This window comes from Mycobacterium sp. NGS41 (assembly GCF_059812725.1).
In genome coordinates this window covers 56,732-113,259 of record NZ_JCALDF010000010.1, presented here as the reverse complement: position 1 = coordinate 113,259, position 56,528 = coordinate 56,732, and the positions used below count along the sequence as shown (strand labels likewise).

Here is a 56,528-nt window from a genome sequence, read left to right as displayed (position 1 = left end):
AGCCGACGGTCAGCCACTCGTCCGGCCGGCGGGTGGGTTCTCGGTTCGGGCCGTATCTGCTGCGACGGCTGCTGGGCAGCGGCGGGTTCGGCGAGGTCTACGAAGCCGAAGACACCGTCATGCATCGCGTGGTGGCGCTGAAGCTGCTGTCCAGCAGTTACTCCCAGAACCCCGCGTTTCGGGAACGGTTGTTCCGGGAGGCTCGCACCGCCGGACGACTGCACGACCCGCATGTGGTGCCAATCCACGGCTGCGGGGAAATCGATGGGCAGCTTTACATCGACATGCGGCTCGTCGACGGTACCGACCTGCAGAGCGTGCTCGACCGCGGCGCGCTGGAGCCGGCCCGCGCGGTAGCGGTCGTGCGCCAGATCGCCGCAGCGCTGGATGCCGCCCACGCCGAGCATGTGATCCACCGTGACGTCAAGCCCGCCAACATCCTGCTCGGTGCCGACGACTTTGCCTGCCTGGTGGACTTCGGGCTGGCCAACGCCGCGACCGATACCAAGCTCACCAGTGAAGGCACCACCCTCGGCTCGTTCGCTTACCTGGCGCCCGAGCGCCTCGGCACCGGCCGCGCCACTCCTGGCGCCGACATCTACGCCCTGGCCTGTGTGTTGTACGAATGCCTGACCGGATCCAGTCCGTATGCCGGCCGAGATGACATTCCCGCACTGGTCGCCGCCCACCTGACCGCTCCGCCGCCGGTGCCCAGTCAGCAGCGGCCGGGGATTCCGGTCGGGTTCGACGAGGTCATCGCGCGGGGCATGGCCAAAGACCCCGAGCACCGCTTCCGCAGCGCCGGCGAGCTGGGCGCCGCCGCCCAGCACGCACTGAGCACCCCGATGCGCGACCACATTCGAGGGCCCCAACAACCGCAGGTGACGCGGCCTTGGTCCGACCGGCCACCCGCGCCGCCGAACCATTTTCCGCCTCCGCAAACCGGGCCGCCGCGCCGACGTAAATCCCGCCGCCGCACGGTGCTCACCATCGCCACGGTCATCCTCGTCGCCGCCCTCGCGGCCACCGCTGTCGTCGTCGCGGTCATGCACCAGCGTGGCAGCAAGCGGGCCGCTACGGGTCCTACGCACACCTCATCGACTCCGGCTCGCGCCGCCCTTCCGCCGCTGAACGCGACCCGGTTACCCGTTATCAGCAGCGGCCTGCTGGGAGGCGTCGCAGTCGACACTGCCGGCGCCGTCTACGTCGCGGACGACCGGCGAGTATTGAAACTGCCCGCCGGCGCCACCGGCCCCAGCGAGTTGCCGTTTGCCGGGCTCGACCGGGCAATGGCCGTGGCGGTGGACGCGGCCGACAACGTCTACGTCGTCGATCGGCTCGCCGGCACTTACACCACCCGCATGTGGAAACTGGCCGCCGGGGCCAATACCGCTAGCCAGTTACCTTTCGGGAAGACTTCCGCCAAGACAGTCGCTGCCGACGCCGCCGGCAACGTCTACGTCGCCGACCAGGACCGAGTGTTAAAACTTGCGGTCGGCGCCGGGGCTCCCACCGAGCTGCCGTTCGGCAGCGGCATGTTCAACAGTGTCGCGGTGGACAGCGCCGGAGCTGTATATGTCGCACAGCGCGGCGGGGTGCTCAAACTACCCGCCGGCGCCGCTGGTCCAACCCAGCTGCCGTTCGGCAAGGTAGGCGGAGTGGAAGGCGTCGCAGTCGACACGCGGGGCAACGTCTACGTCATCGACAACGGCGGCGACGGCATGGGCCGGTTGGTCAAACTTGCACCCGAGGAATCGACGTCCACAGAGCTGTACGCGCCAGAACCCTCCTCGTTTAGTGGCATTGCGGTGGACTCGAGCGGAAACCTCTACCTCAGCGAAGGTAGCCGGCTGCTCAAAGTGGCGGCCGGAACGTGAACTCGGCCCAGACCACCACCCTCAAAGCGTTATTGGAGCGAGACGGGCCGCTCGACCCGGCACGGGCTGTCAACCTGGTGCGGCAAATCGCTGCCGCGCTCGACGATGCCCACGCCATCCAGTCGGTGCACCGCGACATAACACCCGCCACCATCCTGGTGTCGGATAACGACTACGCGTATCTGGCCGACATCGGCACGACCACCGCCAGCACCGACACCCGAGGGTTGACCTATCGGGCGCCCGAGTTGCTCGGCAACACCGAGGTGACCTATCGCGCTGATATCTATGCGTTGGCCGGTGTGCTGTTCGAGTGTCTGACCGGTTCCGCGCCATCTCCGGTGTCCGATAACCACATAGACCCGCCGACGCTCATATCCGCCCATCTGGCCGAAGCGATGCCGCGCCCCAGCGAGCGAAGACCTGGCCTCCCGGCCGGCTTCGACGAGGTCGTCGCGCGCGGTATGGCCAAGAACCCCGGTGACCGTTACCGCACCGCCGGCGAGTTATCGGATGCCGCCCAGGGTGTGCTCATGGCCAAACCGCACGAGATTCCAAGCAACCGGCCTACCAGTCCCGACGCCGCACCCCCCGCCACCCCGGGAGATGGCCGCACCGTCGAGCTGGCCGTGCCGGCTGCCAGTGCTCAGCCCAATCAGTCACGCTGGGATCCCGCTGTCGGGCGCTCACCCACGGTGAGCTACCCGCATTCTCAACCGCTGCCGCTCCCGGTGCCAACGCGCTCCAGGGGGCGAGGGAGATCGCGCCGGCGCATCGCTGTGCTCATTGCAGTCATCGCCGTCGTCGCCGCCCTCGCGGGCGCCGCCGCGATCGCGGTTCCGCGCCTTACCCGCCATACCGCGACCGCGCCGACCAATCACACCTACACGTCTAAGCCCACCCCGCTGCCGTTCAGCGATCTGGACGATCCGATCAGCATTGCGGTGGACGGCGCTGGCAACATCTATGTGCTGTCAAACCTCCTGTCGAGGGCAAACGAAGGCGACCTTGCGAAGCGCGTGGTGAAACTGGCGCCTGGAGCCACCGGTTCCACCACGATCGACTTCCCCGGGGTTGACATCCGTTACGCCACCGACTTGACGGCCGACGCGACAGGCAACCTCTATCTCAGCGCCGGAACCGCTGTGTGGTTATTGGCCACCGGTGCGGCGAACCCGATCCGGCTGCCGTTCCCGGGCTTCGTGGCGATCAACGCCGTCGCGGTCGCTCCCGGTGGCACGGTTTACGCCGCCGGTGCCCTGCGCGAAGTGGGCCGGTATGGGGTAAAGAAGCTGGCGCTAGGAGCCAGCAGGCCAACCGACCTGCCTTTCGCCGGGCTTTACCAGCCCAAAGCGCTGGCTGCCGATAAAGCCGGCAATGCCTACGTCGGCAGCCTTGTACAAGGCAAGAACGTGGGTCGGGTATTCCGGCTCGCTGCCGGCACCACCTCGCCTACCGAGGTGAATCTACCCAGAATGAAGGATCCCGCCCGTATGGCGGTCGATATGGCCGGAAACCTTTTTGTCGCCGAGGCCTTCGGTCGAGTGTTCGAAGTACCGGCGGGCGGCACCAGTCCGGTCACCCTGCCCTTTCATGTCGAAGCAAACGCTGTATCTGTCGACTCGGCGGGCAATGTCTACGTCGCTACACTGCCCACCAAAGACAAGAAGACCGGCGTGGTGCACGCCGGTCAGGTGCTAAAAATCGCGCCCGACAAATAGCGGAACCAACGGTCAGCAGCTCTCCGGACACCCACCGGCCCCGTCCGGGCACTCGATCTGCACGGTGGCGTGATCCAGCCCGCGAGCCGACAGCACCGCCCGCGCGTCCTGAAGTATCCGCGCGGAGTTTCCGTTGCTGGTCAGGTGCGCGGTGCACATGTCCTTGCCGGGTGAAAGCGTCCATACGTGCAGGTCATGCACCTCGGTGACGCCGTCGACCGCACCCAGCGCAGCACGCAGCTCCTCGACGTCGATGTGACTGGGCGATGCTTCGGACAGGATCCGCATCGCCTCCCTGGCCAGCGCGAGCGCCCGCGGCAGCACCCACAGCGCGACCAGCACTGCGACCACCACGTCGGCGTACGGCCAGTGCGTCGTGAGGGTGACCACGCCGGCGATCAGTACGCCAAAGCTGCCCACGGTGTCGGCCACCACCTCCATGTAGGCGCCCTTGACCGCCAGGCTGTCCGTGGAGTGTGAGCGCAGCAGCAGCGCCACGACGGCATTGGCGGCCAGGCCGGCCAGCGCCACCACGACCATCGGCATGCCCGGAATTGACGGCGCCGCACTGAGCCGCCGGATGGCTTCGTACACGATGAACGTCGCCACGCCGATGAGCAGCGCGGCATTGGCCACGGCGGTGAACACCTCGGCCCGATGCCAGCCGTAGGTGCGGGCTGGTGATGAGCTGCCGCGCCGGGCCAGCATCACGGCGCCGAGGCCCATGTACACGGCCACCACGTCGGTCAGCATGTGCCCGGCGTCGGCCAGCAGCGCGATCGAGCTGATCAGCAGCGCGGTGGTCAGCTCCACTACGAAGAACGCCGCCAGGATCGCCGCGCCCATGATCATGCGCGGGATCATCCGAGATGCGTCGGCCGGGGTGTGACTATGTCCGGCGCCCATGACGGGAAATATATGCGCATAACCGCATATATGGCAAGGCTTTCAGATCCAGCGGCGCCAGAACAGCGTCAGCACGCTGCCGTTGTGCCACCACACCGGGGACACGCCGGAGAAGTCGAAGAGCCAGCTCACAGCCCCGAATAGCCACTGGCTCAGCGCGGGCACGAAGAGCAGCAGCAACAGCAGGAAGACGCCGTATGGCTTGAACGGTGCCACCGCGCGCTGCGTCTCGGGACTCAAATGCGGTTCGAGCGCGTCGTAGCCGTCCAGCGCTGGGATGGGCAGCAGGTTCAGCACCACCGCCATGATCTGCAGAAACCCCAGGAAGGCCACCCCGGACCACAGCACCCAATGGTCGATATCGAAGAAAAGGCGAGTAACCGTCAGCAGCAGCACCGCCAGTATCAGGTTTGCCGCCGGTCCCGCCAGGCTGACCAGGGTACGACGGGTCGGCGTCATGAACGCGGTCTGCAGATACACCGCGGCGCCCGGCAGGCCGATGCCGCCGAGCGCGATGAACACCATCGGCAGCACCAGCGATAGCCCGGGACTGCTGTAGCGGCGCGGATCCAGGGTCAGGTAGCCGCGGACCGCGGCGTCGTGGTCGCCGAACCGCCACGCCGTATAGGCGTGCCCGAATTCGTGCAGGCACAGCGACACCAGCCAGCCGGCGATCACGAAGATGAACACCCCGGCATAGGACAGCGGCCGCACGGTCGTCCCGGCCAGCCAGGCCAGTACACCCCCGACGGCCGTCAACCCGACCAGGGCCAGAAAGATCGGGCTGGGTCGCACCGGTCGAAACTACCGGACCAGTAGCCAACCCTCCACGTTGCGATAGAACGTCGATCGTCGCGTGGTGCGTGCGGCCGGGACGCCGTCGCGGACCACAGTGACACCGGTGGTGCCCAACTGGGCCGCGCGCCCACTGATCCAGCGGCGTAACGTGCCGTTCAGCGCGGCGCGCAGACCCGGCAGGGCCAGCGTCGGCTCGATCCACACCTCGGCGACGTCGCCGTCGAACAGTACGGCGTCGTCGACCACCGCCTCTCCATGTAGCGACTGCTGATCCTCGGGCGGTAGCCAGCGCGCCCGGCCCGCGACCACCGACCCGGTCTCGTCGCGGATCAACGGCACCCGCGTGGCGGAACCACGTCGCGCGCGCCGCGCCGCCCGGCGACCGGCCGGTAGCCGGTAGGCCCGAGTCGCGGTGGTATGCCGGCGCGGTACATAAGCAACTTCGACGTCCAGCCGCTCGGTGCGCAGCAGCCGCGTCAGCACAGCGGCGAGGTCGGCGTCGCCGCCGACGACGGCCAGCCGGCGGTATGCGCCCAGGTCGATAGCCGCCAGGTCATCGGCGCCCCTATCGAGCAGATGCGTGGGCAGGCCGGTCAGCGGACGGGGTAACGGCGCGTCGCCGAACAACAGCACCGCCGCGCTTTGGATGTTGTCCGCCGTGTTCACCCCGATATTCATGTTCCTCGCAACCTGCTGGGTAGGGTAGGTCACCGGCTGGACCACATTATTGTGGTGACCCGCTGCGTCCGGCTGCGCCGCGCTTGGGATCACCACGACATACGCAGGGAGCATGGCATGCCGGCAATCGTCCTGATCGGCGCCCAATGGGGCGACGAGGGCAAAGGTAAGGCAACTGACCTGCTCGGTAGCCGCGTCCAGTGGGTGGTGCGCTACCAGGGCGGCAACAACGCCGGGCACACCGTCGTACTACCCACCGGCGAGAACTTCGCGTTGCATCTCATCCCGTCGGGGGTGCTGACGCCCGGCGTCACCAACGTCATCGGCAACGGCGTGGTGATCGACCCCGGCGTCCTGCTGCAGGAACTGAAAGGCCTGGAAGACCGCGGGGTCGACACCTCCAAGCTGCTGATATCCGCCGACGCACACCTGCTGATGCCCTATCACGTCGCCATCGACAAGGTGACCGAGCGCTACATGGGCAGCAAGAAGATCGGTACCACCGGCCGCGGCATCGGGCCGTGCTATCAGGACAAGATCGCCCGGATGGGGATCCGGGTGGCCGACGTGCTGAACCGCGACCAGCTGACCCACAAGGTCGAGGCTGCCCTCGAGTTCAAGAATCAAGTGCTCGTCAAGATCTACAACCGCAAGGCGCTGGAGCCCGACCACGTGGTCGACACGCTGCTGGAGCAGGCCGAAGGCTTCCGGCATCGCATCGCCGACACCCGGCTGCTGCTGAACAACGCGCTGGAGGCTGGCGAGACGGTGTTGCTGGAAGGCTCCCAGGGCACGCTGCTCGACGTCGACCATGGCACCTATCCGTACGTGACGTCGTCGAACCCGACGGCCGGCGGTGCGGCCGTGGGCTCGGGCATCGGCCCGACGCGGATCCGCACCGTGCTCGGGATTCTGAAGGCCTACACCACCCGAGTGGGCTCGGGTCCGTTCCCCACCGAGCTGTTCGACGAGAACGGCGAATACCTGTCCAAGACGGGCGGCGAATTCGGCGTAACCACCGGCCGCCGCCGACGCTGCGGCTGGTTCGACGCCGTCATCGCCCGCTATGCCACCCGGGTGAACGGCATCACCGACTACTTCCTGACCAAGCTGGACGTGCTGTCCAGCCTGGAAACCGTGCCGGTCTGCGTCGGATACCGGATCGACGGGACAGTCACGCACGACATGCCGATGACGCAGAGCGATCTCTGTCGTGCCGAACCGGTCTACGAAGAGCTGCCCGGTTGGTGGGAAGACATCTCTGCGGCGCGCGAGTTCGACGATCTGCCTGCCAAGGCTCGGGACTACGTGCTGAGGCTGGAAGAGCTTGCCGGAGCGCCGGTTTCGTGTATCGGTGTCGGCCCGGGACGTGATCAGACCATCGTGCGCCGCGACGTCCTGCTGGGGGCACCCCCCGCTGGCGGGGGAGTCGGCCCGTGACGGATACGGCGCAGGATCCCGAAGAACTCGATCCCGAATACCTGCATCACGGCGGCTTTCCGGAGTACGCCCCGGCCACCCCCGGCCCGGGGTTCGGCCGGTTCGTGGCAGCGATGCGGCGGCTGCAGGATTTGGCCGTATCCGCAGCTCCCGACGACCGAGCATGGGACGAAGCCGCCGATCGCGCCGAGGCGTTGGCCGACCTGTTGGCACCCTTTCAGGCTGCTGAGGGCCAGGCGCCGGCCGGACGGACACCGGACTTGCCGGGCATGGGCAACCTGCTGCTGCCGCCCTGGAAGTTGACGCGCTACGGCCCCGACGGCGTCGCGATGACGGGCTACTTCAGCCGGTTCCACGTCGGCGGCAACATGGCGGTGCACGGCGGTGTGCTGCCGCTGCTGTTTGACCACACGTTCGGCATGATTTCGCACGCCGCAGGACGGCCGATCAGCCGGACCGCTTTTCTGCATGTGGACTATCGCAAGGTCACGCCGATCGACGTCCCCTTGGCCATCCGGGGCCGGGTCACCCGCACCGAGGGCCGCAAGGCATTCGTGTCCGCCGAACTGGTCGACGACGACGAGACCCTGCTGGCCGAAGGCAACGGCCTGATGGTGCGGTTGCTGCCCGGCCAGCCCTAGAGCCGCCCGGCCGCGCGCTCGACAGAACAAGTAATTGCAACCGTTCAGGTCCCTATCCTGGAAGGCGTGACCGAGGGCGCGATCGAAGGACAGCAGGAGCCGGCAACGCCGGAGGCTGCTGACGAACCTGCCGATGCCCCCAATACCACTGCCAACGCCAGGCCGGTGGTCATGCTGCTTGGTTCCGACGAGCTCACCTCGGAGCTAGCGGTCGCATTGCGGCGCCTCGGCGCGGAGGTGATCGAACAGTCAACCGACGTCGACGATCTCTCGGCGCAAATCGCCCGGCTGCGAGCGGATTTCGTGGTGACAGGCCCCCAAGCGGTTTCCGTGCCCGGCGTCGAGGACCTCGGAGACCGTACCGAGTTGGTGCCCAGCGCCCGCAGTATCGAACTCACCGCCGACCGCGAAGGCCTGCGCCGCCTGGCCGCCGACCAGCTCGGCTTGCCGACCGCGCCATTCTGGTTCGCCGGATCGGTCGACGAACTCGAGGCAGTTGCCGCGCATGCTGGGTACCCGTTGCTGGTGAAGCCGGTGGTGGGGCCGATTGGCCCGGGCCAGTCGCTGGTGCGGGGGCTAGAAGACATCGCCGCGGCGTGGCAGCGCGCGGTGAGGCATGACCAACCGGAAGCCCAGCATCGGGTGCTGGCCGAAGCGGTGGTTGAAATCGAGGTTCTCGTCACCCTGCTCGCGGTGCGCAGCGAGGGTCCGAAAGGCCCGGCAATCGAGTTTTGCTCACCTATCGGTCATATCGACGAACACGCCAAGGTCGTCGAGTCCTGGCAGCCCCAGAAGATCAGTGCCGCCGCGATGGATGCCGCCAGGTCTGTCGCGGCGCGCATCGTCAAGGCTGTCGGCGGGCGTGGCGTTTTCGGCGTCGAGTTGATGATCAACGGCGACGAGGTGTATTTCTCCGACGTCACCGCCTATCCGCGGGAGAGCGCCTGGGTGACGCTCTGCAGTCAGCGGCTTTCGGCTTTCGACCTGCAAGCCCGGGTCATTCTGGGCCTTCCGGTGGACACCATGATGATTTCGCCGGGCGCCTGCCAGGTGCTGAATCCGGGCTCCCGAATGAGCAGGACCCCTAGCCCGATGCCGGCCGCGCTGGTCGGAGCCCTTGCCGTGCCGGAAAGCGACGTCCGCGTGTTCGGGCAGCTTGACGGCCGCGACGGCACGGGTCCGCTGGCGGTGGCAATGGCCACGGGACCGGATCTGGTGACCGCTCGCGAACGTGCCCGGCGGGCGGCGAGTCGGCTGGATGTGGGAGACTCACGCGGATGAGTTACGCAGGAGATATCACGCCCGAGCAGGCCTGGAAGCTGCTCAGCGACAACCCCGATGCGGTCCTGGTCGACGTGCGAACCGACGCCGAATGGCGCTTCGTCGGTGTGCCCGACTTGTCGAGCCTGGGCCGTGAGGTGGTTTACCTCGAGTGGAACAGTTCCAATGGGCAACGCAATGAGAACTTTCTGAGCGAGCTGAAGGACCGGCTTCCGCCGGCAACCGGTGGCGGAGAGCGGCCGGTGGTTTTCCTGTGCCGCTCGGGGAATCGCTCAATCGGCGCCGCCGAGGTTGCCACCGAGGCGGGCATCGCTCCGGCCTACAACGTGCTGGACGGCTTCGAGGGACAGCTCGACAGCGATGGTCATCGCGGCGGGTCGGGTTGGCGTGCAATCGGTTTGCCCTGGAAACAGGGGTAGCAAGGTTGGGATGGCAATGACTGACCAGCCCTCGGTCCGCACGCCGAAGGCCCTGCCCGACGACGTGAGCCAAGCCACCATCGGTGTGCGTGGCGGGATTTTGCGGTCGGGTTTCGACGAGACCGCCGAGGCGATGTACCTGACGTCCGGCTACGTGTACTCGTCGGCGGCCGTCGCGGAGGAGGCGTTCACCGGCGAGCCGGATCACTTCGTGTACTCGCGCTACGGCAACCCGACGGTGACGATGTTCGAGGAGCGGCTACGCCTGATCGAAGGAGCGCCGGCGGCCTTCGGCACCGCGAGCGGGATGGCCGCGGTGTTCGTCTCGCTGGGCGCGCTGCTGGGCGCCGGTGATCGGTTGGTCGCCTCCCGCAGCCTGTTCGGGTCGTGCTTCGTGGTGTGCAACGAGATCCTGCCGCGTTGGGGAGTGGAGACCGTCTTCGTCGACGGCGATGACCTTTCGCAATGGGAGCAGGCACTGGCCGACCCCTCCAAGCCCACCCGAGCAGTGTTCTTCGAAACACCGTCGAATCCCATGCAGTCGCTGGTGGACATGGCCGCGGTAAGCGATATGGCACACGAGGCTGGCGCAAAAGTGGTGCTGGACAACGTCTTTGCCACGCCCTTGTTGCAGCAGGGCTTTTCATTCGGGGTGGACGTGGTGGTGTATTCGGGCACCAAGCACATCGACGGTCAGGGTCGGGTGCTGGGCGGCGCCATCCTCGGCGACAAGGAGTACATCGACGGTCCGGTGCAAAAGCTGATGCGCCACACCGGCCCGGCGATGAGCGCGTTCAACGCCTGGGTGTTGCTGAAAGGCCTTGAGACGCTGGCGATTCGGGTGGACCACAGCAACGTTTCGGCGCAGCGGATTGCGGAGTTTCTGGAGAGCCATCCGGCAGTGCGCTGGGTGCGTTACCCGTATCTGGTGTCGCACCCGCAGTACGACCTGGCCAAGCGTCAGATGTCCGGCGGCGGAACGGTGCTCACCTTCGAGCTCGACTGCCCGGAAAACAGAGCCAAGCAGCGGGCCTTCGAAATGCTCGACAAGCTGCAGCTGATCGATATCTCCAACAATCTCGGCGACGCCAAATCCCTTGTGACTCACCCGGCGACCACGACTCACCGGGCGATGGGGCCGGAGGGTCGCGCCGCGATCGGGCTGGGCGACGGCGTGGTCCGCATATCGGTCGGACTGGAAAGCACCGACGATCTGATCGCCGATATCGATCAGGCGCTGAGCTGACTATCTAACCGTTCGGGTGTTCTTGGGCGTACTGGATGCCTTGGTTGATCTGGTCGATTGCCTGCTGCACCAGATTTATCGCCTGTTCCCGGTGGCCGCCCTTATTGGGCTCCGCCTGCTGTAGCTCACCCAGGCCCTGTTGGAGATGGTCTCTCGCGCTGAACATGTGCTCTTGAAACGCATACGCGGTGCCGGTGCCCAGGACGCTGAAAGTCGTCGCTGTCACGACTCCGGCGATGGCCAGCCGAACCTTCGAAAGTTGCATGGCAATCCCCCTTTCGAGTGCTGGACGCGGACGCTAACAACTGACAGGGGGGACCGCGGAGGCGACACGCGGACTACACGGTGCCCTGAGCGGAAACCCCCAGGCGGCGTTAAGGTTTCGAGCGGAGCGGCTAACCGGCGTGTTGTTCGGCCTCTTCGGCCTCTTCGGCGGCAGCGAGTGCGCCCTGCCCCTGCGTCTGCGTCATCCAGTTGATCACTGACCGGGCGTAGATCATCTGGCTGGTGATGGCCATCTGGCCGCGACTGCGACCCACGAAGGAAATCCACCAGGAGAACACCGCGGCGATGCGGTTGCGGTGGCCGACCAGGTAATACAAGTGCAGTACCAGCCAGGCCAGCCAGGCGAAGTAGCCGCCGAACTCCAGCTTGCCGACCTGTGCGACGGCGCTGTTCCGCGAGATCGTCGCCATGCTGCCCTTATTGAAGTACTTGAACGGCTCGCGGTTGGCGGGGTCGTCTTTGCCTTTGACGGTTTTCTTGATCACCTTGGTGGCGTAGTGCGCGCCCTGGAGCGCGCCCTGCGCCATCCCGGGTACCCCGGGCACGGACATCAGATCGCCGACGACAAAGACGTGCGGGTGCCCCTTGACGGTGAGGTCGGGTTCGACGATCACGCGTCCGGCGCGATCGGTCTCGGTCCCGTCGGATTGTTCGGCGACCATCTTGCCCAACGAGCTGGCCTGGACGCCGGCCGCCCACACCTTGCAAGCGCATTCGATGCGGCGTTCAGTTACTTCCGAGCCGTCCTTCTCCTTGACGGTGATGCCTTTGTAGTCGACGGCGCTCACCATCGCGTTGAGCTGAATCTCGACATCCATCTTCTCCAGCCGCCGCTGCGCCTTTTGACCCAACTTCGGGCCCATCGGTGGCAACACCGCGGGCGCGGCATCGAGCAGGATCACCCGGCAGTCGGTGGGTGTAATGGTCCTGAACGCGCCGGCGAGCGTGCGCTCGGCCAGTTCGACGATCTGGCCGGCCACCTCGACGCCGGTCGGTCCGGCACCGACGACGACGAACGTCAGGCGCCGCTCCCGCTCGGCCGGGTCGGTGGTCACTTCGGCGGCCTCGAACGCACCGAGGATGCGGCCGCGCAGCTCCAGCGCGTCGTCGATGGTCTTCATACCGGGCGCGAAGGTGGCGAACTCGTCGTTGCCGAAGTAGGACTGCTGCGCGCCGGCGGCGACGATCAGACTGTCGTACGGTGTCACCGTCTCCATGTCCATCAGCTTCGATGTGACCGTCTTCGTCTTCAGGTCGATCGCGTTGACCTCGCCCAGCAGAACCCGCACGTTCTTCTGTTTGCGCAGGATCAGCCGGGTAGTTGGGGCGATGTCGCCTTCCGACAAAATTCCCGTAGCCACCTGGTACAGCAGCGGTTGGAACAGGTGCGTGGTGGTCTTCGAGATCAGAGTGACGTCGACGTCGGCTCGTTTGAGCGACCTGGCCGCTGTCAGCCCGCCGAACCCGCTTCCGATGACGACGACGTGATGGCGCCTCACGACAGCTGGAGGCTCGCTGGATTGGGTCATACCTGTCCCTTCTGATCCCTATCGGCCCTATGGGCTCTCAGTCTCCGCAGCGCATCTCCACCGTACGACGACACCTGGGCCGGCGTCGCCTATATCTCGGCGAGCAGACGCAAAAGCCCCTCCACGCTCGGCGTGTCGGGGGCTTTTGCGTCTGCTCGCGCCACCATTGCGCGCATCGGATCACTGTGCGGTGGAACCCATTTCGCGTATCCGCTTGAGCGAGAACCGTGCGGCGAGCGTCGACACGGTCGGCGAGAGACGGTCCAGGTACCAAAACACCTTCCACCACGCTGGCACCACAATGATTGCGTCTCCACGCAACACGGCACGAAGGGAGCGCTCGGCGAACTTTTCCGGTGCCAGCGGTCGGGCCGGCTCCCAGAACTTGAGTAATGCCTCGTCGCTGTGGCCGGGCATTATCATCCGTCCGTATTTGCCGCCGGTCAGAATCGGGGTCCGGACCGCGCCCGGACACAGCACCGACACTCGCACGCCGTGGCGCTCAGCCTCCACCCGCAGCGCCCTCGAGAGCCCGACGACGGCGTATTTGGTGGCGGTGTAGCTCACGGAGCCGGGAGCGGCGAGAAGACCAGCCATGGACGCCGTGTTCACGATGTGGCCCGATCGCTGCCCGATCATGACCGGATATACCGCTTGGATGCCGTGCGCCACGCCGCGCAGGTTCACGTCGAACACGTCGTTCCAGTCGTCGAGCGTGTACGAGTCCACCTCGCCGCCTACCCCGATACCGGCATTGTTGAACAGGTAGTCGATCCGGCCGGACTGCTGCACCGCCTCGGCGACGGCTCGCTCGAACGATGGATAGTTGCGCACATCGAGTTCGATCGCGTACGTCTTTGCGCCGCCGCTGTTCAGGCGTTGCGCCAGTTCCTGCGCCGCGTCGAGTTGCCGATCGGCGATCCAGACCTCGGCGCCCCCGTCGGCCAACTTGGTGGCCAGCGCGGCGCCGATGCCGGACGCGCCGCCGGTGACGAATGCGATCTTCCCCGAGAGGCTCACGGCCAGACGGACGCGTAGTTGCGGTAGTTCGCGTCGGGCACGCTGCAGAAGTCCGAAGCCGTGCCGGCGAGCAGAACGTAATACGTTTCGGGGCGGTGGTTTTCGCCGGACGTGGGGTAGCTCCAGCCGTTATTGCACATCGACGTTGCTCCGCCCGCAGCGGCACTGGGCCAATTGGACCTGACGCAGTCGGTCAGCGCGTCGACCTCCGCAGTGGCGCTTTTGGCGATCACCAGCATCGCGCCTCCCCAATGACCGTCGGCCCGACGGTAGGCCCGCGCCCCGAATCCGGCGTTGTCCTTCTGGCAGCCCAGCGCTCGCTGCAGCAACTGGAAGGGCGCCGCGAGCCGGGCGTCGGTAACCCCGGCCGCGGCGTTGATGAACGCGGCCGCGTCCGACCCTTCCACCTCTTGGATCTCGGGATTGTTGCGGCTGGTCAGCTGCAGCGCAATGCGCCCCTGAGAGTCGGCATCACCGCCGCCGATGATCGGTCCGCCGCCGCTGGAAGTCATCGGCGGCAACGTGACGTCGGGATCACCGCCCGCCGTGGGCATCCCGCCCGCGGGGGCCAGGAAAGCGCCCAGGGACAGCCCGCATGCCGCCACACCCACACCGATCCGGTAAGCCATAACTTCCATGTCTATCCCTTCGGCGGCATCAATGAGGGCATTATTCGCCGCGCAGCTTCATTCCGGTAGCTCGGCGGCGCGTTTGATTCGTGTCAGCGTCTCGTGGATGCCCCGATTCATCTGGCGTCCGCGGGGCACGAACATCTCGAGCGTCCTGTTGGCGACCGAGCACCACAGAAACTCGAAGGATTCGGTGAGAGCCGTGCCGCTGGACGAAGGTTTCATCATATAGCGCCAACGGGTTTCGTGCCGGCCGGTGCGGCTGCTGAGGGTGGTGAAGGCGAACTCCCGGCCGCAGTCGGCGACGTCGACCATGGCAGTGCGTTGCCAGCGGTACCCGCGAATTCTGTTGTAGCCCCGAAATCTTGCCCCGGGTTCCGCTTTCGTCGCGCCGTCCAACCACTCGCACCGGTAGCATTCCGGACTCCATTCGCCCATGCGGGTGATGTCGGCGACGAGGTCGTACACCACCCCTGGCGGCGCCGCGATCTCGATACTCGCCCGCCCACTCTGCGGTGTCGGCATTGAAGCTCCTCTCAGCCGATCAGGTGTGGGTAGTCCGCGCGGCGGCCCGGGCTAATTAGCGCGTTGAGCAGGTGGCCGGTCTGCAGCCGGATGTACTCGTCGACGGTGTAGATCGCACCGAAGTGCCAGTGCTTGAGCGCCCACCCGTGCCCCAGCAGGATAATGTCGAAGACGGTGAGATCGACGTCGACGTCGCGAAATACGCCCGCGCCGATGCCGGACTCGATCGCCGCGCGAAGTGGTGTGGCAGTGGCGATTTCGAGTTCCTTGATCTGCGCACGGCCGGCCGGTCCCAGGGTTCGGCTCTCCCGGTAGGTCAGCACCACCGCGTCGAGGTTCTCATCGACGATCTGGATGTAGCGACGGATGCCGGCGGCCAACCGCTCGACGGCGTCGTCGCCCGCGGCGTCCATGACCGGCGCCAGTTGATCGCGGTACACATCCAAAATCTGCACAATCGTGGCGAGCAGCAGGTCTTCTTTGCCGCCAAAGTACTTGTAGATCAAGCCAACACTGACGTTGGCCTCGGCGGCCAGATCCTGCATGGACATTTGGTGGAACCCGGTCTTGCCCATGACCTTGACCGCCGCATCGAGCACCTGCCTGCGCCGTGAGCTGGTCCGGGCCGCGCGCACCGCCTCCTCGACGGGAAGCTGACTGTAGTCGATGGTCATGTTCCGCCTCAGATGCCCAGGTCTTTGGCGATGATCGACTTCATGATCTCGTTGGTTCCGCCGTAAATCGTCTGAATGCGCGCGTCGATGAACGCGCGAGACACCCGGTACTCTCGCATGTAGCCGTACCCGCCGTGCAGTTGCAGGCAGCGGTCAGCCGTACGCAGCTGAAGGTCGGTGGTCCACCATTTCAGTCGCGCGGCTCGTGCTGCGGTCAGTTCACCCACAAGATGCTCGGCGATGCAGTCGTCGAGATACGTTCGGGCGATATCGATCTCGGTAGCCAGCTCGGCGAGCACGAATTGGCTGTTCTGAAAACTCGCAATCGGCGAGCCGAACGCATTCCGTTGCCGGACGTAGTCGAGCGTCTCGGCCAATATGCTCTCGGCAGCGGCCACCGCGCCCACGCCCAGGGCGAGACGCTCCTGCGGCAAGTTCTGCATCAGCTGGTAGAAGCCCCGGCCCTCTTCTTCGAGCAGATTCGCGACGGGCACCCGCATATCGGTAAAGGTGAGCTCGCTGGTGTCCTGGGCATGCAGACCGATCTTCTCCAGATTGCGGCCGCGGATAAAGCCCGGCGTATCCCCGTCCACCACCAGAAGTGACAGCCCCTTGTGGCGATCCGGCGACGTCCGCACCGCGATCACGAACAGATTTCCGCTCTGCCCGTTGGAGATAAACGTCTTGGCGCCGTTGACGATGTAACAGTCGCCGCCACGCACCGCCGTCGTGCGGATCCCGGCCAGGTCGCTGCCGGTGCCGGGTTCGGTCATCGCGATGCCGAGCACGGTCTCGCCGGTCACCACGCCGGGCAGCCACCGTTGTTGCTGTTCGGGTGTCGTCAAATCGGTGAGGTAGGGGAGCACGACGTCGTTCTGCAGATTGAAGGCGATGGTCTCGGCCGCCGCACCGGCCCGCTGCAGTTCGTCGGTGACGATCGCGTTGTAGCGAAAGTCGTTCACTCCCGGGCCGCCGAGCTGCTGCGGCACCGAAAAGCCAAGCAGTCCAAGCTTCCCGGCCTCAAGAAACAGCGATCGGTCCCAGCAGCCTTCCTTCTCCCACCTCTCGTGCGCCGGAATGACCGTCTGCGCCACGAAATCTTTTACCAGTTGCCGGAACTGGTGATGCTCGGGTGTGTACTCCAGCCGCGTCGCCATCGGATAACCCCTGTCAGCGGAAAGCGGCCAAGTCGGTGAAGGCCTGGCCCAGGACGAGCTGGTGCATCTCAGGTGTGCCCTCATACGTCAGTACCGATTCGAGGTTGACCATGTGCCTGATCACGGGGTACTCCAGCGATATCCCATTGCCGCCCAGTATCGTTCGGGCCGCCCGACAGATCTTGATCGCCTCACGGGTGTTGTTGAGCTTGCCGAAGCTGACCTGATCGGGCCGCAGGCCCACACCATCTTTGAGCCTGCCGAGGTGCAGCGACAGCAGCTGACCCTTGTGCAGTTCGACCGCCATGTCGACGAGTTTGGCCTGCGTCAGCTGGAATCCGGCGATCGGACGGCCGAACTGGGTGCGCTGCATCGCGTAGTCGAGCGCGGATTGCCACGCCGACCGCGCCGCGCCCATCGATCCCCAGATGATCCCGTAGCGCGCCTCGGACAGACACGACAGCGGACCCTTGAGGCCGAGCGCCTCTGGCAGCATCGCCTCGGCAGGCAGTCGCACGTCGTCGAGTACCAGCTCACTGGTGATCGACGCCCGCAGCGACAGCTTGTGGTGAATGGTGTTGGCGGCAAAACCCGCAGTATCGGTGGGGACGACGAATCCGCGGATCCCGCCGTCGGTGTCCGCCCACACGATGGCGACATCGGCGACCGAGCCGTTGGTGATCCACATCTTGCGGCCGTTGATGATCCAGTCCGAACCATCCTGTCGCGCCCGGGTTTTCATCGCGGCTGGGTCGGACCCGGCGTCGGGTTCGGTCAGGCCGAAGCACCCGATCAGGTCGCCGGTGGCCATGCCGGGCAGCCACTGCTGCTTCTGCTCCTCGGAGCCGAAATTCCAGATCGCGAACATCGCCAGCGAGCCCTGCACTGAGACCATGGACCGCACCCCGGAGTCGGCGGCCTCCAGTTCTACGCAGGCCAGGCCGTAATGCACTGCCGAAGAGCCGCCGCAACCGTAGCCCTCCAGGTGCATGCCAAGCAGGCCGAGCTCACCGAACTGCTTGGCGAGTTCGCGGACTACCGGAAGGTCGCCGGCCTCGAACCAATCCGCCACATACGGCGTGACATGTTCGGCGCAGAACTTCCTGACGGTTTCGCGCACCGCGATTTCATCGTCTGACAGAGACGCGTCCAGTCCAAGCGGATCGTAGGGGTCGAACGTCGGTGGTGCCTGTGTGCTCATATATAAGCCCGCCCTGTGAATAGGCATTCATTCCCGACGAATGTAAGTTCACCCCGGCGGCGGGGTCAAGGATTCGCGGTAGTCTCGCTGCATGTCATCGCGGCGCGGGCCGGCGTGGCTGAGCGCCGACATCCTTGGTGTGCTGCTGTTCTGCGTGCTGGGGCGCCGCAGTCACGACGAAGGAGTCAACATCAGCGGCATCGCGTCGACCGCATGGCCGTTCCTGTCCGGAACCGTCGTCGGCTGGTTGGCGTCGCGCGCCTGGCGACGGCCCACCGCCGTGGTCCCGACCGGGATGATCGTGTGGCTGTGCACTGTTGTTGTCGGCATGCTGTTGCGCAAGGCCAGTTCGGCGGGGGTGGCGGCGAGCTTCGTCGTGGTGGCCTCGTGCGTCACCGCCGTGCTGCTGCTTGGTTGGCGAGCGGGCGCTGAGGTTGTCGTACGACGCCGGTCGGACAGCTGACGGGGCCAGCTGGTGCGGACAGACAACGACACGTGGGGTCCGACAACCGGTGTCGGAATGACGGCGACCTTCGGCGCGGCCGCCAGAGCGGTGGCCAGCAACAAAGGCCTGATCCAGGATCCGTTCGCGGAGCCGTTGGTCCGCGCCGTCGGGGTGAAGTACTTCATCCGATTGGTCGAGAACCAGGTCTACGCCGACGACGGCGACGGCAACGCCCGCATGACCGGCCTGATGAACGTCCTGGTGGCCCACACCCGGTTCGTGGACCAATTCCTCGCCGCCGCAGGCAGGGCCGGCATTCGACAAGTGGTGATCCTGGCCGCCGGTCTTGACACTCGTCCGTATCGGCTGTGGTGGCCGCCCGGGACCACGGTGTATGAGGTCGATCAGCCGGAAGTCGTCGACTTCAAGACCGAGGTGCTACGCGGGTTGGGCGCCAAGGTGACCGCGAACCGGTGCGCGGTCGGCGTCGATCTGCGTCAGGACTGGCTGGCGGCGCTACAGCGGGTCGGTTTCGACAGTGCGCAACGCACGGTGTGGATTGCCGAGCAGCTACTGGTGGGGTATCTGCCGCCCGACGGACAGGATCGGTTGCTGAGCGATATCACGGCGGTGAGCATTCCCGGCAGCCGGCTGGCGGCCGATCACACGCCCACCTGGACGCCGTTGCAGATGGAGGAGGGGCGGAGCTTTGTCGACCTCTGGCGGCAGGACGGCCTGGAAGTCGACTTGGCCATGCTGACCTACCCGGGCGAATACAACCATGTCCCAGAGTATTTGGCGTCTCACGGATGGCAGACGACCGAGCGGACCGTCGTCGAAATGCGCGCCGCCATCGGGATGCCGACTCGCCGTCCCATCCGGCGCCGTGACCTGGCGGTCATACCCAGGTATGTCACGGCAGTGCGGGTTTAGAGCGGGTTTGGCTATGTATCCAGCCAGCCAGTCCACCCCGGGTGATCAGCTCACTTTTGTGTCCGCCGACCTGGACGACCCAGTGGCACAGCCCTTATTGACGGAACTGGCCGTCGAGTACGCGGAGCGCTACGGCGGCACGTCGCAAACGTATCTGGACTGGATGCGCGGCGGCCCGGCCGATGAGTTCGTGCCACCTGACGGCGGGATGCTGATCGGTCTTCTGGACGGACGCCCGGTCACCGGTGGCGCGTTCTGCAGATTCGACGCCCACACCGCTGAGCTCAAGCGGGTCTGGACGCATCGCGAGTATCGGCGCCGAAAATATGCGATGGCGTTGTTGGCCGAGCTGGAGGGCGAGATCGCGGTCCGCGGCTACCGGAAGATCTACCTGATAACCGGCGATCGCCAGCCCGAAGCCGAGAAGCTGTATCAGACCGCCGGATACGTCCGTCTCGCCAAGCCGCTGCCTTCCCGGGGGCCGGTCCTGCCCATCGCGTTTGAAAAAGGCCTGGCATGACCGCCGAGTTGCATCTGGGTGTCGCGCTGGACGGATACGGCTGGGACCCACAGGCCTGGCGGGTCACAGGTGGCGACCGCTCGTCGGTGCTCAGCGGACCGTACTGGGCCGAACTCGCGGCCACCGCCGAGCGTGGACTGCTCGATTTCCTCACCATCGATGACACCCTGATGCCTCAACCCGGTCGCCGTGAGCGGATCGATCCACGGCGGCTGGCCGGTCGCCCCGACGCCGTGTTGGTGGCGGCTCGCATCGCACCGGCGACCCGCCATATCGGATTGATCCCGGTGGCCACCGTCACCCACACCGAGCCGTTCCACGTCTCGAAAGCCATTGCCACCCTTGACTATGTGTCGCATGGCCGCGCAGGCTGGCAGGCCCGGGTCAGCGTGACCGCTCACGAGGCGGCGTTGTTCGGCCGCCGGGAGGTATCCGAGATCGCCTTGTTCGGCGCGGCTTTCGAAGAGGCAAGAGACCACGTCGAGGTGGTGCGGCGGTTATGGGACAGTTGGGAGGAAGACGCGCTGATCCGCGATGTGGCCACCGGGCGCTACGTCGACCGCGACAAACTGCACTACATCGACTTCACCGGAAAGTACTTCAGCGTCAAGGGGCCGTCGATCACACCACGGCCGCCGCAGGGCCAGCCGGTGGTGGCGGCGCTGGCCCATGCCGGCCCGGTCTACGAATTCGCCGCCGTCAGCGCCGATGTCGTCTTCATTACGCCCACTGATGATTCCTCGCTGCACGGCATTCTCGACGAGGTGCGTGCTGCGGGCGGCGGTCACTTGAAAGTCTTTGCCGACGTGGTGGTCTCCTTCAGCGGAGATGCCGACTTTCGCTCCGATGCACTGGTGTTCAGCGGCAGCGCAACGGATTTGGCGGACATGCTGTTGGATTGGCAGCGGATCGGCATCGACGGCGCGCGGCTGCGCCCAGCGGTCAATGCCACCGATCTCCCGGTGATCGTCGACGAGGTGGTGCCGCTGCTGCAGCGGGCCGGACGGCTCCGCACGACCTATCGGGACGGCGAAACCTTGCGGGAACGGCTCGGCCTGCCGATAGCACCTAACCGATACGCGGGGGTGAACCGGTGATCCCGCTGTCGATTCTGGATCTGGCGCCGATCAGCGCGGGCAGCGATGCCGCGACGGCCCTGCGCAACACCATCGACCTGGCGCAGCGTGCCGAAGGGTGGGGTTTCCGTCGATTCTGGATCGCCGAGCATCATTTCGTCGGAGTCGCCAGCTCGTCGCCGGCGGTGCTGGTCGGGCAAATCGCGGCTGCTACCAACAAGATTCGGGTGGGCTCGGCTGCCGTCCAGCTGAGTCACACCACGGCCGCCGCGGTGGTCGAAAGTTTCGGGATGCTGGAAGCCTTCTATCCGGGCCGCATCGACTTGGGTGTCGGACGAGGGCAGCGACGCGACACCGGGTTCAAGCCCAAGCCGCCGTCGGCCACGTCGCGTCCCCCGCGGCGATGGCACGAGGTCGACGGTGTAGTGATTCCGCTGCCGTTCGATCTGCGCGGACTCCTCGACAAGGAGCGGGTGCAGGCGACCATGGGGATCTTGCAACAACCCGAGGCGGTGGCGCCCGACTTCGCCGATCAGCTCGGCGACATCATCGCGATGCTCGAAGGCACTTACGAGGTCGAGGGTTTCGACGTGCACGCGGTGCCGGGGGAGCGATCCGGGCTGAAGCCGTGGGTCTTTGGCAGCACCAGGGGGCAAAGTGCAAGGGTGGCAGGTGCCCGCGGGTTGCCATTCGTCGCGAGCTATCACATCACGCCGGCGACCGCGTTGGAAGCCATTGAGGCGTACCGTAGTTCCTTCGTCCCGTCGGCCGCCCTGGAGCGGCCATACATCGTGGTCTCTGCCGACATCGTCGTTGCCGACGACAGTGCCACCGCCAGGGAGCTGGCCGCCGGATATGGGCAGTGGGTTTACTCCATCCGGACCGGGGTTGGGGCCGTGCCCTATCCGGCTCCCGACGACTGCCCACCGCTCACCGACGAACAACTGCCGGTGGTCAAAGACCGGCTCGAAACGCAATTCGTCGGCAATCCGGATGAAGTAGCAGAACGGCTATCGGCGTTGCAACGCCTTACCGACGCCGACGAGCTCGTCGTCACCTCGGTGACCCACCGTCACGAAGACCGGCTGCGTTCCCATGAGCTGATCGCGCAGCGATGGGGTCTGAGCCCGTGAGTCGCAAGCCGATTCATCTGGCGGCCCATTTTCCGGGTGTCAACAACACCACCGTGTGGACGGATCCCGCCGCGGGGAGCCAGATCGAATTCGACTCGTTCGTGCACCTCGCCCGCACCGCCGAACGCGGACTGTTCGACTTCTTCTTCCTGGCCGAAGGGCTGCGACTGCGCGAGCATCGCGGACGGATCTACGACCTCGACGTGGTGGGCCGGCCAGACACTTTCACCGTGCTGGCGGCGCTGGCCGGAGTTACCGACCGGATCGGCCTCACCGGCACCATCAACACCACCTTCAACGAACCGTTCGAAGTGGCAAGGCAATTCGCCACGCTAGATCATCTGTCCGGCGGCCGGGCCGGCTGGAACATCGTCACCTCGTCGGATGCGTTCACGGGGGCAAACTTTCGGCGCGGCGGTTTTCTCGACCATGCCGACCGATACCAGCGGGCCGAGGAGTTTCTCACGGTGGCCCGCGGGTTTTGGGACAGCTGGGAACCCGGCGCGGTGCTGGCCGATGTCGAAAATGGGGTCTACGTCGACCCGGATCGCATTCGGAGTGTCGAGCATTCGGGTCCTCAGTTCGACGTGCGCGGGTTCGCGACGCTACCGGCGGGGCCGCAGGGCCATCCGGTGCTGTTACAGGCGGGCGACTCTCCGGAGGGCCGGGCTTTTGGCGCCCGGCACGCCGACGCGTTGTTCACGCTGCACGGGTCGCTTCAAGACGGTCAGCGCTACTACGCCGACGTCAAGGGCCGAGCGGAGTCCTACGGTCGAGACCCCAACCAGCTCAAGGTTTTTCCGGCTGCGACGTTCGTCATCGGCGACACCGCCGAGGATGCGCAGGACAAGGCACGGCACATCCGCTATCAACAGGTCAGCGGCGCAACGGCGATCGCGATGCTCGAGCAGGTGTGGGGTCGCGACCTGTCGGGCTACGACCCTGATGGGCCACTACCCGACGTCGACCCGGTGGTCGACAGCAACATAACCCAGGGCCGCGTTCGACACGGCGACCCCGTTGCGGTGGCCCGCCGCTACCGCGAACGCGCCCAAGCGGAGAACCTGTCGATCCGGGAATTGGTCATCGCCGTCACCAGCAGACAGCAGTTCGTCGGGACCGCCGCGCAGATCGCCGACGAGATCGACCGCTACGTCCAGGCCGATGCCTGCGACGGGTTCATCCTGGTGCCGCACCTGACGCCGCACGGCCTGGACGAGTTCGTCGACCGGGTGGTGCCGTTGCTCCAGGAGCGTGGCGCGTTTCGCACTGCCTATACCGGTGACACGCTGCGGGAGCATCTGCGGCTCGACGGCGAATAGCCGCCGAAGGCGTTGGGTGTGCATTGACGGCTTCGCGTGTGCATCTACGGCGTTCGGTGTGAATTCATGGCGTTCGCTGTGAACGTGGGGCGTGGATCGGGGCTTGGATTACGCCCAGGCTGCACGCGCAACGCCCAGGTTTCACGCTCGAAGCCCAGGCTTCACACGCAAGCTTGGATTCAGCTGGCCAGCGCGGTCGCGGCCTCGGTGGCCTCGCGGATCGGGCCGCGCCACACGTCGCCGTGACCGGGCAGCAGTATCTCGGTTTCCACCAGCGCCAGCGCGTCCAGGCTGCGCAGACAGCTTTGCTGGCTGTGGCTGAACACTGCCGGTAGCAGCTGCGGCCCAGGGCGCCTCAGCAAAGGATGGCCGGTGATCAGCGCGTCGCCGCTGACCAGTACGCCGTCGACCAGATACGAGCAATGCCCACTGGTGTGCCCCGGGGTGAAAATCGGCATCGGGTGGCCGGGCAGCCCCGCCGAAGTCTCGGCGGTGAGTGGGAGGGCGGTCGGTATGCCGTCGCGGATCAGACCGCCATTGCGAACCACATGAATACCCCACTTCGCCCACCGGGGTCGCCATATACGTAGCGCGATGTCGAAAACCGACACCTGCTCGAGGTACTCCCGCTTGGCGTGACCCACCTCGTCGGCATGGCAGTACACCGGTGTGCGGTATTGGTTGGCGAACCAGATCGCCGAGCCCAGGTGGTCGATGTGCGCATGGGTCAGCAGGATTGCGCGCACGTCGCTGGGGTCGTGGCCGAGTTTGCGCAACGAGTCCAGCACGTCTTGGCGGTCGCCGGGATAGCCGGCGTCGATCAGCATTACGCCGGTGCCGTCGCGGACCAGCACCCAATTGACCGCGCTGCCCCGGACGAAATGCACGAGGTCGGTGACCTGGAACAGAGTCGGCGCCTTGAACCGATCGGCCATGCCCGAGAGTCTAAGTTCGTCGGCGGCGACCCGCTGCGCCCGGCTCCGATCACCACAGGAGTAGAAAGAATGGGTGGCTGAACTGAAACTTGGATACAAGGCATCTGCTGAGCAATTCGCACCGCGCGAGCTCGTCGAACTCGCGGTAGCGGCCGAAGCTCACGGCATGGACAGCGCGACCGTCAGCGACCACTTCCAACCGTGGCGGCACAAGGGCGGACATGCTCCGTTCTCGTTGGCGTGGATGACCGCCGTCGGCGAGCGTACCGAGCGGATCGTGCTCGGAACCTCGGTGCTCACGCCCACTTTTCGTTACAACCCGGCCGTCATCGCGCAGGCCTTTGCGACCATGAGCTGCCTATACCCGAACCGGGTGTTTCTCGGCGTGGGCACCGGGGAGGCGCTGAACGAGATCGCCACCGGGTATGAGGGCGCCTGGCCGGAGTTCAAGGAGCGGTTCGCCCGCCTGCGCGAATCGGTGCGGCTGATGCGGGAGCTGTGGCGCGGCGACCGCGTCGACTTCGACGGCGAGTACTACCGCCTCAAAGGCGCGTCGATCTACGACGTCCCCGAGGGCGGAGTGCCCGTGTACATCGCGGCGGGTGGTCCGGCGGTGGCCAAATACGCCGGACGCGCCGGCGACGGGTTCATCTGCACCTCCGGCAAGGGCGAGGAGCTGTATACCGAAAAGCTGATTCCCGCTGTCTCAGAAGGGGCTGTGGGCGCGGGCCGATCTGTGGACGACATCGACAAGATGATCGAAATCAAGATCTCCTACGACCCCGATCCCGAGCTGGCCCTGAACAACACCCGATTCTGGGCGCCGCTGTCGCTGACGGCCGAGCAGAAGCACAGCATCGACGACCCGATCGAGATGGAAAAGGCCGCCGACGCGCTGCCGATCGAGCAGATCGCCAAGCGTTGGATCGTGGCATCTGACCCCGACGAGGCGGTCGAAAAGGTCGGTCAATACGTGACGTGGGGCCTCAACCACCTGGTCTTCCACGCGCCCGGTCATGACCAGCGCCGGTTCTTGGAGCTGTTCCAGAAAGACTTGGCGCCCAGGCTGCGGCGGCTGGGCTGAACGACAGGTGCCCAGCTCTGGGATCTACATCGCCGCAACCGAACCCGCGTGCGGCAAGTCGACGATCGCACTGGGGATTCTGCACCAGCTGACCGCGACTGTCGCCAAAGTCGGTGTCTTCCGGCCCATTACGCGAGCGGGCGAGGACCGCGACTACGTCTTGGAACTGCTGTTGGCGCACACGTCCGCGGGCCTGTCGTATGAACAGTGCGTCGGCGTTACCTACGCGGAACTGCACGCCGACAGCGACGCCGCGATCGTCAGCATCGTCGACTCGTATCATGCTATGGCGCAGCACTGTGATGCGGTGGTGATCGTCGGCAGCGACTACACCGACGTGACGAGCCCGGCAGAGCTTTCGTTCAACGCCCGGATCGCAGTCAACCTCGGTGCGCCAGTGCTACTGGCGGTAAGCGGCAGAGGCCGCAGCGCCGACGAGGTCGCCGCCGTCGTCGGGGTCTGTCTGGGCGAGTTGGCCGCGCGGCGCGCCCATACCGCCGCGGTGGTGGCCAACCGTTGCGACCCGACGCAGTTGGACGCCGTAGCAAAGGCATTGGCCGCCTTCGCCCCATGCAGCTATGTGCTGCCCGAAGAGCCGCTCCTCTCGGCGCCGACGGTGGCCGATCTGGAGCAGGCCGTGAACGGGACGCCGGTCAGCGGTGACGCCGAGCTGCGTGACCGTGAGGTGATGGGCGTGATGGTCGCCGGGATGACCGCCGACCACGTGCTGGAAAGGCTGCGTGACGGGATCGCGGTCATCACCCCGGGCGACCGCTCAGACGTCGTGCTTGCCGTCACCAGCGCGCATGCGGCGCAAGGATTTCCGACGCTGTCCTGCATCATTCTCAACGGCGGCTTCGAGCTGCACCCGTCGATCGCGGCATTGGTTTCCGGGCTGCGACTGAGGTTGCCGATCATCGCGACCACGCTGGGTACCTACGACACGGCCAGCGCTGCCGCCTCGGCTCGCGGGCGGGTCACGGCAAGCTCGCAGCGCAAGATCGACACCGCGCTGCAGTTGATGGAACGGCACGTCGACATCGCGGACCTGTTGGCACAACTCGCAATTCCGATCCCGACGGTCACCACGCCGCAGATGTTCACCTACCGGCTGACCCAGCAGGCTCGTTCGGACCGCAAGCACATCGTTCTGCCCGAAGGCGACGACGATCGCATCCTCAAGTCGGCCGGACGAGTCCTGCAACGCGGTGTCGCTGACCTGACCATCTTGGGCGACGAGGATCAAATCCGGTTGCGCGCAGCAGAACTCGGGGTCGACTTGAGCAACGTGAAGGTCGCCAACCCGGCCGCCAGTGAGTTGCGTGACAAGTTTGCCGACCAGTACGCGGAATTACGCAAGGTAAAAGGCGTCACCGTTGAACAGGCACGCGAGATCATGCGTGACGTCTCGTATTTCGGCACCATGCTGGTGTACAACGGCATGGTCGACGGCATGGTGTCCGGTGCGGCGCATACCACCGCGCATACGGTCCGTCCAGCGTTCGAGATCATCAGGACCGTTCCCGACGTCTCCACCGTGTCCAGTATTTTCCTGATGTGTCTGCCCGATCGGGTGCTAGCGTACGGCGATTGCGCAATCGTCCCGAACCCGACTCCAGAGCAGCTCGCCGACATCGCCATCTCTTCGGCGCGCACTGCCGCGCAGTTCGGCATCGAGCCGCGCGTGGCCATGCTGTCGTATTCCACCGGCGAATCGGGTACCGGCGCGGATGTCGACAAGGTCAGGGAGGCAACGCAGTTGGTGCGGTCGCGGGATCCGCAGCTGCCGGTCGAGGGGCCCATTCAGTACGACGCCGCGGTCGAACCGTCGGTCGCGGCAACCAAGATGCGTGATTCGCCGGTGGCCGGTCACGCGACGGTGCTGATATTCCCCGATCTGAACACCGGCAACAACACCTATAAGGCGGTGCAGCGGACCGCTGGGGCGATCGCGATTGGGCCGGTACTGCAAGGCTTGCGTAAGCCGGTGAACGACCTGTCGAGGGGTGCCCTGGTCGAGGACATCGTCAACACCGTTGCCATTACTGCGATTCAGGCGCAGGGTGTTCATGGCTGACCGTTTGGTGCTGGTGATCAACTCCGGCTCGTCGTCGCTGAAGTACCAACTGGTCGAGCCTGACTCGGGCACATCACGCGCCGGCGGCTTGGTGGAGCGGATCGGCGAAGAATCGTCACCCGTTGCCGATCACGACGCGGCACTGCGCCGCGCGTTCGACGAGCTGACCGATGCCGGATACGATTTGAAAGCCGTCGGCCTGGCAGCGGTCGGGCATCGAGTAGTGCACGGCGGCAAGCGGTTTTATCGGCCGACGCTGCTGGACGACACGGTGATCGCCGAACTCGGCGAGCTGTCGGAACTGGCACCGCTGCACAATCCCCCCGCGATCAAGGGAATCGAGGTGGCGCGGAAGTTGCTGCCCGATATTCCGCATATCGCGGTGTTCGACACGGCATTCTTCCACGACCTGCCGCCCGCGGCCGCTACCTACGCCATCGACCGGGAATTGGCGGAGCGATGGGACATCCGCCGCTACGGATTCCACGGCACGTCGCACGAGTATGTCAGCCAGCAGGCCGCAGCCTTCCTCAGCAGGCCGTTGGACAGCGTGAATCAGATTGTGCTGCATCTGGGTAACGGTGCGTCGGCTTCGGCTGTGGTGGGTGGGCGGCCGGTCGAAACATCAATGGGCTTAACGCCGTTGGAAGGCTTGGTGATGGGCACCCGCAGCGGTGACATCGACGCGGGTGTTTACAGCTACCTGTGGCGCACCGCGAAGATGGGCGTGGACGAGATCGAGTCGATGCTGAACAAGCGGTCCGGTGTGTTGGGGCTTTGCGGAGAGCGGGACTTTCGACGGCTGCACAAGATGATCGAATCTGGCGACAATGCAGCGCAATTGGCGTATGACGTGTTTATCCATCGTTTGCGCAAGTACGTCGGGGCTTATCTTGCGGTGTTGGGGCATACCGATGTAATCAGCTTCACCGCGGGCATCGGCGAAAATGCTGCCGCGGTGCGTTGGGATGCGCTGGCTGGCCTAGAGGAACTCGGCATCGTGTTGGATGAGGACCGCAATCTAAGCTCGGAGCGCGGTGCGCGCCGCATCTCGCACGACGACTCACGGATCGCCGTGCTGGTTGTCCCGACCAACGAAGAGCTGGCCATCGCCCGCGACTGTGTCCAGCTGCTGTCTCTGTAGGCGGTCGAATGCGCTTGTCGTTCACTGCTTCGTGGCGACGAACGTTCCTTGGCAAGGACCCCAATCGGCTACGCCGTCGTGGATGACGGTGCGGCCGCCTTCGGTGGCGAAGACACCCCGTGTCGTTAGCTTGCCGTCGGTGACCACGAACGATCCATCGACGTTCAAGGGGCCCGTCCCACCAAAGAAGGTCAGGGTGTTGCCTTGATGAGTGTCGGCGCGGACAGGTTTGTCAGGCACAGCACGCATTGCATCGATCCCATAACAGGTGTAGACGAGGAAGTGAACCAAGTAGGTGCCGTCAATCGTCGATTGGGGCCCTTGTCCGGTAGTGGGCGTAGCCGGTGCGCCTTGGGGTGGCGGGACAGGCCCGGTGTGCGCGGTGTCGCGAGCGCCGGTGGTTCCGGCGGGCCGGTTGAAGGGTTTCCCGGTGACGACGTCGACGAGCACGAAGTTCGTGATGCCCGCCTTACCGGGTTGGACCGCGGCCAGGGCGTCGGGGTTGTACCCGGCCCATTGTGTGCCGACGGGTTTCGGATCGCCCGTCAGTGGGGCCGGGGCGGTCAGCGGGTTGCCGCAATAGCAACGTGCCCGCGGTACGCCGTGGGTGTCGACGAAAACTGCCGTGCCCGTTTGGAAGACCGATTGCAGCGTGGTGGGATGTGTTCCGTCGAACCCGTGGTTGGTGACCCGGGTGTCCAGCCGCAGCACGGTGGGCGTCAGTTCGCGCAGGTAGGTGGGGATGTCGGCGGCGGCAAGCGGGTGTCCGCCGCTCCAGTACAGCGAAGGGTCGGTATTGAGGGCCTCGACAAACGCACTGGCCTGGGCAGGGTGGCTTCCGAGAAAGTCGATCATCTTGTCGCGATCGCATTCGGCGTTGTTCATGGTGCCGCCGTAGAGGCCGTCGCGGTCACCGGGCAGCGGCTGGGTGGTCACGGGCCCGTTGCCATGGGGCTGCAGGGTGGGCGGAGGTTGGGTATTGGCCGGCGGAGCCGAAGCCGCGGGGGGCATGAATGCGTTGGCCCCGGGATCAGTGGCCGCGGTGAGTACCAACTCAGTAGTCGGCTTGGGCGACAGGACATTATGCAGCAGCAGGGCGGCGCCTGCGACCACGACGACGAGGACCACCGCCGCCGCGATCAACCATTTGCGCTTTGATCGGGTCGGCGTTGGCGCTGCGCCCGAGTGCACGGGTAGAACCTGCGGGTGCGGTGGGGTGGGAGCTGCTCCGGTCGAGGCTCCATTGAGCGCCCGTCGCGCGGCAGCCGCCAGCTCACCGGCGCTCTGATAGCGCTGGTCGGGCTTCTTGGCCATGCCGGTCGCGATGACCCCATCAAATCCCTGCGGGATGGCGGGATTGGAGTCGGTGGGTTTAGGGGGATCCAGAGTCAGGTGCGCGACGACCTGTTGTTCCATGCTGTCCCCACCGAAAGGTTGGGCACCAGTCAGGCATTCGTACAGCACACATGCCAGCGCGTAGACATCGGAGCGGGCGTCACCGCCACCGGATTCCAGGCGCTCAGGGGACATGTAGGCAAACGTGCCCACGATGGAGCCGGTCTGAGTCAACTTGGTGGCCGCGGCGTCGTGGGCGATGCCGAAATCGATCAGGTACACGAAGTCTTTGCGGGTGACCAATGCGTTGGAGGGCTTGACATCGCGGTGCACCAGTCCGGCTTCGTGAGCGGCATCCAGCGCGGCGGCCAGTTGCTCGATCACCTGCACGGCCCGCTGCGGGCTCATGGCGCCGTCACGCTGCAGCAGCGTGTGCACGTCGACGCCTTCGATGATCGGCATCACTAGATACAGGCGCCCGTCGATTTCGCCGGTGTCATGAATCGGGATGATGTGCGGTTCATTCAGCCGGGCCGCGATGTGGGCTTCGCGACGAAAACGTTCCCGGTAGCCGGGTTCGGCGCCCAACTCGGGCGGCAGCACCTTGACCGCTACATCGCGTTCGATTTCGGTGTCATGGGCTTTGTACACCTTGCCCATGCCGCCCTCGCCGATCAGCGACAGCAGCCGATAGCGGCCGAACACCACCTCATCCATGGGCCAGCCTTTCGGACGAGCCAACGAGCATCGATAGGTGTCCGGATTCTATCCCGCCTATGAGTTACACATTTGCTTCTTCGGATTTCTATGTGCGCGAGATTGGCGTCGCAGACCTACAGGAAGCCGAGCGCGGTCCGGCCGGCTCCGACGGACGGCGTCGGATCCGTCCCGACAGTGCGCGACAAGAGCTCGTAGTAGATATCGCGAAAGTCGGTGCTGTACTTCAGATCTCCATGGTCGAGGTCGGTGAGGCTCGGTTCGTCGCCGTAGAAGCCGCCCTTGACGGGCACGCCCGCCACGAAGACCGGCCCGGCGGTACCGTGGTCGGTGCCCTGCGACGCATTAGCCCTGACCCTGCGCCCGAATTCCGAATACGCCATCAGTACAACGTTCTTGCCGCATGGATCCCCAGCCATCTCCTGCAGGAACTTGGTCACGGCCTCGTCGAGAGTGTGCAGCAGACGCTGCTGGACTATGCGCTCGACTGCGTGTGTGTCGAACCCGCCGAGCTGCACGGTGTAAACCCGCGTCGGGACTCTGGCCCGCACGGCGGCGGCCACCATGCTGAGTTGGGCAACTAGCGAATCGTGCTCGCTGGCAGTCGTTTTGATCGATGCGAACGACTTGTTGGTGGTACGTGCGGCGCGGTAGGCCTTACGCACCGCGGCCATGGCGGGGGTGTCACCTGGGTCCTCGGTACCCAGCGCCGCCATGATCGAATCGAATCTGTTGGCCTGGCGCTCGGGCACGTGCGCTGTGGAAAGAGCTGCTGCCGTGTGCTTTTCGCCGACCGCGAGGGTGGGCAGGACCGGGCCGATGTTGACCGCGCGCAGTGGATCGTCGCCAGTGGCGTCGAGCCAGCGGCCGATCCAGCCGCTGGAGACGGGCTGGGCCGGTGACGCCGTCTGCCAGATGTCCATGGACCGGAAGTGGCTGTGATCGGGTTTGGGATAGCCGGCGCCGCGCACGATGGCCAGCTGCCGCTGGTTCCACAGTTGGGCCAGACCGCGCATTGCCGGGTTGAGTCCGAGCTGTGCGTCGAGATGCAAAACATCGCCCGGGGCATAGGCAAGCTCCGGACGTGCGTCGTGATAAGCGTTGTCGGCGTAGGGGATCAGGGTGTTGATTCCGTCGTTTCCCCCGTAGAGCGTGACGATCACCAGTACGCCGGCGTCGTCGGGCAGCGGCCGTTCTTGGGCTGCTCGCAACAAGTCGGACCAATTGACCGCCACGGCCCCAGACAGCAGGCCGGCTGCGCCGACGCCCGCGCTGGCGATCAGGAATCTGCGTCGATTGAGTTCAGCCGTCATGACGTCAGGTACTCCGGTGTATTGACGGCGGCCACGACAAGTTGCTGCGGCTTATGCACTAGCGGTTTGAGCGCCTCGACGGTCCGGTCCGACCAAGCGCCGACACCGATCACATAGCCGACCGCGTCGATCCGATCGGCTGCGGCGGCACTTTCGACACGGGACAGGTCGGCGCTGCGAGCCAATTGGGTCACGGCGCGCAGCCGCGCCTGGGCGCTTGCGGTGGACAGCCAGACCTCGCCGTGCGGCCAGCCGCCGACGCTCGGCGGGTAGAACGGGCGCTGTCCCAGCGCTCTCAACGTCGCCTCGACCGTCTTGACGTGGACGGGGTTGTCGAGCGAAACCCGCAACGCGCGGACCACGCCGACCAGCCATTCGATCGGGGTGTTCACGACCGTGTTCCTGCCAGTAGTGAACTCGTCGTCGGTGAGGATCGCTCGGGTCAGCGCGCGCAGGTTGCGGCCCGGCCCGTAGGCGGAGACCAGCCGGTCGAGCAGTTGCGCAGACGGCGGTTCGTCGGACGCCAACTGTTGCCACAGCCGTCCCGCGACATATTCGGCCGACTTCGGTTGAGCCAGGACGGCATCGCAGAACCCCGCGGCATCGAAATTGCCGGTGCGGCCGAACAGCGTCTTGGCCGTGGAGTCATGGCGTTTGGGGCTCACCGAGGTTCGGCCGTCGAGGCTGATAGTCCATCCGGTCAGTGCTCGCGCGCCGGCGCGCACGTCGTCCTCGGTGTAGCCGTTGCCGTGGCCCAGTGCGAACAGTTCCATGAATTCCCGAGCGAGGTTTTCATTGGGCGCCTTGGCGGTATTGGTCTGCCCGTCGAGCCAGCGCAACATCGCGGCGTCGGTCAGCATGCTGTACGCCAGGCTTCGGAAATCGCCCAGCGAAAGGGTGCGCAGCTTCTGATTCTGCGCGGCCATGTAAGCCACCAACCGGACCTTCTGCGCGGAAGTGGCAAAGTGGTTGTGCCACAACAGGGTCAGCTTTTCGTGGAACGGCTGCTGGACGGCGACCATGCGCCGCAGCCACCAGGCCGACAGCGTGCCGCTCTGCAGGGCAAGTTTGCGGCCGAACTCTTTGCGGGCCGCGGGGGTTGCCCGCTTGCCCGGTTGGCTGGGCTGGGTCAGTGCGGGTATCGGGGTGGCGACCGCGCCGCGGTCGGCGTCGGGGTTCGCGCTCAACATGGCGTCGACGTAAGACGGCCAGTCCGCTGCGACCACCGCGTCGACCTCGGGGCCTGTCGCTCCGAACCCCGCTCGTCGCAGCACGCGGGCCGTGGCGATCCACCGCGCCGACTGTCCGCCCATGCTTTGAGTGTGCACATCAATCTTTGAATTAGCTGTGGATAGGCGAATACATTTGCTGCGGGTTTCGTGCGATTCTGCCCGGCGTGCAGGAACCATTCATCGGCAGTGAGGCGCTGGAGCGTGGCGTCTTGGGCCGCCATCAATTGCGTACGCGATACCGCGCTTTGTTGCCCAACGTCTACCTGTCGGCACAGGGGCAACCGTCCCTCGAACAGCGCATCGCCGCCGCTTGGTTATGGTCGCGAGGCAGGGCGACCGTCGCAGGTGCGGCCGCTGCAGCACTACATGGCACCAAGTGGATTCCGAATGAAGTCCCAGTTGAGTTGATTTGCGTCAACTCCCGGCCGCCGCGAGGTGTCCTGACGCGGCGTTGCTTGCTGTTGGATGGCGAAGCGCAGCTGATGGACGGCCGGTCGGTCACCACGCCAGAGCGCACTGCCTTCGATATCGGCCGGCGCGGAGCCATCCACTCGGCAGTTGCCCGGTTGGATGCATTGGCGGCCACAACGGGTTTCAAGGTCGAGGACGTTCTTCAGGTTGCGCGAGGCCACCCCCGTTCGCCCGGCTTGCGGCGGTTGGAGACCGCGCTCGAGCTCATCGACGCCGGCGCACAATCTCCCAGGGAGAGCTACCTTCGGCTGCTCCTCATCGAAGCCGGATTCCCGCGGCCGCAGACCCAGATACCGGTGTTCGGTGGGGACGGTGTTCCAGTCGCTTACATCGACTTGGGCTGGGAGGAGTACATGGTCGGCGTCGAATATGAAGGTCAACAACATCAGACTGACCGGGGGCGGTATGTCGAGGACATTCAGCGGCTGGAGATGCTCGAGCAGATGGGATGGCTCATCGTCCGGGTCGTCGCCGAGAATCACCGCCCCGATATCGTGCGCCGAGTTCGAGTGGCCTTGCTTGAACGGGGTTGGAGTGGCAGCTAAGGGCCGTCGAGTGTGAGCGTACGGATTTGGTTGTGAGACTACGGCTTTGGGTGTGCATGTAGGGCGGGATTCAGAGCAGGTCGCCGCCCAGGATTCACGCCCAACGCCGACGATTCACGGGCCAAGGTCCCCGGGATCGGGCGTGAGTGTACGGCTTTCGTTGTGAAGCTACGGCTTTCGGTGTGCACGTAGGGCGGGATTCAGAGCAGATCGCCGCCGAGGCTTCACGCTCAACGCCGACGATTCACGCTCAACGCCGACGATTCACGGCCAAAGCCGACGATTCACGTCCCCGGGATCGGGCGTGAGTGTACGGCTTTCGTTGTGAAGCTACGGCTTTCGGTGTGCATGTAGGGCGGGATTCAGAGCAGATCGCCGCCCAGGTTTCACGCTCAACGCCGACGCTTCACGCCCAACGCCGACGATTCACGCGCAAACCCGAGCCGCAAACGCAACGCCGAACCCGTGCCGCAAACCCGAGCCGCAAACCCAACGCCGAACCCGAGCCGCAAAACCCAACGCCGACGCCCAAGCCCACTAGAAAGTGCTAGTGGGCCGCACCCGGTTCGCCATGTCGACCAGTGTGTAGCGGTGCCGCTGCGTCGGCGCCACCCTGGCCAGGCTGCGCAGCGACGCCTCGACGCCCAATCGCAGACCGTGGTCGGTGAACGGGAAGCCGAGGATGTGGTTGGTGCTGGCCTCATTGTCCTGCAGCCAGTCCATCGCGCCGCCCAGCACCAGCGCACGGATCTGCAGCACGCGCGGTTCGGTCGACGGCAGCGCTTCCACGCGGCGCGCGGCGTCGCGGATCTGGTCCTCGGAGATCTCGCTCGTCGACCGTCCGGACAGCAGCGTCACCGCACTAGTCAGCCGTGCGGTGGTGAAATGCCTTGAGGTAGCTGGTACTTCGTCGAGGGTACGCACCGCGCCGGCCCGATCCCCTTCGGCCGAAAGAGTTCTGGCCAATCCGAAGGCCGCCGATATCACGCCGTCGTCGGTACCCCACACCGTTTGGTAGAACTTGCGTTCGTCCGTGTAGCCGGCCAGCTCTGCGGTGGCGGCCAGCGCCAGTTTTGGCGCCAGCTCGCCGGGGAAGGTGTCCAGCACCTCCGTGAAATGTTTGATCGCCGAGTCGTAATCCCCGGTGAGCAGTTGCGCGACCGCCCGATACCAGACCAGCCGCCACCGCCAGCCCACACGCTCGGCCAGGTCGTCGAGTTTCCGGGTGGCCTTGACCACGTCGCCCAGGTCCAGCAACGCGCGAACTTCCATCAGCGGCAGCTCGATCGACTCCGACACGTCGGTGCCTTCGGCGTCCAAACTGCCGTGCCGGGCCGCGCGCAGCGAGTCCAGCGTCTGCACCGGCTGGGAGAGCACCGTCGCCTGCAGCACCGGCGCGGCGACGTCGGTCGGGTCAACCAGCGGAACCTGCAGCGCCGTCACGATTTCCTTGGCGGTCAGCTTCTCCGAATGCACCTGGCCGTCCAGATACACGTCGGTGTGCGCGACCAGCAGGTCGACTCCGAATGTCGAGCGGCTCGGGCTGAAGACCGTCGACAGTCCCGGCCGGGGCAACCCTGTGTCGCAGGCGACCACCTCGCGCAGCACGCCCATCAACTGCGCCGACATCTCCTCGGCGGTGCTGAACCGCCGCCGCGGGTCGGGGTCGATGGCGCGCCGCAGCAGGCGGCCGAAGGAGTCGTAGCGGGCCAGCACCGGGTCGTCGTCGGGCAGCCCGTCCACGTAGCGGCCATTGCGGGTGCGCAGATTCAGCGTCAAAGCCGCGAGAGTGCGTCCCACGGTGTAGATGTCGGTGGCCACGGTCGGGCCGGTCCGCACGATCTCCGGCGCCTGGAACCCGGGCGTGCCGTAGAGGTAGCCGAACGAGTTGACCCGCGACACCGCGCCCAGGTCGATCAGCTTGAGTTGCTCCTCGGTGAGCATGATGTTCTCCGGCTTCAGGTCGTTGTAGACCAGGCCGATGGAGTGCAGATAGGTCAACGCCGGCAGGATTTCCAGCAGGTAGGCGATCGCCTCGGCGACCGGCAGCGTCTCGCCCTTGCCCTGCTTGAGCGACTGCCCGCCGATGTACTCCATGACGATGTAGCCGACGGGATCTCCGTGCCGGTCGACGTGCTCGACGAAGTTGAAGATCTGCACGATCGACGGGTGCACCACCTCGGCGAGGAACTGCCGTTCGGCCATCGCGATCGCCTGCGCCTCGGCGTCGCCGGAATGCACCAGTCCTTTGAGCACGACCGGACGGTCGTTGACGTTGTGGTCGACCGCGAGGTACACCCAGCCCAGGCCGCCGTGTGCGATGCAGCCCTTGATCTCGTACTGTCCGGCGATGATGTCGCCCGGACTCAGCTGTGGCACGAATGTATACGGGCTGCCGCAGTACGGGCACCACCCCTCCGATGTCCCCCGACCAGGCGAACCCTCGCTGCCGGACCGTCCCACCGGCCGTCCGCAGTTCCAGCAGAACCGTTTGGACTCCGGGACAACCGGATTGGTCATCAGCGCCTTGAGCGGATCGATGTCCGAGACCCGCGGGATCTCTACCAGGCCGCCGCCGAGGTGTCTGACCGGCTGCAGCACCCGCGTGGCACTCGTCATCCGGTCTTGCGGCTCGGTGTCCCTGGTCCCGACTGTGATGTGCGGGAACTCGTCGTCGTCATCGTCGAAATCGGGCCGGAACAGCGCTTGGGTGGCCTGAGGACGGTGCGGGTCCCCCCCGGTGCCTTGAGTGGCTTGCGTGGCCGGCATCTCGTCCGACTGACTGGTCGCGCTTCCGGCTGCCTGCTCTTGCACTTCCGAGCTCTCTTGCGCGGTGTTTTCGGGGCGGTCGGCCATCAGTCCACGTACCTTGGCGTAGGCGGCATGGGTGCCGGACCGAGTACCGTTAACCACTTGCGGTACAACGTATTCCACGTCCCGTCGCGACGGATGCGTTCGAGTGTGCCGTTGACGAACCGGACCAGTCCGGTGTTTTCCCGGTTGATCCCCACGCCATAGGGCTGGGTGGCCATATTCGGCCCGACGATGTGCAGGTTCGGGTCTTCTTCGACCAGCCCGGCCAGAATCGAATCGTCGGTGCTGACGGCGTCGATCTCCCGTTGCTGCATTGCCACCAGGCAGTCAGCCCAGTTCACTACCGACACGATGGTGGGCGGGGGCGCGATCTCGCGGATCCGGCCCTCCGACGTGGTGCCCCGCGCGACGCAGACCCGCTTGCCGGACAGGTCGGATGCCTTGGTGATCGTCGAATCACGCGGGGCGAGGATGCGCTGGTTGGCGTCGAGGTACACGGTGGAGAAGTTCACCGCCTCGCGCCGTTTGCAGGTGATGGTCATGGTCTTGACGACGAGGTCGACCTGCGAGTTTTGCAAGGCGGTAATGCGCTCCGCCGACGACAGGATGCGGTACTCGACGTGCGACGGGGCACCGAAGATGTCGCGCGCGATCTCGCCGGCGATGTCGACGTCGAAACCGGTGATCTCACCGGTGATCGGGTCGCGGAAGCTGAACAGGTTGCTGCCGATGTCGAGTCCGACGATCAGCCTGCCGCGCCCGCGGATATCGGCCACCGCCGCGTCGGCCTCCGCCTTGGTGGGGAAGGGGCGCAGGCTGGCAGTCGGATTGCAATCCTCACCGGAGGTGTCTGCCGGCCGCGGCGGCTCCGGCGGCATCGTTTGCATCCCGACCGGCGTGGGCAGCGACAGGGTCGGGACCGGCGCCACTTTCGGCGGTTCCGGGTGGACGCAACCGGTCAGCACGACCGACGCGGCGAGTATTGCGAGGGGATATGACGCCCGCCGGACCCCAAGCAGGCGCGTCATCATCGGTACTCTTTCAGCCGCGGCCACAGACCCAGGGCGACCGCGAGGGCCGCGCCCAAACTGAGCACCACGCTGCCGACCTGGGCGCCGGCCAGCCCGCTGCGGGCGTTGAGCACGTCGTTGCGCAGCTGGGTGCGGCTTTCGTCCATCGCTTTGGTCAGCGCCTCGTCGAGCCTGTCGAAAGCGGGAGTGGAATCGTCCAGGCCCTTACCCAACGCGACCTGAGTCGCCGCCCGGTAGTTGCCGACCGACATGTACGCGTTGATCCGGTCGTTGGCCTGCCGCCAGCGGATCAGCAGCTGGTCGGCGCCTTGCAGGTCGGGCTTGTCGATCGCGTCGCTGCGCGACATGTATCCGTCGATCTGTTGGTGCATGGTTTCGATGCGCTGAGAGAACTCTTGCTTGCGGATCTCTTCATCGCCGCGCCGAATCAGCGACAGCGTCTCGTCGGCCCGGGCCTGCTGGGCGGTGATCGCCACGTTGGTCACAGTCTTGAGCGACTCGGCGGCGGTGTCCTTGGCGCGCTTACTGGCCGTCGTCGAAATCGTCAATGCCGTTCCGACCCATACCACCATCACGACAATACCCAGGGCGCCGACTACCAGGCCGGGGTTGATTCGGCGCCTGGTACGCAGGGCCAGCCACCGATGGGAGAACACGCCGAAGACCATCGTGCTGAAGACGACGAGGATCACCGGTGCCGGGAAATGTGTGGATGCGGTGGTCTCGCTATCCACCCGGTGTGACGTCTCCTGGTAGAGCCGCTGCGCGTCGGGCAGGATCTTCCCTTGCATCAGCCCCGATGCCTCCGACAGGTACGACGAACCGACCGGGTTGCCGGCCCGGTTGTTGGTACGCGCGATTTCGATAAGCCCGGTATACACGGCCAATTCGGCGTTGATCCGGCCCAGTAGTTGCACCATCGGCTCTTCGGTCAGCCCGCTGGACGCCCGGGTCACCGCCACCGCTGCTTCGGTGATCGCCTGCTCGTAGCGCTGCCGGACCGAACTCGGTTCGGGTTGGGCGATGAACGCGGTCGCCGCGGCCGCGTCGGCGATTGACAGCGTGGTGTAGAGCCGTCCGGCGGCGAACGACAGCGGCTCGGTGTGGTTGAGCACTGTGGTCAGCACTTGCTGACGGTGATTGACCGTGGTCGACGTGGCGAACGCGCTGGACACACCCAGAGCCGCCAGCACGATGCCGATGGTCAAGATGAGCCCCGGCGTCGTCGCGACGAACCACCAGCGTGGGTGAGCGGGTTCGGCAGGCGACCTCGACCCCAGCGGCTCAGTCGACGGGTGCGCCAGCTCAACCGTCACGTCTGCTCGGACCTCATCTCTCGGCTATTCACGAAGCTGTATGGAGCCAATTCGGCGTATAAGCGAATTCTAAGAGAATGTTCGCGTCGATGGGGGGAGGCCGACGCAATTTGCCTTGCCTCTTGATCTCTTGTCCCCGCCGCCGCCGACACGTAATCCGCGCACACGACACGCCGGCTGGGTTCGCACTGGTTTAAGTCTCGACGAACGTGATACCAGGCTTCGCCCACCTGTTTGGTTCGCCCTGGGATCCCGCCCGCATATCCTGAACTGGTGCGTGGCGACGGTGACGGATGGGTGATCTCCGACAGCGGCATCCACTACTGGGGCAGATATGGTGCGGCCGGATTGTTGCTGCGAGCGCCGCGGTCCGACGGCACGCCCGCAGTACTGCTGCAGCATCGGGCGGTGTGGAGTCATCAGGGCGGCACCTGGGGGTTGCCGGGTGGCGCCCGCGACAGCCACGAGTCGCCGGAGGAGACCGCGGTCCGCGAAGCGCACGAGGAAGCCGGACTCCTGGCCGAGCGGTTCGTCGTGCGGGCGACGATGGAAACGACTGAAGTGTTCGGGCGGGACGGCACCCGGTGGAGCTACACCACGGTGATCGCCGATGCCGACGAAGAGCTACACACCCTGCCCAACCGGGAAAGCGCCGAGTTGCGCTGGGTCGGCGAGGACAAGGTGGCCGACCTGCCATTGCACCCCGGATTCGCCGCCAGTTGGCCGCGGTTGCGCACGGCGCTGGCGACCGTGCCGCTCGACACCGGCGACTAACGGCGCGGCAGCGGCCACCCGCGCAGCTGAGTCCCCGGATCAGCTCGCTGCTGCAAGCGCTGAACTGAGCCGTTCGGCCGCTGCGCGGGGATCCTCGGCCGCGGTGATTGCGCGCACCACCACGATCCGGCGGGCGCCGGCATCCAGCACGTCGGGCAGCCGGTGTGCGTCGATTCCGCCGATCGCGAACCAGGGTTTGCCAGTGCTCAGCTCCGCTTCCAACCGAGCAGCTTCCCGTACCAGCGGTAGGCCCGCTGCCTCGCGGCCAGGCTTGGTAGGGGTGGGCCAGCAGGGGCCGACGCAGAAATAGTCGGCATCAGACGCGGCGGCCCCCAAGGCTTGAGCCACCTGACCCGGGTCGTGGGTGGACAAGCCGATCACGGTGTCCGGACCGACGATCTCCCGCGCCATCGCCAGCGGCAGGTCGCCCTGTCCGAGGTGCAGCACGTCCGCCCGAGCCGCGCGGGCAATGTCGGCGCGGTCGTTGACCGCGAACAGGGCGCCGTGCCGGCGGGCGGCGTCCGCGAGGACTTCGCACGCAGCCAGCTCGTCGCGCGCCTCCAGCGAGCCGAACCGCTGCTCACCGACCGAACCCTTGTCGCGCAGCTGGATGATGTCGACGCCCCCGGCCAGGGCCGCATCGGCGAATTCGGCCAAGTCGCCGCGTTCCCGGCGGGCATCGGTGCACAGGTACAGGCGCGCTTGCTCGAGTCGGGGAGCAAGACGTTCGTGCACACCGCGACGGTAGCGCGCTAGCGTGGAACCCTGTAGGCACGGGAGTCCCGGCGAACGGGGACTGAGAGTGGGCGCGGCCGCCCTTACCGTCACACCTGATCCGGGTCATGCCGGCGAAGGGAGCGAGGATGCAGTCTCTGGCCGTTATCGGCGGCGGCGTCATTGGGCTGGCGGTCGCCCGGCGCGCGGCCCGGGACGGATGGTCCGTTCGGGTGCACCGCACCGGCGAGCGGGGCGCCTCCTGGGTAGCCGGGGGGATGCTGGCCCCGCACAGCGAAGGGTGGCCGGGCGAGGAACGGTTGCTGAGGCTCGGACTGGAGTCGCTGCGGCTGTGGCGCGAGGGCGGCTTCCTGGAGGGGCTGCCGCCCGAAGTGATCACCGCCCGCGAGTCGCTGGTAGTGGCCGTGGACCAGGCCGACGTCGCAGACTTGCACACCGTCGCCGAGTGGCTGTCTGAACAGGGGCACCCGGTGATTTGGGAGTCGGCCGCGCGAGACGTCGAACCGCTGCTGGCACAGGGCATCCGGCACGGCTTTCGCGCGCCTACCGAACTGGCGGTGGACAACCGCGCGGTGCTCGACGCGTTGTCGATGGACTGCGAGCGCCTTGGCGTCCGGTGGGCGGGGCCGGTCGACGACCTTTCTTTCCTCGACGACGACGCGGTGGTAATTGCCAACGGTATTGACGCACCGGCACTCTGGCCCGGGCTGCCGGTACGCCCGGTGAAAGGCGAAGTACTACGGCTGCGCTGGCGAAAGGGCTGTATGCCGTTGCTGCAGAGGGTAATTCGTGCCAGAGTGCACGGACGCCAGGTGTATCTGGTGCCGCGGTCCGACGGCGTGGTGGTGGGCGCCACCCAGTACGAACACGGCCGCGACACCGCGCCCGTCGTGTCCGGGGTGCGTGATCTGCTCGACGATGCGTGTGCGGTGCTGCCGGCGCTTGGTGAATACGAGCTGGCCGAGTGCGCCGCCGGGCTGCGCCCGATGACGCCCGATAATCTGCCAATCGTGCAACGCCTGGACGCACGGATCCTGGTCGCCGCCGGTCACGGCCGCTCGGGATTTCTGTTGGCACCGTGGACGGCCGAACAGATCATGTCCGAACTCGCTCCGGTAGGGGTGCACCGATGATCGTGTTGGTCAACGAGAAACAGGTCGAGGTCGACGACCAGACAACCGTCGCGGCACTGCTGGAGTCGTTGGGCTTTCCGGAGCGGGGTATCGCCGTGGCGCTGGATCACGCACTGTTGCCGCGATCTGACTGGACGACAACGCTTTTTGGGCTTTTTGGCCTTTCTGGCCACGCTGGGCCTATACGACTCGAGGTGGTGACGGCGGTGCAGGGTGGCTAGGTCTGACGTGTCCCACTCCTCAGCGGGCCATGCTGGCCCGCATCGTCGCGGGACGGAAACCAAGCTGACGATCGGTGACCGCAGCTTCGCCTCACGGCTCATCATGGGTACCGGCGGAGCGACCAACCTAGCGGTGCTGGAAGAGGCGCTCACCGCGTCGGGAACCGAGCTGACCACCGTCGCGATCCGCCGGGTCGACTCCGAAGGCGGAACCGGACTGCTCGATCTGCTCAACCGGCTGGGCATCACGCCGCTGCCCAACACCGCGGGGTGTCGCAGTGCCGCCGAGGCAGTGCTCACCGCCCAGCTGGCCCGCGAGGCACTGAACACGAATTGGGTCAAGCTCGAAGTCATCGCCGACGAACGCACCCTGCTTCCCGATGCCGTCGAATTGGTGCGCGCGGCAGAACAATTGGTGGACGACGGATTCGTGGTCCTGCCGTACACCAACGACGACCCGGCGTTGGCGCGCCGGTTGGAGGACACCGGTTGCGCAGCCGTGATGCCGCTGGGTGCGCCGATCGGCACCGGTCTTGGTATCACCAACCCGCACAACATCGAGATGATTGTGGCCCGGGCCGGCGTTCCGGTGGTGCTCGATGCGGGGATCGGCACTGCGAGCGACGCGGCTCTGGCGATGGAATTGGGTTGCGACGCTGTGTTGTTGGCCACTGCGGTGACCCGGGCCGCCGACCCGCCGGCCATGGCCGCGGCGATGGCCGCTGCCGTCACCGCGGGCTATCTGGCGCGTCGGGCAGGACGGATCCCGAAGCGTTTTTGGGCGCAGGCATCCAGCCCAGACCGATGAAACGCTATGTAGCCCTGGGTAGTTCGATGGCGGCCGGTCCCGGAATTCGGCCGCGCGCTGCCGGGTCGCCGTGGCGAGCGGGCCGATCGGTGCACAACTATGCGCACCTAATCGCCGAACACTTGAGCCTCGATCTGACCGACGTCACCTATTCCGGTGCGACCACCGCCCACATACTCACCGATCGCCAGCACGGGGTGCCGCCGCAGATCGCGGCGCTGGACGGTTCGGAGAGCCTGGTGACGGTCACCATCGGCGGCAACGACGTCGGCTACATTCCGTTGCTGATGGCCGCAGCGTTACCGCGCCTGGCGCGGCGCCTGCCCCTGCTCGGTGATCGGATACGCGAACTGCTGGACCGCGACATGCGTGACCAGGCGTTGGCCCAGGTGTTCGATTCGTTGTGTGCGGTCGGCCGGGCGTTGCGTCAGAGCGCCCCGGATGCGCGGGTTCTGTTTGTGGACTACCTGACCGTGTTGCCGCCCGCAGGCGAGCCCGCCCCGCCGCTATCGGAAGCCGATGCCGACCTGGGCCGCCACCTGGCCGCCGCACTCGAAGCCCGCACAGCCGAAGCCGCTAGGGCAACGGACTGCGAGGTCGTCCAGGCCGGGGCGGCCAGCAGAGACCACCACGCCTGGTCCGCTAATCCCTGGACGACGAGATCCGGTGTGCCTCTTCCGTATCGGCCGGCGCCGCTGCATCCCAACGCTGCCGGGATGCGCGCGGTGGCGGAGTTGATTTCCGCGCAGATCTGAAAGGTGCCGAGCAGACGCAAAAGCCCCCGCACGCACGGCGTGTCGGGGGCTTCTGCGTCTGCTCGGTCTAGTGAGCTCAGCCGTTGGTGCGCCACCACTGGTAGAGCGCCGCGGTGTCACCGTTGGATGCGCGGATAAGGCTCATCACGTTTTTGGCGTCGGTGGTCCAGATGACCTCGGCCTGGCTCTGATAGGTCCCGCATGCAACCTGTCCCGCCGCCTCGTTGGAGCTGCCCAGGTGCCAGGTGGTGGGCGACTTGGCGTCTCCGCAATTGGTCAGCGTGTCGGAGCCGATGCTGCTGGTAAACGAACTGGACATGTCGGCGCTGTTGTTGAACAGCAAATACTTGGCAAAGACTGGCCCGCTGGGGTCGGAGTTTTGTCCGCACTGCATGACGGCGAGCACACCGCTGGGAGGCGTCTGGGAAGTGCAGTTGCTGGTGGTGTAGCCCTTGGACAGATTGGCGGCGAGCGTGTCATTGGGGTCTGCGTTCGCGGTGGCAGTGCCGAGGCAGGCAAAGCTGCCCATGAGCACTGCAGCCGTTGCGGCTCGCAGCGCGTTGGTGAGATGAGACATCTTTGACTCCTTACGGTTGACGGGCCCGCGGTGCAGATGTGCTGACTCCAGGAGTGTATTTGCCCCTCTGACCGGAAGCAGGGCCTTTTCTAAAGGCATCGTAGGGCTATGTCCTGGTAATACAACATATTCCGCTAGAAATTATCTGTCTGGGAATTAATCGTGGAATGTCCACACCAGGCTTGTTCGGCCGAGAAACCAAGGAAGTCAACATAATTCATGCTGAGTTTGCTTATGCGCGGGGAGATCGTCACAAACGGCGTCAGCGGTCCCTGTCACACCGCCAGGCCAATGCCGCAACGGGATTTGTGATTAAGGATGCCGCCATGACAACGCTCGGGTATGGTAAGCACCGTTTCACGCCAGCTAGCTTCTAATGACCGGAGAATCCATGACACAACAACCACCACAGCCCGGGTACCCGCCGCAGCCGCCGCCCGGGCAGATGCCGGACAACTACCTGGTGTGGTCCATTCTGGTGACGTTGTTCTGTTTCCCGATCACCGGCATTGTGGCGATCGTCAAGTCCAGCCAGGTCAACGGATTGTGGGTACAGGGTCAGTACGCCGAGGCGCAGGCGGCCGCCGACGCCGCGAAGAAATGGGTGAAGTGGACGGTCATCGCCTGGGTCATCTTGGTGGTTGCCATCGTGGCGCTGAACGTGTTGCTGTTAGCGGTCGCTTCGAATTCCAACGCGATGCTCGCGGCGATGCTCTAAGCAGGGCGCACTCATGGTGACCCGCCAAGGGTTGATGCCCCGGAGTCTGGGCGCGCCACTGCTGGTGGCCGCATCGGCGACGTTGGCGTGTGCCGCCATCTGGCTGGGTGATCCGACCACCCCGCACGGTCCGCTGCCGGTATGCCCGACGAAGGCTCTGCTGGGTATCGACTGTCCCGGCTGCGGCAGCCTGCGGATGTTGTATTCACTCATGCACGGCAATCTGCTGGCCGCCGCCAGGTTTAACGCTCTGGGCCTGGTGGCGGTGGCGCTGTTGGTGTGGGCGTACCTGGCTTGGACTTACGGCCGCCTGCAGGGCCGGCGGATCACCAGTTGGCAGCACCAGCGCTGGGCGGCGGCGGTGACACTGGTGCTGACGGTGGCGTGGTTTGTGGTGCGCAACATTCCGTTTCCGCCATTCAGCGGATTGTTTGTCTGAGCGTGTCTGAGCCAGGGCTATCAGGGGTGGGTCCCGAACGGCTAACCTTGGGCGCGATGCTGAACAAATCAAAGACGCCGGCGCTGCTCGCCGTGGTCGCTCTCACTTTGTTTCTGACCGGCTGCCTCCATGGGAAAGAGAAGGCGACGGATCCGAATGGCGATCCGGCCGCCGCCCAGTTCGCCTCCGCGTTGCGCGACAAAGTTACGACCGACGCGATGATGAAGCATCTGTCGAAGCTGCAGGACATCGCCAACGCTAACAACGGCACCCGCGCGGTGGGTACCGACGGGTATAAAGCCAGCGTCGATTATGTGGTGAAGGTGTTGCGCGACAGTGGTTTTGACGTGCAAACGCCTGAGTTTTCCGCCAAAGTGTTCCACGCCGAAAAGGGCTCGCTTGCGGTGGGCGGTAAGACCTTGGAGGCGCGTGCGCTCGAGTTCAGTCTCGGTACTCCACCGGAAGGGGTAACCGGTCCGCTGGTGGCCGCGCCCGCCGACGACAGCCCCGGCTGCACGGCGTCCGATTACGACGGGCTGCCGGCGAAAGGGGCGGTGGTGCTGGTCAATCGCGGCAAGTGCCATTTTTCGGAGAAGGAGGAGGCGGCGGTGCAGCGCGGCGCCGTGGGCATGGTCGTCGTCGACGACCGCGACGAGGAACGCATGGGCGGCACGTTGGGGGCCAACACCGATGTCAAGATCCCGGTGGTCGGCGTCACCAAGTCTGACGGGATGCTGCTGCGCGGACTGGCCGGCCCGGCCACCATCAAGGTCGACGCGAAAAGCCAAAACATCACAGCCAACAACATCATCGCGCAGACCAAGACGGGGTCGACCAACGACGTGGTGATGCTCGGCGCGCATCTGGATAGCGTGCCTGCGGGACCAGGCATCAACGACAACGGCTCCGGGGTAGCCGCGGTCCTGGAAACCGCGGTGCAACTGGGCAATTCGCCGCACGTGCACAACGCGGTGCGGTTCGGCTTCTGGGGTGCAGAGGAACTCGGACTGATCGGGTCGCGGAACTACGTCGAGTCACTGGACCTCGACGCGCTCAAACACATTGCGCTGTACATGAACTTCGACATGATCGCCTCGCCCAACCCAGGCTATTTCACGTATGACGGGGACCAATCGCTGCCGGCCAAGGATCGCGGCCAACCGGTGGTACCGGAAGGCTCGGCCGGCATCGAACGCACGTTTGTCGCCTACCTGAAGGCAGCCGGCAAGACCGCGCAAGACACCGGGTTCGACGGCCGTTCCGACTACGACGGCTTCACCCTGGCCGGTATCCCATCGGGCGGCCTGTTCTCTGGCGCCGAAAACAAGAAGTCCGAAGAGCAGGCCAAGCTGTGGGGCGGGGCCGCGGGCGAGCCGTTCGATCCCAACTATCACCAAAAAGGTGACACTCTCGAACACATTGACCGCAACTCCTTGGGTATCCAAGGCGGCGGCGTGGCCTGCGTGGTGGGGCTGTACGCGCAGAATCTCAGCGGGCGAAATGGCGTTCCGGTAATGGAGGACCGTACGCGGCACGTGCTCGACAAGCCATGATGCCGGCGATAGTCCGGGGCCTGTGCGCGGTGCTGCTGGCAACTGGGCTGCTGGCGGGGTGTTCGTCGCAGCGGCTCGGGCCACCGCCGGCGGCGCCGGATCTGGGTCATGCGTTGGCCGCAAAAGTGACCGCGGACCGGATGTTCACCCACCTGCACGCGCTGCAGGATATCGCCAACGCCAACAAAGGGAACCGCGCGCAGGGCACACCGGGCTTCGACGCGAGCGTCGACTACGTGGCGAAGGCGTTGCGTGCCAGAGGTTTCGACGTGTCGACGCCGCAATTCGAAAGGTTGTTCACCGTATCGCCCGGGAAGCCGTCGCTGACGGTCGCCGGTCGCAGCTATCAGGTGGACCAAGCGTCACTGCTGGTCCGGACGCCACCAGGAGGGGTGACCGGCCAGCCGGTCCGGCCCGTGCAGCCGTCCGGCTGCGAGCCCGCCGACTACTCGGCCGTGGTGCCGAAGGGTGCGATCGCAGTCGTCGACGACAGCCGCTGCTCGGTGGTGGTCAAACAGGACAGCGCGAGGGCCCGCGGCGCCGTAGCGCTCGTCGTCATCAGTCAGCCCAACGGTGCGGGGGCTCCGCGGACGCTGTTCAACCCCGGGTACTACAACGAGCTGACCCTGCCCGTCGCGGTCGTCGGGGCCAGCGGTGGCGCCGCGCTGGGGCGCGCCGGCGCACCGGTCAGACTGGTGCTGGACGCCGAGACCCGCAAGGTCACCTCGCGAAACGTGCTGGCGCAGACCAAAACCGGCAAGGCGGACGAGGTGGTGATGGTCGGCACGCATCTCGACAGCGCGCGTGACAGTCCGGGCGTCAACAACGGCGGGTCCGGGGTGGCCGCGGTGCTGGAAACTGCGCTGCAGATGGGCCCGTTGGCGCCAGTGACCAACACGGTTCGTTTCGTTTTCTGGGGAGCCGCGGAGGACGGGCTCAACGGCGCGATGGATTATGTCTTCGGCTTGGACCGCGAACGACTCAACGACATCGCCCTGTACCTGAACTTCGACATGCTGGGTTCCCCGAACGCCGGCTTTTTCACCGACGACGGCGATCAGTCCGGTCCGCCGGGGTCCGGTGTGGCGGCTTCGGATGTGCCCGAAGGCTCCGCCGGCATCGAGCGCACCTTGGCCGGCTATTTGAACTTGGCCGGGAAGCGGCCGGCCGACATGCCATTGAACACCAGGACCGATTACCATCCGTTTCTGGTCGCGGGTGTGCCGATCGGGGGCATGAACACCGGCGCCTCGAACCCGAAAACCACAGTGCAGGCACGGCTCTGGGGCGGCCAGGCCGGGGTCTGGTTCGACCCGAACTACCAGAGCCCCCGTGACACCGTCGACAACATCGATCGGGAAGCGTTGGCGGTCATGGGTTCTGGGTTGGCCTTCGCGGTGGGCAGCTACGCGGAGTCGATCAAAGGAGTCAACGGAGTGCCACCCCGCGACAAGCGGCATCGCCCCCGGATGCCGTGAGCTGCTCGGGCCCCGTGGCCGGATCGTGCCGTCTCTGTTGGCTGCTGCATTGGTTTGTGCCACCGGCGTCAAGCGTTCGTTCTAAGATGGGGTTCCTTAGTTTGCTGGGCAAGCCGTCGGGACGGGGTTGGTCAATGAATAGCCGCGCGCGGAAGCAACGTCGGTTGCGGGACGGTCGTTCTCGTGCGGCAATCGGTGTGCGAGCGGCGTTCGCCTGCACCGCGGCCACACTCGTGGTGGCAGGATGCACCACTTTCGTCGACGGGCGCGCACTGTCGATGCTCAACGACCCGTTCCGGGTCGGGGGCCTGCCGGCGACCAACGGGCCGAGCGGCGCCCGCTCGAACGCACCCGCCCCGACTGGCACGGTGGTCAACACCAACAACGGGCCGATCGACAAGTTGTCGCTGCTATCCCTCAACGACATCGAGGAGTTCTGGAAGGCGAACTACAACGGATCGCTGAAAGGATCTTTCAAGCCGCTCGACAAGTACGTCTCCTACGACTCCACCAGCCCGAGAAGCCCGATCATCTGCCACAACCAGACCTACAAGATGCCCAACGCCTTCTACACCTCGCGTTGCAACTTGATCGCCTGGGACCGCGGTGACTTCATGCTCGCCGCGCAAAAGTATTTCGGCGATATGTCCGTCAATGGTGTGTTGGCGCACGAGTTCGGGCACGCCCTGCAATACATGGCCAAATTGGTGAACAGAACTACCAAGACCATCGTCAAGGAGCAGCAAGCCGATTGCTTCGCCGGCGTCTACCTGTTCAATGTGGCAGATGGCAAGTCGAAGCGCTTCACGCTGAGCACGGCTGACGGCCTCGACCATGTGCTGGCGGGAGTCATCACGACCCGTGACCCCGTAATGGACTCCGATACGCCGAACGACGACGAACACGGATCGGCACTCGACCGGGTCAGTGCCTTCCAGATGGGGTTCATCACGGGCACCGAGGCCTGCGCGAAGATCGACATGAAGGAAATCGAGCAGCGCCGCGGCGACCTGCCGAAGACTTTGCGGCGAGACTCCAACGGGGACGAGGAGACCGGTGAGGTCCCGATCAACGAAGACACTTTATCGACGCTGATGGAGCTCTTGGGCAAGGTCTTCTCGCCCAAGCAAGCGCCCACGTTGTCCTACAAGCCGGCCGACTGCTCTGATGCGAAGGCCAGCCCGCCGGCGTCCTACTGTCCGGCCACCAACACCATCACGGTCGACCTACCCTCGCTGGCTGCGTTGGCGAAGGTCGCCGGCATGAAGCAGCACTCGCTGCCGCAGGGCGACGACACCGCCCTGTCGATCGTGATGTCGCGATACGCACTGGCCGTACAGCATGAACGCGGTCTACCGATGCAGAGTCCGTGGACCGCGCTGCGCACCGCCTGCCTGACGGGTGTCGTACACCGGAAGATGGCCGAACCCATCGAGCTGCCTTCCCAGAAGTCGCTTTTGCTGACGGCGGGTGATCTCGACGAGGCCGTTTCCGGGCTGCTGACCAACCGCCTGGTCGCCAGCGACGCCGACGGTTCTACCGTGCCGGCCGGATTCACTCGGATAGCGGCGTTTCGCGGTGGGGTGGTCGGCAATATGGATGCGTGCTACTCGCGGTATCCCGGATAGCTACCCGTCACGGGTGTCGGGCGATCTCCGGGTGCGGAACGTAGTGCGCCGGCTCCGTGGGTTCGTGGTAGTTGTGAACCCACATCACCAGAAACCCGGTGACCAGCATCCAACCGATGGCAACGACAGGAATAGCCCAGAGCCGGCGGACCAGCACCGCGTTGCCGCACTGCGCGACGAACTCCTGACCGTGGGTCTCGGCGGCCTGGCCGATTTCGGAGTTGAATCCGTTGCCGCAGTTGATCCTGATGCCGTACATGTCGTAGTGACTGAGGTAGACCGGGTACAGCAAGGCGGCCAGGCCAAGGCCCGCCAGTAGCACCCCGGCGATTCCGATGTACATCTGACGATGAGTCATAGCTTCTCCTGGATGTTAACTACAGATTCAACCACCCGCGCTCACGTCATGCAGACGTTCGCAAACAGCAGGACCGGCCACGACACGATCGAACCCAGGAAGGACACCGCCATGTCGGCGCCGTGCATTTGGTTCAAATGCTCGGTATGCGTTGACGACCAGATGGTGCCGATCAGCAGATACGGTGTGCCGATCACCAATCCGATGATGATGAGCTGGCCAATAGTGACCTCGTAGTCGAGCACCTGGCGAACTTTCTGCAGCATGTGCGTCCTTTCGGCTGGCGCCATCGGAGGCCGTCATGGGTCTGCGGAATCTTGGAGCGAGTCCGTCGACTCCTCATTATGTTAATGGAGATTCCGGCAGTGCGAAAGGTTGCCCCAGGTTTGGGAGGCTTTCGTCGGGGCTATGGTGAAGCGGTGTCGACGCCAGCGGTCCCGACCGGCTTACCAGAGGTAGCCGGGATTCGGCGGCGGCCAAAGGACCGCAAGGCGCAGATCGCCCGCGCGTCTGCTGTGGCCTTCAGCGCGCAGGGGTATCACGCGGTCAGCATGGAAACCATTGCCGCCAAGGTCGGGATTTCGGCGGCCGCGCTGTACCGGCACTATGAGGGCAAATACGACCTCTTCCGCGCCGCCGTCCTGCTCCTGAGCCAGCAACTCCTCGACTGCACCGACATCGAGGAAATAGACGACCCCGCGGCGATGCTGGATCAACTGATTGCCGCTCTCGTCGACCTCACCCTGGACAACCGCGACTCCGGCGGCTTGTACCGCTGGCAGGCCCGCTATCTGCGGGCCGAGGACCAGGCGACGCTGACCGATCAGCTCAAGTCGGTGAATCGGCGAATTCAGAAGCCGCTGACGAAGCTTCGGCCGACGTTGGTGTCCACCCAGCGGTGGGTGCTGTCGGCGGCGGTGCTCAGCGTGATCGGCAGCATCGTCGACCACGGGGCCCGGCTGCCTGCCGACGAGATTCGTGCGCTGCTGGCCGAAGCCGCCTCGGCGCTCCTCGGCGCCGAGCTGCCGCAGCCAGGAGATGTCTTTCCCCGCCCGGTGTCGTGGCGCCTATTCGCCGAGGATGCCGGCGTCTACGAAGCGTTGCTGCATGCCTCGATGGCCCTGTTCAAGGAACGGGGCTATTCGGAGACCAGCATGGCGCAGATCGCCAAGGCTGCCGGTGTGCCGGTGTCTGGGATCTACCGCCATTTCTCCGGTAAGTGCGAGATCCTGGCGACCGGATTGCGCCGCGCGGCCGACCGGGTCTCCGGGCAGCTGTCGCCGGTTCTGGGCGCGCTCACCGAGCCCCGCCCGGCGTTGACCCTGCTGATCGATGCTTACGTGGCAACGTCGTTCGCGAACCCGGAGCTGGCCGCCGTCTACTACACCGAGCGAATGAACCTGACACCGGCCGACCAGAAGCTGCTGCACAACGTCCAGCAGTCGACGATCGACTCGTGGGTGCGGCTGCTGACGGCGGCGCGGCCGGCGCTGCCGCCGATGCAGGCGCGGTTTCTGGTGCACGCGGCGATGGCACTGGTGGTCGACCTGGGCCGCATGGTGAACCCGGATGGCACAGCGGACGAGTCGGCCTACACCCAGGCGTGTGTGCGGAAGCTGATGGAGCTTACGCTGTTCGGCGACGACCCAGCCGCTAGAGAAGACGCAACGCCGCTTCGACAGCAAGACCGGCGACGTCGAGGGTCTTCGACCCCAAATCGTGCCGCGCGCCGGTAATCTCGACGATCTCGGTCGGTGCGGCGATCAGCTCCGCGGCAGCGCGCACCTCTGCCGGCGTCCCGAACGGGTCCGACGTGCCGTGGGTGAACACGGTGGGCACCGTGATGTCCGGCAGGTGCTCGGTGCGGCCACGTTCCGGCTTTCCTGGCGGATGGACCGGATAGGAGAACAACGTCAGGACATCGATTGCTGCTTCGTGGGCGGCTACCACCATGGACGTCTGCCGGCCACCGTAGGAATGGCCACCGGCGATCAGTGGGCCGTCGCCAAGCGTGCGGCACAACGCGATCGCCTCGACGATGCCCGCCCGGTCGGCGGCCGCCGAACCTGACGGCGGACCTTTCGGTCGGCGCCGGCGATAGGGCAGGTTGTAGCGCACCGCCAGCCAGCCGCGGCGTGCCCATTCGTCGCAAACCTGTTGCAGCAGTTTAGAATCGCGGTTACCGCCGGCGCCGTGGGTCAGCACGACTACGCCACGGGGGACACCATCAGGTTCGTGCACGACACCTGCGATCTCGTCGAGAATCACAAGCCCAGCCGGAACAGTGGGGACACCGGGCCGTGGCCATGACCCAGGGGGTAGGCGGCGCGTAGCGATTCGGTGACCCATCGCTTCCCGAAAGCGACCGCGGCGGGCACGGTGTGCCCGTGCGCAAGCGCACATGCCACTGCGCTTGCCAGCGTGTCACCACCACCGTGGTCGTTGCCGGTGACTATCCGTTGCGCGTCGAACTCGTAGAAGTCGGTCCCGTCATAGAGCAGGTCGCAGCTGTGCTGCGACGACCGCAGGTGCCCGCCCTTGACCAGTACCCACCGCGGGCCCAGCGCATGCAGGGCTTTCGCCGCGTCGCGCTGCGATGTCGAGTCGGCAACCTCGATATCGACGATCAGTCGCACCTCGTCCAGGTTCGGCGTTACCAGCGTGGCCAGCGGAAACAGTTGGCCGCGAAGCGAATCCAGGGCCGACGGGGCCATCAGCGCGTCTCCGTGCATGGACGCGCACACCGGGTCGACGACCAGCGGAACCGTCAATTCGAGCCGACGCCAGGTGGCGGCGACCGCTGCGATGATGCTCGACGACGCCAGCATGCCGGTCTTGGCGGCCTGGATGCCGATATCGCCGACGACGGCTTCCATCTGGCCGGCGACCACATCGTCGGGCACCTCGTGAAAGCCTTTGACTCCCATCGTGTTCTGCACGGTGACCGCAGTGACGGCGACGCACGCGTGCACACCGAGCAACGCCATCGTGCGCATGTCGGCCTGGATGCCCGCGCCGCCTCCGGAGTCCGACCCCGCGATGGTCAGCACCCGCAGCGGCGTGCTGCCCGCCGGCGGTAGCGGCAGGAAACTCACTGGGTCAGAGGCAGGTACACCCGGTTGCCGTGCTCGGCGAACTCGCGTGACTTGTCCTGCATGGCGGCCTCGATCGCCTCCTCGCTATCGAGGCCGTGTTTGGCGGCGTAGTCCCGCACATCCTGGGTGATCCGCATCGAGCAGAACTTCGGCCCGCACATGGAGCAGAAGTGCGCTGTCTTGGCGGGTTCGGCCGGAAGCGTCTCGTCGTGGTATTCCCGTGCCGTGTCCGGGTCCAGCGACAATGCGAACTGGTCGTTCCAGCGGAACTCGAAACGTGCCGTGCTCAACGCGTCGTCGCGCTCCTGCGCTCGCGGATGACCCTTGGCAAGGTCGGCTGAATGCGCGGCGATCTTGTAGGCGATCACCCCGTCCTTGACGTCCTTGCGATCCGGCAGCCCCAGGTGCTCCTTCGGGGTGACGTAGCACAGCATGGCGGTACCGGCCTGGGCGATGATGGCTGCGCCGATCGCCGAGGTGATGTGGTCGTAGGCCGGCGCGATGTCGGTGGCCAGCGGACCCAGCGTGTAGAAGGGCGCTTCCTCGCACAGCTCCTCTTCCAGCCGCACGTTTTCCACGATCTTGTGCATCGGGATATGCCCGGGGCCCTCGATCATCACCTGTGCCCCACGGGATTTCGCGATCGCGGTCAGTTCGCCCAGGGTGCGCAGCTCGGCAAACTGCGCGGCGTCGTTGGCGTCGGCGATCGACCCCGGCCGCAGTCCGTCGCCGAGTGAGAAGGTGACGTCGTAGCGTGCGAAGATGTCGCAGAGCTCGTCAAAGTTGGTGTACAGGAACGACTCCTGATGATGGGCCAGGCACCAGGCCGCCATGATCGACCCGCCGCGGCTGACAATGCCGGTGACCCGCTTGGCGGTCAGCGGCACATACCGCAGCAGCACCCCGGCGTGCACGGTCATGTAGTCCACGCCCTGCTCGCACTGCTCGATCACGGTGTCGCGGTAGATCTCCCACGTCAGCTCGGTTGGATCGCCCTTGACTTTCTCCAGCGCTTGGTAGATCGGCACCGTGCCGACCGGCACAGGCGAATTGCGCAGGATCCACTCGCGGGTTTCGTGGATGTTCTTGCCGGTGGACAGGTCCATGATGGTGTCGGCACCCCAGCGGGTGGCCCAGACCATCTTGTCGACCTCCTCGGCGATCGACGACGTGACCGCCGAGTTGCCGATGTTCGCGTTGACCTTGACCGCGAAGGCCTTACCGATGATCATCGGCTCGATCTCGGGATGGTTGTGGTTGGCCGGAATGACCGCGCGGCCGCGGGCGACCTCGTCGCGCACCAACTCCGCGGGCATGTCTTCGCGGGCGGCGATGAAAGCCATCTCGGCGGTGATCTCGCCGGTGCGGGCGCGCTGCAGCTGAGTGCCGCGGTCGCGGACCAGCCCGGGTCGCGGCGGCAACCCGGCCGCCAAGTCGATCACCGGATCGGAATCGGTGTACGGCCCGGAGGTGTCGTAAAGGTCGAAGTTGTCGCCGGTGGAAAGGTGCACCCGCCGGAACGGCACGCGCAGACGCACCCCGTCCGGGCCCGACACGTCGCGGTACGACTTGCTGCTACCCGCGATCGGTCCGGTGGTCACCTCGGGGCCGACGGTCTCGACGGTCTCGACGGTCTTGGAAAGAACATCAGTCATTTCATCTCCCTACGCCGGCATTACCCGGTCAGGTTCCTACGGTCGACGGCCCCGAGCCGTCCTCTCAGCGCACTCGGCGTGCGCTCCCGCGTGGTTTGGTTGGGCTCTCTTGATCGCCCGGCTCCTCCTCGGATCGTCCCCTGGCCGACGCTGGGGCCCCGATGCGATCCGCATTGTCGCCGAGCTGTACTCCATTGCCCGGCTCCTCCTCGGATCGCGATGCGATCCGCATTGTCGCCGAGCTGTCACCCACGCTAGCGCAGCAGCGCTGCGATGGCGATCAGGCAACTTGAGAACTACTGGGATCTTCGCTCTGCTAGTAGCCCGTCCCGTCGCAGAGTGGGATGATTCAAAACGTGCAACAGTCGGCGAAGGAAGGCGCACCCACCGAGCGCGACCAGCACCACGCGGTGGTTGGCCACAGCGGCACCTACTTGAACGTCGGAAGCTTCCGCTTTTGGTTCGTGGGCCAGCGCTGGGAGTGGTCCGACGAGGTAGCGCGGATGCACGGGTACGAACCCGGCTCAGTGGTGCCGACAACCAAGCTGCTGCTGTCGCACAAGCACCCGGAGGACCGCGCGCACGTCCAGGATCTGCTCGACTACGCGTTGCGGTCGGGGGAGTCGTTTTCGAGTCGGCACCGGTTCCTCGACACCGCCGGCAATGTGCACGACGCGATCGTGGTGGCCGACCGCATGCGCGACGGCTCGGGAGCGGTGGTGGGCACCGCCGGCCATTACATCGACCTCACCGACGCCTTCGATGAGACCCGCCAGGAAGTGCTCGACGATGCCCTGCCGGATCTGTTCGAGAGCCGGGCCGCGATCGAACAAGCCAAGGGTGTGCTGATGGCCGTCTACCGCGTCAGCGCCGATCAGGCGTTCCGTGTTCTGCAGTGGCGATCGCAGGAGACGAATGTCAAGTTGCGCGCGTTGGCGGCCCAACTGGTCGCAGAAGTGCCGGCCCTGCCACCCATGTCGGCTGCTACCCAGAGCAGGTTCGATCACCTGCTGCTTACGGTGCACGAACGCATCGGTGCTGACGCCGGCTGACTGGCGCATTAGGCTTCATAAGCCCCATCTGTTTTGGACGCTGCGCGGCTCGGGCCCCGCGTGTCGTCCACCGGCCTGA

General features: G+C 65.7%; 53 protein-coding genes, 1 pseudogene and 2 riboswitches (1 of these 56 cut by a window edge). Of the genes and pseudogenes, 29 read left to right on the top strand and 25 right to left on the bottom strand.

Going from position 1 to position 56,528, the window contains the following annotated elements:
- Both AC5Y21_RS12215 and AC5Y21_RS12210 read left to right on the top strand, forming a co-directional pair.
- On the top strand, window positions 1–1,877 hold the 3' portion of the coding sequence (locus AC5Y21_RS12215; protein WP_499912572.1) for a serine/threonine-protein kinase. Its footprint begins 10 nt before the window's first position; only the last 1,877 of its 1,887 coding nucleotides appear in the window; its start codon lies beyond the left edge, outside the window; its stop codon occupies window positions 1,875–1,877.
- Window positions 1,874–3,598: a serine/threonine-protein kinase gene (locus AC5Y21_RS12210; protein ID WP_499912570.1), complete on the top strand. Its 1,725-nt coding sequence runs from the start codon at window positions 1,874–1,876 to the stop codon at window positions 3,596–3,598. The genes AC5Y21_RS12215 and AC5Y21_RS12210 overlap by 4 nt, the downstream gene beginning before the upstream one ends.
- A gap of 12 nt (window positions 3,599–3,610) precedes the next feature.
- Here AC5Y21_RS12210 and AC5Y21_RS12205 read toward each other — a convergent pair whose 3' ends face one another.
- The 3 genes from AC5Y21_RS12205 to AC5Y21_RS12195 are packed head-to-tail and all read right to left on the bottom strand — an operon-like array spanning window position 3,611 to window position 5,968.
- The gene (locus tag AC5Y21_RS12205) at window positions 3,611–4,504 is read right to left on the bottom strand and encodes a cation diffusion facilitator family transporter (protein WP_499912569.1); all 894 of its coding nucleotides are present in this window, start codon (window positions 4,502–4,504) and stop codon (window positions 3,611–3,613) included.
- Between the two features lie 42 nt (window positions 4,505–4,546).
- Window positions 4,547–5,299 carry a site-2 protease family protein gene (locus AC5Y21_RS12200; protein WP_499912567.1) on the bottom strand — a complete coding sequence of 251 codons (753 nt, stop codon included), beginning with the start codon at window positions 5,297–5,299 and terminating at the stop codon, window positions 4,547–4,549.
- Window positions 5,300–5,308: 9 nt separating this feature from the next.
- Window positions 5,309–5,968, bottom strand: coding sequence for a peptidase M50 (locus tag AC5Y21_RS12195; RefSeq protein ID WP_499912669.1), 660 nt, complete (start codon window positions 5,966–5,968; stop codon window positions 5,309–5,311).
- 129 nt (window positions 5,969–6,097) lie between these two features.
- On the opposite strand from AC5Y21_RS12195, the gene AC5Y21_RS12190 reads away from it, so the two are divergent.
- From AC5Y21_RS12190 to AC5Y21_RS12170, 5 genes are all read left to right on the top strand, one after another.
- Window positions 6,098–7,420 carry an adenylosuccinate synthase gene (locus tag AC5Y21_RS12190; RefSeq protein WP_499912565.1) on the top strand — a complete coding sequence of 441 codons (1,323 nt, stop codon included), beginning with the start codon at window positions 6,098–6,100 and terminating at the stop codon, window positions 7,418–7,420.
- Window positions 7,417–8,061: a PaaI family thioesterase gene (locus AC5Y21_RS12185; RefSeq protein ID WP_499912563.1), complete on the top strand. Its 645-nt coding sequence runs from the start codon at window positions 7,417–7,419 to the stop codon at window positions 8,059–8,061. The genes AC5Y21_RS12190 and AC5Y21_RS12185 overlap by 4 nt, the downstream gene beginning before the upstream one ends.
- Window positions 8,062–8,127: 66 nt before the next feature.
- On the top strand, window positions 8,128–9,342 hold the full coding sequence (gene purT / locus AC5Y21_RS12180) for a formate-dependent phosphoribosylglycinamide formyltransferase (RefSeq protein WP_499912561.1): 1,215 nt from the start codon (window positions 8,128–8,130) through the stop codon (window positions 9,340–9,342).
- Entirely contained in the window at window positions 9,339–9,761 is a 423-nt protein-coding gene (locus AC5Y21_RS12175; RefSeq protein WP_499912559.1) for a rhodanese-like domain-containing protein, read from the top strand. The genes purT and AC5Y21_RS12175 overlap by 4 nt, the downstream gene beginning before the upstream one ends.
- 16 nt (window positions 9,762–9,777) lie before the next feature.
- The gene (locus AC5Y21_RS12170; protein WP_499912557.1) at window positions 9,778–11,007 is read left to right on the top strand and encodes an O-succinylhomoserine sulfhydrylase; all 1,230 of its coding nucleotides are present in this window, start codon (window positions 9,778–9,780) and stop codon (window positions 11,005–11,007) included.
- Window positions 11,008–11,011: 4 nt separating this feature from the next.
- On the opposite strand, the gene AC5Y21_RS12165 is transcribed toward AC5Y21_RS12170, so the two are convergent.
- From AC5Y21_RS12165 to AC5Y21_RS12130, 8 genes are all read right to left on the bottom strand, one after another.
- Entirely contained in the window at window positions 11,012–11,272 is a 261-nt protein-coding gene (locus AC5Y21_RS12165) for a hypothetical protein (RefSeq protein ID WP_499912555.1), read from the bottom strand.
- A gap of 130 nt (window positions 11,273–11,402) precedes the next feature.
- Complete coding sequence (locus tag AC5Y21_RS12160) at window positions 11,403–12,821, bottom strand: NAD(P)/FAD-dependent oxidoreductase (protein WP_499912554.1); 1,419 nt, start codon at window positions 12,819–12,821, stop codon at window positions 11,403–11,405.
- Between the two features lie 180 nt (window positions 12,822–13,001).
- Window positions 13,002–13,847: an SDR family NAD(P)-dependent oxidoreductase gene (locus AC5Y21_RS12155; RefSeq protein ID WP_499912667.1), complete on the bottom strand. Its 846-nt coding sequence runs from the start codon at window positions 13,845–13,847 to the stop codon at window positions 13,002–13,004.
- The gene (locus AC5Y21_RS12150; protein ID WP_499912552.1) at window positions 13,838–14,479 is read right to left on the bottom strand and encodes a hypothetical protein; all 642 of its coding nucleotides are present in this window, start codon (window positions 14,477–14,479) and stop codon (window positions 13,838–13,840) included. The genes AC5Y21_RS12155 and AC5Y21_RS12150 overlap by 10 nt, the downstream gene beginning before the upstream one ends.
- A 48-nt stretch (window positions 14,480–14,527) precedes the next feature.
- Window positions 14,528–14,995, bottom strand: coding sequence for an SRPBCC family protein (locus AC5Y21_RS12145; RefSeq protein ID WP_499912550.1), 468 nt, complete (start codon window positions 14,993–14,995; stop codon window positions 14,528–14,530).
- Window positions 14,996–15,006: 11 nt separating this feature from the next.
- The gene (locus AC5Y21_RS12140) at window positions 15,007–15,669 is read right to left on the bottom strand and encodes a TetR/AcrR family transcriptional regulator (RefSeq protein ID WP_499912548.1); all 663 of its coding nucleotides are present in this window, start codon (window positions 15,667–15,669) and stop codon (window positions 15,007–15,009) included.
- A gap of 8 nt (window positions 15,670–15,677) precedes the next feature.
- A complete protein-coding gene (locus tag AC5Y21_RS12135) occupies window positions 15,678–16,826 on the bottom strand; it encodes an acyl-CoA dehydrogenase family protein (RefSeq protein ID WP_499912546.1) in 1,149 nt (382 codons plus the stop codon).
- A gap of 13 nt (window positions 16,827–16,839) precedes the next feature.
- A complete protein-coding gene (locus tag AC5Y21_RS12130) occupies window positions 16,840–18,027 on the bottom strand; it encodes an acyl-CoA dehydrogenase (RefSeq protein WP_499912544.1) in 1,188 nt (395 codons plus the stop codon).
- A 91-nt stretch (window positions 18,028–18,118) separates the two neighbouring features.
- Between AC5Y21_RS12130 and AC5Y21_RS12125 the strand changes: the two genes are divergently transcribed.
- Genes AC5Y21_RS12125 through AC5Y21_RS12100 form a run of 6 tightly spaced genes read left to right on the top strand, consistent with a single transcriptional unit; the run spans window position 18,119 to window position 23,456 of the window.
- On the top strand, window positions 18,119–18,490 hold the full coding sequence (locus AC5Y21_RS12125) for a DUF3054 domain-containing protein (RefSeq protein WP_499912543.1): 372 nt from the start codon (window positions 18,119–18,121) through the stop codon (window positions 18,488–18,490).
- 57 nt (window positions 18,491–18,547) lie between these two features.
- A complete protein-coding gene (locus tag AC5Y21_RS12120) occupies window positions 18,548–19,405 on the top strand; it encodes an SAM-dependent methyltransferase (protein ID WP_499912541.1) in 858 nt (285 codons plus the stop codon).
- 13 nt (window positions 19,406–19,418) lie between these two features.
- Window positions 19,419–19,925 carry a GNAT family N-acetyltransferase gene (locus tag AC5Y21_RS12115; RefSeq protein ID WP_499912538.1) on the top strand — a complete coding sequence of 169 codons (507 nt, stop codon included), beginning with the start codon at window positions 19,419–19,421 and terminating at the stop codon, window positions 19,923–19,925.
- Window positions 19,922–21,022: an LLM class flavin-dependent oxidoreductase gene (locus AC5Y21_RS12110; protein WP_499912536.1), complete on the top strand. Its 1,101-nt coding sequence runs from the start codon at window positions 19,922–19,924 to the stop codon at window positions 21,020–21,022. Before AC5Y21_RS12115 ends, AC5Y21_RS12110 begins: the two co-directional genes overlap by 4 nt.
- Entirely contained in the window at window positions 21,019–22,134 is a 1,116-nt protein-coding gene (locus AC5Y21_RS12105) for an LLM class flavin-dependent oxidoreductase (RefSeq protein ID WP_499912533.1), read from the top strand. Before AC5Y21_RS12110 ends, AC5Y21_RS12105 begins: the two co-directional genes overlap by 4 nt.
- The gene (locus tag AC5Y21_RS12100) at window positions 22,116–23,456 is read left to right on the top strand and encodes an NtaA/DmoA family FMN-dependent monooxygenase (RefSeq protein WP_499912531.1); all 1,341 of its coding nucleotides are present in this window, start codon (window positions 22,116–22,118) and stop codon (window positions 23,454–23,456) included. The genes AC5Y21_RS12105 and AC5Y21_RS12100 overlap by 19 nt, the downstream gene beginning before the upstream one ends.
- A 179-nt stretch (window positions 23,457–23,635) precedes the next feature.
- Here AC5Y21_RS12100 and AC5Y21_RS12095 read toward each other — a convergent pair whose 3' ends face one another.
- Window positions 23,636–24,391, bottom strand: coding sequence for an MBL fold metallo-hydrolase (locus AC5Y21_RS12095; RefSeq protein ID WP_499912529.1), 756 nt, complete (start codon window positions 24,389–24,391; stop codon window positions 23,636–23,638).
- 73 nt (window positions 24,392–24,464) lie between these two features.
- On the opposite strand from AC5Y21_RS12095, the gene fgd reads away from it, so the two are divergent.
- From fgd to AC5Y21_RS12080, 3 genes are read left to right on the top strand one after another with little or no spacing between them, the layout of a single operon-like run.
- Window positions 24,465–25,475 carry a glucose-6-phosphate dehydrogenase (coenzyme-F420) gene (gene fgd / locus AC5Y21_RS12090; RefSeq protein ID WP_499912527.1) on the top strand — a complete coding sequence of 337 codons (1,011 nt, stop codon included), beginning with the start codon at window positions 24,465–24,467 and terminating at the stop codon, window positions 25,473–25,475.
- Window positions 25,476–25,482: 7 nt separating this feature from the next.
- On the top strand, window positions 25,483–27,552 hold the full coding sequence (gene pta / locus AC5Y21_RS12085) for a phosphate acetyltransferase (RefSeq protein WP_499912525.1): 2,070 nt from the start codon (window positions 25,483–25,485) through the stop codon (window positions 27,550–27,552).
- On the top strand, window positions 27,545–28,696 hold the full coding sequence (locus tag AC5Y21_RS12080) for an acetate kinase (RefSeq protein ID WP_499912524.1): 1,152 nt from the start codon (window positions 27,545–27,547) through the stop codon (window positions 28,694–28,696). The genes pta and AC5Y21_RS12080 overlap by 8 nt, the downstream gene beginning before the upstream one ends.
- 21 nt (window positions 28,697–28,717) lie before the next feature.
- Here AC5Y21_RS12080 and AC5Y21_RS12075 read toward each other — a convergent pair whose 3' ends face one another.
- From AC5Y21_RS12075 to AC5Y21_RS12065, 3 genes are all read right to left on the bottom strand, one after another.
- The gene (locus tag AC5Y21_RS12075) at window positions 28,718–30,748 is read right to left on the bottom strand and encodes a DUF6777 domain-containing protein (protein ID WP_499912522.1); all 2,031 of its coding nucleotides are present in this window, start codon (window positions 30,746–30,748) and stop codon (window positions 28,718–28,720) included.
- A 116-nt stretch (window positions 30,749–30,864) separates the two neighbouring features.
- The gene (locus AC5Y21_RS12070; protein WP_499912520.1) at window positions 30,865–32,061 is read right to left on the bottom strand and encodes a DUF1501 domain-containing protein; all 1,197 of its coding nucleotides are present in this window, start codon (window positions 32,059–32,061) and stop codon (window positions 30,865–30,867) included.
- Window positions 32,058–33,374 (bottom strand): DUF1800 domain-containing protein, encoded by a 1,317-nt coding sequence (locus AC5Y21_RS12065; protein ID WP_499912519.1) that lies wholly within the window; start codon window positions 33,372–33,374, stop codon window positions 32,058–32,060. Before AC5Y21_RS12065 ends, AC5Y21_RS12070 begins: the two co-directional genes overlap by 4 nt.
- 83 nt (window positions 33,375–33,457) lie before the next feature.
- Between AC5Y21_RS12065 and AC5Y21_RS12060 the strand changes: the two genes are divergently transcribed.
- A complete protein-coding gene (locus tag AC5Y21_RS12060; protein WP_499912517.1) occupies window positions 33,458–34,309 on the top strand; it encodes a type IV toxin-antitoxin system AbiEi family antitoxin in 852 nt (283 codons plus the stop codon).
- 537 nt (window positions 34,310–34,846) lie between these two features.
- Here the strand turns inward: AC5Y21_RS12060 and AC5Y21_RS12055 are convergent.
- From AC5Y21_RS12055 to glnX, 3 genes are all read right to left on the bottom strand, one after another.
- Window positions 34,847–37,078, bottom strand: coding sequence for a serine/threonine-protein kinase PknG (locus AC5Y21_RS12055; RefSeq protein WP_499912665.1), 2,232 nt, complete (start codon window positions 37,076–37,078; stop codon window positions 34,847–34,849).
- Window positions 37,079–37,164: 86 nt separating this feature from the next.
- A complete protein-coding gene (locus AC5Y21_RS12050; protein WP_499912515.1) occupies window positions 37,165–38,151 on the bottom strand; it encodes a glutamate ABC transporter substrate-binding protein in 987 nt (328 codons plus the stop codon).
- Window positions 38,151–39,470 (bottom strand): protein kinase G-activating protein GlnX, encoded by a 1,320-nt coding sequence (gene glnX, locus AC5Y21_RS12045; protein ID WP_499912514.1) that lies wholly within the window; start codon window positions 39,468–39,470, stop codon window positions 38,151–38,153. Before glnX ends, AC5Y21_RS12050 begins: the two co-directional genes overlap by 1 nt.
- Before the next feature lie 273 nt (window positions 39,471–39,743).
- Between glnX and AC5Y21_RS12040 the strand changes: the two are divergent.
- Window positions 39,744–40,241 (top strand): annotated as a pseudogene (locus AC5Y21_RS12040) (NUDIX hydrolase); the annotation flags it as partial.
- Between the two features lie 42 nt (window positions 40,242–40,283).
- On the opposite strand, the gene thiE reads toward AC5Y21_RS12040, so the two are convergent.
- Complete coding sequence (gene thiE / locus AC5Y21_RS12035; RefSeq protein WP_499912511.1) at window positions 40,284–40,979, bottom strand: thiamine phosphate synthase; 696 nt, start codon at window positions 40,977–40,979, stop codon at window positions 40,284–40,286.
- A gap of 28 nt (window positions 40,980–41,007) precedes the next feature.
- A riboswitch (TPP riboswitch) is annotated at window positions 41,008–41,118 on the top strand.
- Here thiE and thiO point away from each other — a divergent pair.
- The 4 genes from thiO to AC5Y21_RS12015 all read left to right on the top strand — a co-directional run bounded on the left by thiO (window position 41,108) and on the right by AC5Y21_RS12015 (window position 43,896).
- Entirely contained in the window at window positions 41,108–42,112 is a 1,005-nt protein-coding gene (gene thiO / locus AC5Y21_RS12030; RefSeq protein WP_499912510.1) for a glycine oxidase ThiO, read from the top strand. It overlaps the preceding riboswitch by 11 nt.
- Window positions 42,109–42,333 carry a sulfur carrier protein ThiS gene (gene thiS / locus AC5Y21_RS12025; RefSeq protein ID WP_499912508.1) on the top strand — a complete coding sequence of 75 codons (225 nt, stop codon included), beginning with the start codon at window positions 42,109–42,111 and terminating at the stop codon, window positions 42,331–42,333. Before thiO ends, thiS begins: the two co-directional genes overlap by 4 nt.
- Window positions 42,334–42,436: 103 nt before the next feature.
- Window positions 42,437–43,141 carry a thiazole synthase gene (locus AC5Y21_RS12020; protein WP_499912663.1) on the top strand — a complete coding sequence of 235 codons (705 nt, stop codon included), beginning with the start codon at window positions 42,437–42,439 and terminating at the stop codon, window positions 43,139–43,141.
- The gene (locus AC5Y21_RS12015) at window positions 43,138–43,896 is read left to right on the top strand and encodes an SGNH/GDSL hydrolase family protein (RefSeq protein WP_499912506.1); all 759 of its coding nucleotides are present in this window, start codon (window positions 43,138–43,140) and stop codon (window positions 43,894–43,896) included. The genes AC5Y21_RS12020 and AC5Y21_RS12015 overlap by 4 nt, the downstream gene beginning before the upstream one ends.
- 76 nt (window positions 43,897–43,972) lie before the next feature.
- Here the strand turns inward: AC5Y21_RS12015 and AC5Y21_RS12010 are convergent, their stop codons facing one another.
- Window positions 43,973–44,473: a serine/threonine protein kinase gene (locus tag AC5Y21_RS12010; protein ID WP_499912504.1), complete on the bottom strand. Its 501-nt coding sequence runs from the start codon at window positions 44,471–44,473 to the stop codon at window positions 43,973–43,975.
- Between the two features lie 391 nt (window positions 44,474–44,864).
- Here AC5Y21_RS12010 and AC5Y21_RS12005 point away from each other — a divergent pair, with 391 nt between their 5' ends.
- The 5 genes from AC5Y21_RS12005 to AC5Y21_RS11985 all read left to right on the top strand — a co-directional run bounded on the left by AC5Y21_RS12005 (window position 44,865) and on the right by AC5Y21_RS11985 (window position 50,289).
- Entirely contained in the window at window positions 44,865–45,191 is a 327-nt protein-coding gene (locus AC5Y21_RS12005) for a CD225/dispanin family protein (RefSeq protein WP_499912502.1), read from the top strand.
- 13 nt (window positions 45,192–45,204) lie between these two features.
- Window positions 45,205–45,630, top strand: a complete 426-nt coding sequence (locus AC5Y21_RS12000; RefSeq protein ID WP_499912500.1) for a DUF2752 domain-containing protein — start codon at window positions 45,205–45,207, stop codon at window positions 45,628–45,630.
- Window positions 45,631–45,686: 56 nt separating this feature from the next.
- On the top strand, window positions 45,687–47,183 hold the full coding sequence (locus tag AC5Y21_RS11995) for a M28 family metallopeptidase (protein ID WP_499912498.1): 1,497 nt from the start codon (window positions 45,687–45,689) through the stop codon (window positions 47,181–47,183).
- Entirely contained in the window at window positions 47,180–48,661 is a 1,482-nt protein-coding gene (locus AC5Y21_RS11990; RefSeq protein WP_499912496.1) for a M28 family peptidase, read from the top strand. The genes AC5Y21_RS11995 and AC5Y21_RS11990 overlap by 4 nt, the downstream gene beginning before the upstream one ends.
- Before the next feature lie 134 nt (window positions 48,662–48,795).
- Complete coding sequence (locus AC5Y21_RS11985; protein ID WP_499912495.1) at window positions 48,796–50,289, top strand: neutral zinc metallopeptidase; 1,494 nt, start codon at window positions 48,796–48,798, stop codon at window positions 50,287–50,289.
- A gap of 7 nt (window positions 50,290–50,296) precedes the next feature.
- On the opposite strand, the gene AC5Y21_RS11980 is transcribed toward AC5Y21_RS11985, so the two are convergent.
- Window positions 50,297–50,647, bottom strand: coding sequence for a hypothetical protein (locus AC5Y21_RS11980; protein WP_499912493.1), 351 nt, complete (start codon window positions 50,645–50,647; stop codon window positions 50,297–50,299).
- A 41-nt stretch (window positions 50,648–50,688) separates the two neighbouring features.
- Window positions 50,689–50,913, bottom strand: a complete 225-nt coding sequence (locus AC5Y21_RS11975) for a hypothetical protein (RefSeq protein WP_499912491.1) — start codon at window positions 50,911–50,913, stop codon at window positions 50,689–50,691.
- Between the two features lie 198 nt (window positions 50,914–51,111).
- On the opposite strand from AC5Y21_RS11975, the gene AC5Y21_RS11970 reads away from it, so the two are divergent.
- Window positions 51,112–52,383 carry a TetR/AcrR family transcriptional regulator gene (locus AC5Y21_RS11970; RefSeq protein WP_499912661.1) on the top strand — a complete coding sequence of 424 codons (1,272 nt, stop codon included), beginning with the start codon at window positions 51,112–51,114 and terminating at the stop codon, window positions 52,381–52,383.
- Here AC5Y21_RS11970 and AC5Y21_RS11965 read toward each other — a convergent pair.
- The 3 genes from AC5Y21_RS11965 to thiC form a co-directional block, all read right to left on the bottom strand.
- A complete protein-coding gene (locus AC5Y21_RS11965; RefSeq protein WP_499912489.1) occupies window positions 52,301–52,915 on the bottom strand; it encodes an alpha/beta hydrolase family protein in 615 nt (204 codons plus the stop codon). The two genes, AC5Y21_RS11970 and AC5Y21_RS11965, sit on opposite strands and share 83 nt — an antisense overlap.
- Window positions 52,912–53,742, bottom strand: coding sequence for a bifunctional hydroxymethylpyrimidine kinase/phosphomethylpyrimidine kinase (gene thiD / locus AC5Y21_RS11960; protein WP_499912488.1), 831 nt, complete (start codon window positions 53,740–53,742; stop codon window positions 52,912–52,914). The genes AC5Y21_RS11965 and thiD overlap by 4 nt, the downstream gene beginning before the upstream one ends.
- Window positions 53,739–55,397 (bottom strand): phosphomethylpyrimidine synthase ThiC, encoded by a 1,659-nt coding sequence (gene thiC, locus AC5Y21_RS11955; protein ID WP_499912486.1) that lies wholly within the window; start codon window positions 55,395–55,397, stop codon window positions 53,739–53,741. The genes thiD and thiC overlap by 4 nt, the downstream gene beginning before the upstream one ends.
- A riboswitch (TPP riboswitch) is annotated at window positions 55,387–55,497 on the bottom strand. Its footprint overlaps the gene before it by 11 nt.
- Window positions 55,498–55,807: 310 nt before the next feature.
- On the opposite strand from thiC, the gene AC5Y21_RS11950 reads away from it, so the two are divergent.
- Window positions 55,808–56,449: a PAS and ANTAR domain-containing protein gene (locus AC5Y21_RS11950; protein ID WP_499912659.1), complete on the top strand. Its 642-nt coding sequence runs from the start codon at window positions 55,808–55,810 to the stop codon at window positions 56,447–56,449.
- Window positions 56,450–56,528: the final 79 nt, after the last annotated feature.

Coding starts and splice junctions, on each gene's coding strand:
- AC5Y21_RS12205 (WP_499912569.1), bottom strand. CDS start 4,504: ATGGGCGCCGGACATAGTCACACCCCGGCCGACGCATCTCGGATGATC.
- AC5Y21_RS12190 (WP_499912565.1), top strand. CDS start 6,098: ATGCCGGCAATCGTCCTGATCGGCGCCCAATGGGGCGACGAGGGCAAA.
- AC5Y21_RS12175 (WP_499912559.1), top strand. CDS start 9,339: ATGAGTTACGCAGGAGATATCACGCCCGAGCAGGCCTGGAAGCTGCTC.
- AC5Y21_RS12170 (WP_499912557.1), top strand. CDS start 9,778: ATGACTGACCAGCCCTCGGTCCGCACGCCGAAGGCCCTGCCCGACGAC.
- AC5Y21_RS12165 (WP_499912555.1), bottom strand. CDS start 11,272: ATGCAACTTTCGAAGGTTCGGCTGGCCATCGCCGGAGTCGTGACAGCG.
- AC5Y21_RS12160 (WP_499912554.1), bottom strand. CDS start 12,821: ATGACCCAATCCAGCGAGCCTCCAGCTGTCGTGAGGCGCCATCACGTC.
- AC5Y21_RS12150 (WP_499912552.1), bottom strand. CDS start 14,479: ATGGAAGTTATGGCTTACCGGATCGGTGTGGGTGTGGCGGCATGCGGG.
- AC5Y21_RS12145 (WP_499912550.1), bottom strand. CDS start 14,995: ATGCCGACACCGCAGAGTGGGCGGGCGAGTATCGAGATCGCGGCGCCG.
- AC5Y21_RS12140 (WP_499912548.1), bottom strand. CDS start 15,669: ATGACCATCGACTACAGTCAGCTTCCCGTCGAGGAGGCGGTGCGCGCG.
- AC5Y21_RS12135 (WP_499912546.1), bottom strand. CDS start 16,826: ATGGCGACGCGGCTGGAGTACACACCCGAGCATCACCAGTTCCGGCAA.
- AC5Y21_RS12130 (WP_499912544.1), bottom strand. CDS start 18,027: ATGAGCACACAGGCACCACCGACGTTCGACCCCTACGATCCGCTTGGA.
- AC5Y21_RS12125 (WP_499912543.1), top strand. CDS start 18,119: ATGTCATCGCGGCGCGGGCCGGCGTGGCTGAGCGCCGACATCCTTGGT.
- AC5Y21_RS12120 (WP_499912541.1), top strand. CDS start 18,548: ATGACGGCGACCTTCGGCGCGGCCGCCAGAGCGGTGGCCAGCAACAAA.
- AC5Y21_RS12115 (WP_499912538.1), top strand. CDS start 19,419: ATGTATCCAGCCAGCCAGTCCACCCCGGGTGATCAGCTCACTTTTGTG.
- AC5Y21_RS12110 (WP_499912536.1), top strand. CDS start 19,922: ATGACCGCCGAGTTGCATCTGGGTGTCGCGCTGGACGGATACGGCTGG.
- AC5Y21_RS12100 (WP_499912531.1), top strand. CDS start 22,116: ATGGGGTCTGAGCCCGTGAGTCGCAAGCCGATTCATCTGGCGGCCCAT.
- AC5Y21_RS12095 (WP_499912529.1), bottom strand. CDS start 24,391: ATGGCCGATCGGTTCAAGGCGCCGACTCTGTTCCAGGTCACCGACCTC.
- AC5Y21_RS12080 (WP_499912524.1), top strand. CDS start 27,545: ATGGCTGACCGTTTGGTGCTGGTGATCAACTCCGGCTCGTCGTCGCTG.
- AC5Y21_RS12075 (WP_499912522.1), bottom strand. CDS start 30,748: ATGGATGAGGTGGTGTTCGGCCGCTATCGGCTGCTGTCGCTGATCGGC.
- AC5Y21_RS12070 (WP_499912520.1), bottom strand. CDS start 32,061: ATGACGGCTGAACTCAATCGACGCAGATTCCTGATCGCCAGCGCGGGC.
- AC5Y21_RS12065 (WP_499912519.1), bottom strand. CDS start 33,374: ATGGGCGGACAGTCGGCGCGGTGGATCGCCACGGCCCGCGTGCTGCGA.
- AC5Y21_RS12055 (WP_499912665.1), bottom strand. CDS start 37,078: ATGCCGGCCACGCAAGCCACTCAAGGCACCGGGGGGGACCCGCACCGT.
- AC5Y21_RS12050 (WP_499912515.1), bottom strand. CDS start 38,151: ATGACGCGCCTGCTTGGGGTCCGGCGGGCGTCATATCCCCTCGCAATA.
- thiO (WP_499912510.1), top strand. CDS start 41,108: ATGCAGTCTCTGGCCGTTATCGGCGGCGGCGTCATTGGGCTGGCGGTC.
- thiS (WP_499912508.1), top strand. CDS start 42,109: ATGATCGTGTTGGTCAACGAGAAACAGGTCGAGGTCGACGACCAGACA.
- AC5Y21_RS12020 (WP_499912663.1), top strand. CDS start 42,437: ATGGGTACCGGCGGAGCGACCAACCTAGCGGTGCTGGAAGAGGCGCTC.
- AC5Y21_RS12015 (WP_499912506.1), top strand. CDS start 43,138: ATGAAACGCTATGTAGCCCTGGGTAGTTCGATGGCGGCCGGTCCCGGA.
- AC5Y21_RS12010 (WP_499912504.1), bottom strand. CDS start 44,473: ATGTCTCATCTCACCAACGCGCTGCGAGCCGCAACGGCTGCAGTGCTC.
- AC5Y21_RS12005 (WP_499912502.1), top strand. CDS start 44,865: ATGACACAACAACCACCACAGCCCGGGTACCCGCCGCAGCCGCCGCCC.
- AC5Y21_RS12000 (WP_499912500.1), top strand. CDS start 45,205: ATGGTGACCCGCCAAGGGTTGATGCCCCGGAGTCTGGGCGCGCCACTG.
- AC5Y21_RS11995 (WP_499912498.1), top strand. CDS start 45,687: ATGCTGAACAAATCAAAGACGCCGGCGCTGCTCGCCGTGGTCGCTCTC.
- AC5Y21_RS11990 (WP_499912496.1), top strand. CDS start 47,180: ATGATGCCGGCGATAGTCCGGGGCCTGTGCGCGGTGCTGCTGGCAACT.
- AC5Y21_RS11985 (WP_499912495.1), top strand. CDS start 48,796: ATGAATAGCCGCGCGCGGAAGCAACGTCGGTTGCGGGACGGTCGTTCT.
- AC5Y21_RS11980 (WP_499912493.1), bottom strand. CDS start 50,647: ATGACTCATCGTCAGATGTACATCGGAATCGCCGGGGTGCTACTGGCG.
- AC5Y21_RS11975 (WP_499912491.1), bottom strand. CDS start 50,913: ATGCTGCAGAAAGTTCGCCAGGTGCTCGACTACGAGGTCACTATTGGC.
- thiC (WP_499912486.1), bottom strand. CDS start 55,397: ATGACTGATGTTCTTTCCAAGACCGTCGAGACCGTCGAGACCGTCGGC.